This window comes from Rubritepida flocculans DSM 14296 (assembly GCF_000425365.1).
Classification (GTDB): domain Bacteria; phylum Pseudomonadota; class Alphaproteobacteria; order Acetobacterales; family Acetobacteraceae; genus Roseococcus; species Roseococcus flocculans.
In genome coordinates, this window is record NZ_AUDH01000026.1 from 1 (window position 1) to 41,152 (window position 41,152).

The 41,152-nt window shown below is 72.0% G+C and carries 40 protein-coding genes and 2 pseudogenes; 11 read left to right on the forward strand and 31 right to left on the reverse strand.

Features of this window, described 5'->3' with window-relative positions:
• The first annotated feature begins 637 nt into the window (after positions 1–637).
• A complete protein-coding gene (locus H596_RS0115470) occupies positions 638–1,966 on the forward strand; it encodes a sodium-dependent transporter (protein ID WP_027285650.1) in 1,329 nt (442 codons plus the stop codon).
• A gap of 10 nt (positions 1,967–1,976) precedes the next feature.
• Here H596_RS0115470 and H596_RS0115475 read toward each other — a convergent pair whose 3' ends face one another.
• The 3 genes from H596_RS0115475 to H596_RS0115485 all read right to left on the reverse strand — a co-directional run bounded on the left by H596_RS0115475 (position 1,977) and on the right by H596_RS0115485 (position 5,379).
• Positions 1,977–3,659, reverse strand: a complete 1,683-nt coding sequence (locus tag H596_RS0115475; protein WP_027285651.1) for a cation:proton antiporter — start codon at positions 3,657–3,659, stop codon at positions 1,977–1,979.
• Positions 3,652–4,587, reverse strand: coding sequence for a universal stress protein (locus H596_RS0115480; RefSeq protein ID WP_051213219.1), 936 nt, complete (start codon positions 4,585–4,587; stop codon positions 3,652–3,654). Before H596_RS0115480 ends, H596_RS0115475 begins: the two co-directional genes overlap by 8 nt.
• Positions 4,588–4,749: 162 nt before the next feature.
• Positions 4,750–5,379, reverse strand: a complete 630-nt coding sequence (locus tag H596_RS0115485) for an exopolysaccharide biosynthesis protein (protein WP_084602875.1) — start codon at positions 5,377–5,379, stop codon at positions 4,750–4,752.
• Positions 5,380–5,437: 58 nt separating this feature from the next.
• Between H596_RS0115485 and H596_RS0115490 the strand changes: the two genes are divergently transcribed.
• Positions 5,438–6,151, forward strand: a complete 714-nt coding sequence (locus H596_RS0115490; RefSeq protein ID WP_156910147.1) for a DUF2459 domain-containing protein — start codon at positions 5,438–5,440, stop codon at positions 6,149–6,151.
• Between the two features lie 27 nt (positions 6,152–6,178).
• Here H596_RS0115490 and H596_RS0115495 read toward each other — a convergent pair whose 3' ends face one another.
• The 4 genes from H596_RS0115495 to H596_RS0115510 form a co-directional block, all read right to left on the reverse strand.
• Complete coding sequence (locus H596_RS0115495) at positions 6,179–7,255, reverse strand: NAD(P)-dependent alcohol dehydrogenase (protein WP_027285655.1); 1,077 nt, start codon at positions 7,253–7,255, stop codon at positions 6,179–6,181.
• A 35-nt stretch (positions 7,256–7,290) separates the two neighbouring features.
• A complete protein-coding gene (locus H596_RS0115500; RefSeq protein ID WP_027285656.1) occupies positions 7,291–7,983 on the reverse strand; it encodes a CBS domain-containing protein in 693 nt (230 codons plus the stop codon).
• A gap of 46 nt (positions 7,984–8,029) precedes the next feature.
• Complete coding sequence (locus tag H596_RS23490; RefSeq protein ID WP_084602877.1) at positions 8,030–8,329, reverse strand: helix-turn-helix domain-containing protein; 300 nt, start codon at positions 8,327–8,329, stop codon at positions 8,030–8,032.
• Between the two features lie 150 nt (positions 8,330–8,479).
• Complete coding sequence (locus H596_RS0115510; protein WP_169579880.1) at positions 8,480–11,125, reverse strand: AMP-binding protein; 2,646 nt, start codon at positions 11,123–11,125, stop codon at positions 8,480–8,482.
• A gap of 432 nt (positions 11,126–11,557) precedes the next feature.
• Between H596_RS0115510 and H596_RS23055 the strand changes: the two genes are divergently transcribed.
• The 6 genes from H596_RS23055 (at position 11,558) to H596_RS24665 (ending at position 18,481) form a co-directional block, all read left to right on the forward strand.
• Positions 11,558–12,382, forward strand: coding sequence for a universal stress protein (locus tag H596_RS23055; RefSeq protein WP_027285658.1), 825 nt, complete (start codon positions 11,558–11,560; stop codon positions 12,380–12,382).
• A gap of 90 nt (positions 12,383–12,472) precedes the next feature.
• Entirely contained in the window at positions 12,473–15,220 is a 2,748-nt protein-coding gene (locus H596_RS21950; RefSeq protein ID WP_051213223.1) for an HAD-IC family P-type ATPase, read from the forward strand.
• A gap of 245 nt (positions 15,221–15,465) precedes the next feature.
• Positions 15,466–15,972 (forward strand): phosphate-starvation-inducible PsiE family protein, encoded by a 507-nt coding sequence (locus H596_RS21955; protein ID WP_051213225.1) that lies wholly within the window; start codon positions 15,466–15,468, stop codon positions 15,970–15,972.
• On the forward strand, positions 15,959–17,071 hold the full coding sequence (locus tag H596_RS0115530; RefSeq protein WP_037301754.1) for a patatin-like phospholipase family protein: 1,113 nt from the start codon (positions 15,959–15,961) through the stop codon (positions 17,069–17,071). The genes H596_RS21955 and H596_RS0115530 overlap by 14 nt, the downstream gene beginning before the upstream one ends.
• The gene (locus H596_RS24660; RefSeq protein WP_245584032.1) at positions 17,068–17,979 is read left to right on the forward strand and encodes a GntP family permease; all 912 of its coding nucleotides are present in this window, start codon (positions 17,068–17,070) and stop codon (positions 17,977–17,979) included. The genes H596_RS0115530 and H596_RS24660 overlap by 4 nt, the downstream gene beginning before the upstream one ends.
• Positions 17,966–18,481 carry a hypothetical protein gene (locus H596_RS24665; RefSeq protein WP_245584033.1) on the forward strand — a complete coding sequence of 172 codons (516 nt, stop codon included), beginning with the start codon at positions 17,966–17,968 and terminating at the stop codon, positions 18,479–18,481. Before H596_RS24660 ends, H596_RS24665 begins: the two co-directional genes overlap by 14 nt.
• 12 nt (positions 18,482–18,493) lie before the next feature.
• On the opposite strand, the gene H596_RS0115540 is transcribed toward H596_RS24665, so the two are convergent.
• The 8 genes from H596_RS0115540 to mbhE all read right to left on the reverse strand — a co-directional run bounded on the left by H596_RS0115540 (position 18,494) and on the right by mbhE (position 25,480).
• Positions 18,494–19,495 (reverse strand): calcium/sodium antiporter, encoded by a 1,002-nt coding sequence (locus tag H596_RS0115540; RefSeq protein ID WP_027285660.1) that lies wholly within the window; start codon positions 19,493–19,495, stop codon positions 18,494–18,496.
• 372 nt (positions 19,496–19,867) lie between these two features.
• Positions 19,868–20,233, reverse strand: coding sequence for a monovalent cation/H(+) antiporter subunit G (gene mnhG / locus H596_RS0115545; protein ID WP_027285661.1), 366 nt, complete (start codon positions 20,231–20,233; stop codon positions 19,868–19,870).
• Positions 20,226–20,516, reverse strand: coding sequence for a monovalent cation/H+ antiporter complex subunit F (locus H596_RS0115550; RefSeq protein WP_027285662.1), 291 nt, complete (start codon positions 20,514–20,516; stop codon positions 20,226–20,228). Before H596_RS0115550 ends, mnhG begins: the two co-directional genes overlap by 8 nt.
• Positions 20,513–20,854 carry a Na+/H+ antiporter subunit E gene (locus H596_RS0115555; protein ID WP_084602883.1) on the reverse strand — a complete coding sequence of 114 codons (342 nt, stop codon included), beginning with the start codon at positions 20,852–20,854 and terminating at the stop codon, positions 20,513–20,515. The genes H596_RS0115550 and H596_RS0115555 overlap by 4 nt, the downstream gene beginning before the upstream one ends.
• Positions 20,851–22,362 (reverse strand): proton-conducting transporter transmembrane domain-containing protein, encoded by a 1,512-nt coding sequence (locus H596_RS0115560; protein ID WP_027285664.1) that lies wholly within the window; start codon positions 22,360–22,362, stop codon positions 20,851–20,853. Before H596_RS0115560 ends, H596_RS0115555 begins: the two co-directional genes overlap by 4 nt.
• Positions 22,359–22,760, reverse strand: a complete 402-nt coding sequence (locus tag H596_RS21965) for an NADH-quinone oxidoreductase subunit K (protein WP_037301755.1) — start codon at positions 22,758–22,760, stop codon at positions 22,359–22,361. Before H596_RS21965 ends, H596_RS0115560 begins: the two co-directional genes overlap by 4 nt.
• 36 nt (positions 22,761–22,796) lie before the next feature.
• Positions 22,797–23,204 carry an MnhB domain-containing protein gene (locus H596_RS0115570; protein WP_037301756.1) on the reverse strand — a complete coding sequence of 136 codons (408 nt, stop codon included), beginning with the start codon at positions 23,202–23,204 and terminating at the stop codon, positions 22,797–22,799.
• Positions 23,204–25,480, reverse strand: a complete 2,277-nt coding sequence (gene mbhE, locus H596_RS21970; RefSeq protein WP_037301757.1) for a hydrogen gas-evolving membrane-bound hydrogenase subunit E — start codon at positions 25,478–25,480, stop codon at positions 23,204–23,206. Before mbhE ends, H596_RS0115570 begins: the two co-directional genes overlap by 1 nt.
• A 299-nt stretch (positions 25,481–25,779) precedes the next feature.
• Here mbhE and H596_RS24195 point away from each other — a divergent pair, with 299 nt between their 5' ends.
• Both H596_RS24195 and H596_RS24670 read left to right on the forward strand, forming a co-directional pair.
• Positions 25,780–25,998, forward strand: a complete 219-nt coding sequence (locus H596_RS24195) for a hypothetical protein (protein WP_169579881.1) — start codon at positions 25,780–25,782, stop codon at positions 25,996–25,998.
• Positions 25,998–26,324, forward strand: a pseudogene (locus tag H596_RS24670) (P-type conjugative transfer ATPase TrbB); the annotation flags it as partial. The gene H596_RS24195 and the pseudogene H596_RS24670, both read left to right, overlap by 1 nt.
• A gap of 54 nt (positions 26,325–26,378) precedes the next feature.
• Here H596_RS24670 and H596_RS24675 read toward each other — a convergent pair.
• The 7 genes and pseudogenes from H596_RS24675 to H596_RS0115615 form a co-directional block, all read right to left on the reverse strand.
• Positions 26,379–26,687, reverse strand: a pseudogene (locus H596_RS24675) (phage terminase large subunit family protein); the annotation flags it as partial.
• A gap of 525 nt (positions 26,688–27,212) precedes the next feature.
• Positions 27,213–27,734, reverse strand: coding sequence for a phage portal protein (locus H596_RS0115590; RefSeq protein ID WP_037301758.1), 522 nt, complete (start codon positions 27,732–27,734; stop codon positions 27,213–27,215).
• On the reverse strand, positions 27,731–27,967 hold the full coding sequence (locus H596_RS0115595; protein ID WP_027285668.1) for a phage head-tail joining protein: 237 nt from the start codon (positions 27,965–27,967) through the stop codon (positions 27,731–27,733). The genes H596_RS0115590 and H596_RS0115595 overlap by 4 nt, the downstream gene beginning before the upstream one ends.
• Entirely contained in the window at positions 27,967–28,575 is a 609-nt protein-coding gene (locus H596_RS23895) for a hypothetical protein (protein WP_027285669.1), read from the reverse strand. The genes H596_RS0115595 and H596_RS23895 overlap by 1 nt, the downstream gene beginning before the upstream one ends.
• Complete coding sequence (locus H596_RS23900; protein WP_027285670.1) at positions 28,572–28,925, reverse strand: hypothetical protein; 354 nt, start codon at positions 28,923–28,925, stop codon at positions 28,572–28,574. Before H596_RS23900 ends, H596_RS23895 begins: the two co-directional genes overlap by 4 nt.
• A gap of 14 nt (positions 28,926–28,939) precedes the next feature.
• A complete protein-coding gene (locus H596_RS0115610) occupies positions 28,940–30,838 on the reverse strand; it encodes a phage terminase large subunit family protein (RefSeq protein WP_027285671.1) in 1,899 nt (632 codons plus the stop codon).
• A 25-nt stretch (positions 30,839–30,863) separates the two neighbouring features.
• The gene (locus H596_RS0115615; protein WP_027285672.1) at positions 30,864–31,397 is read right to left on the reverse strand and encodes a hypothetical protein; all 534 of its coding nucleotides are present in this window, start codon (positions 31,395–31,397) and stop codon (positions 30,864–30,866) included.
• A gap of 167 nt (positions 31,398–31,564) precedes the next feature.
• On the opposite strand from H596_RS0115615, the gene H596_RS0115620 reads away from it, so the two are divergent.
• Positions 31,565–31,819 carry a hypothetical protein gene (locus H596_RS0115620; RefSeq protein ID WP_027285673.1) on the forward strand — a complete coding sequence of 85 codons (255 nt, stop codon included), beginning with the start codon at positions 31,565–31,567 and terminating at the stop codon, positions 31,817–31,819.
• 16 nt (positions 31,820–31,835) lie between these two features.
• Here H596_RS0115620 and H596_RS24425 read toward each other — a convergent pair whose 3' ends face one another.
• The 9 genes from H596_RS24425 to H596_RS0115665 all read right to left on the reverse strand — a co-directional run.
• Complete coding sequence (locus H596_RS24425) at positions 31,836–32,669, reverse strand: DUF3489 domain-containing protein (protein ID WP_051213227.1); 834 nt, start codon at positions 32,667–32,669, stop codon at positions 31,836–31,838.
• 96 nt (positions 32,670–32,765) lie between these two features.
• The gene (locus H596_RS0115630) at positions 32,766–33,002 is read right to left on the reverse strand and encodes a hypothetical protein (protein WP_027285674.1); all 237 of its coding nucleotides are present in this window, start codon (positions 33,000–33,002) and stop codon (positions 32,766–32,768) included.
• Between the two features lie 105 nt (positions 33,003–33,107).
• Positions 33,108–34,376: a site-specific DNA-methyltransferase gene (locus H596_RS0115635; protein WP_027285675.1), complete on the reverse strand. Its 1,269-nt coding sequence runs from the start codon at positions 34,374–34,376 to the stop codon at positions 33,108–33,110.
• Positions 34,366–35,835, reverse strand: a complete 1,470-nt coding sequence (locus H596_RS0115640) for a site-specific DNA-methyltransferase (protein ID WP_027285676.1) — start codon at positions 35,833–35,835, stop codon at positions 34,366–34,368. The genes H596_RS0115635 and H596_RS0115640 overlap by 11 nt, the downstream gene beginning before the upstream one ends.
• 359 nt (positions 35,836–36,194) lie before the next feature.
• On the reverse strand, positions 36,195–36,749 hold the full coding sequence (locus H596_RS0115645) for a DUF6456 domain-containing protein (protein ID WP_027285677.1): 555 nt from the start codon (positions 36,747–36,749) through the stop codon (positions 36,195–36,197).
• Positions 36,739–36,966 (reverse strand): hypothetical protein, encoded by a 228-nt coding sequence (locus H596_RS0115650; RefSeq protein ID WP_027285678.1) that lies wholly within the window; start codon positions 36,964–36,966, stop codon positions 36,739–36,741. The genes H596_RS0115645 and H596_RS0115650 overlap by 11 nt, the downstream gene beginning before the upstream one ends.
• Positions 36,963–37,490, reverse strand: coding sequence for a crossover junction endodeoxyribonuclease RuvC (locus tag H596_RS0115655; RefSeq protein WP_211225298.1), 528 nt, complete (start codon positions 37,488–37,490; stop codon positions 36,963–36,965). The genes H596_RS0115650 and H596_RS0115655 overlap by 4 nt, the downstream gene beginning before the upstream one ends.
• 146 nt (positions 37,491–37,636) lie before the next feature.
• On the reverse strand, positions 37,637–40,408 hold the full coding sequence (locus H596_RS21980) for a DUF7146 domain-containing protein (protein WP_245584034.1): 2,772 nt from the start codon (positions 40,406–40,408) through the stop codon (positions 37,637–37,639).
• 181 nt (positions 40,409–40,589) lie between these two features.
• Positions 40,590–41,152, reverse strand: a 563-nt coding sequence (locus H596_RS0115665; protein ID WP_027285680.1) for an ATP-binding domain-containing protein, incomplete at its 5' end; no start/stop codon positions are given.

A 41,152-nucleotide genomic window follows, 5' to 3' on the forward strand; every position in this document is an offset into this window, starting at 1 on the left:
TCCGCCCGGCGCGGCTATCCGCACCGCCGCCGTCACGCTGTCCTTGTGAACATCAAGCCCCGCACAGCGGGGATGCAGCACTTCCATCGCTCTCTCCTCCTCTGCCAAGACCGGTGGAGAAGGCCCAAGAAGGGAAGTCTAGACAGCGCGCTCCCAGGCGTCGCCGCCCTTGGCGCAAGCGAGGGTGCTCGGGGCCTTCCGGGTCCAACTGATACGCGGGCTCTGGCGCACCATGACCATGCCGACCTCGCCACCAGCCAAATCACAGTGCCACAGTTTCATCCACGGCGGGTCGGGATCGCCGGTGGGTAACTGATACCCTGGCTTGCTCCGAAGGGGCGCGTCGCTGCCGAGCGGGGGTGACCCGAGCGGACCGATCCGCAAGAGCTTCCCGCCACGAGTTGCCCGTTGCCGGCGCGACAAGCCTTCGCCATGGTATCCGCAGGCGGTAGCGCCGGTCGCGCAAGCGGCTTCGCCGCCGCAGCACTCCGGCCTGGCATCGGGACCCGCGGCCACCCAATCGCTGTCGCCGCGAAGGACGTCGTAATGTTCATCTCGGGCGCCGTCGGCCCGGCCCCGTGGCGCCGGACGAGCGAACTCGCGGGAGACCGGGGCATGCAGGCGCGGTGCGCGCCGCATGCGTGAGCAGTGGGGCAGCCAGGCTGGCTTCATCCTGGCCGCGGTCGGCTCGGCGGTCGGGCTCGGGAACATCTGGCGCTTCGCCTATGCGGCCGGCGAGAACGGTGGCGGTGCGTTCCTGTTGGTCTACCTCTTCGTCGTGCTGACGCTCGGCGTGCCGCTGGTCGTCGCGGAGATCGCCATCGGGAAACATGGCAGGGCGGACGGCGTCACTGCCTTCGAACGCCTTGCCCCCGACTCCGCCTGGCGCCGAGTCGGCTGGCTCGGCGTGGCGGGTTCGGCGCTGATCCTGGCTTATTACTCCGTCATTGCCGGCTGGGCGCTGCGCTACTTCTTCGCCGCCGCCCGTGGCACGCTGTGGGACCGTCCGCCAGGCGGCTTCGCCGAGGGCTTCAGCGCCTTCATCGCCCATCCGATCGAACCGCTCGGCTGGCATGCGGCAATGATGGCGCTCAGCATGGCCGTCGTCGTCGCAGGCGTCGCGCGCGGGATCGAGCGGGCGTGCCTGTGGCTGATGCCCATGTTGGCGCTCATTGTCGTGGCGCTGGCTGGCTTTGCCCTGACTTTGCCGGGCTCCTCCGGAGGCGTCGCGTTCCTCTTCGGCCCGACCTGGTCGGCGCTGCTTGACCCGCGCGTCATCCTCGCCGCCATGGGCCAGGCCTTCTTCTCGATCGGCCTCGGCATGGCGGTATACATCACATATGGCGGCTATCTGCGGCCAGAGCAGCGCATCCCCGGTCCGGCCGCGGCGATCGTCGCCTGCGACACCACCTTTGCCATCATCGCGGGGCTGGCGATTTTCCCAGCCGTCTTCGCCTTCGGCGGCAACCCGGCAGCTGGTGCGGAACTCGCTTTCATCACCCTGCCCGACATCTTCCTGGCCATGCCGGGCGGCAGGGCGGTGGCGATCGCCTTTTTCTTCCTGCTGAGCGCCGCAGCGCTCACCTCCATGATTTCGCTCATCGAGGTCCCCGTTGCCGCCCTGATGCAGCGTGCCGGACTGCGGCGCCGCGTGGCCGTACTCGCCGTCGGCGGCGCCGCGCTGCTGGGCGGCGTGCCGCCGGCGCTCGGTTACGGGCCGCTCGCGTGGCTGAACGTGACCGGCCGGCCGCTGCTGGAGGAGGTGGACCACGTTGTCTCCAACCTCATTCTGCCGCTGGCCGGATTTGGCCTCGCGCTATTCTTCGGCTGGGTGCTGCCCGCTGGCACGGCGCTGGAACTTGCGGGGATACGCGGCGTAGCCGGGGCGCTACTGCTATGTGCGATACGCTACCTCGCGCCGGCCTTCATCCTTGGATTGATGTTGTTCCGGCTGGCCTCAGGCTGATCCGGCCCAGTCACGTAGCCGGCCCGCATGTGATGCGCTCGGCGGCGCGCGCGGCAGCGTCATGGAAGGGCAACAGCACAAGATCGGCACCGCGCCGCAGCAGCTCCTGCGCCTCCACCTCCGACTGCGCCGTGACCGCGACACTCCCGCCGAAGCGCTCGCCGCGCAGCACAGTGATCAGGGTTAGGTTGTGGTCCTCATGGGTCAGCCCGCCGGCGCGGCTCGGTATGGCGGAGATCGCCCAGCGCGCATGCGCGAGCGGCAGCGCTGTCATGAGTTCCGGATCGGTCGCATCGCCATAGATCGCCTGATGGCCGGCGCGGCGCCACGCGCGCACCGCCTCGGGGTCGAAATCAACCCCCAGCACCGAATAGCCGCGCCGGCGCAGGTTCTCGGCGATCGCGCAGCCGAAGCGGCCGAGCCCGAACAGCACGACGTCGGGACGCACGACCTGCCCGTGCGGCGCATCTTCCGCTGTCGCAGCTTCGCGCCACGGATGCGCGCGCTCGAAGACCCGCAGCGGCCGGTCGAACCAGGCGGCGAGACGATGCGAATGCTGGATCATGTAGGTAGAGAGCGTGATGGTGGTGATTCCGACCAGGGTGACGAGACCGAGCGCAGGCTCCGCCACATGGCTGAGCGCCACGCCCATGGCCATCAGGATCAGCGAAAACTCACTGATCTGCGCGACCGTCAGCCCGGCGAGGAAGCCGGTGCGCCGCCGGTAGCCCATCGCCCCCATGATCGCGACGACGATCAGCGGGTTGCCGATCAGCACGAAGGCCGCGAGCAGCGCTGCGGCGCCGAGCTGCCCGCCCATCTCACCGAGGTCCAGCCGCGCACCGAGCGCGATGAAGAAGAACAGCAGCAGGAAGTCCCGCAGGCTCGACAACCGGGCGGCTATCGCCTCGCGGAAGCTGGTCGAGGCGAGCGAGACGCCGGCGAGCAGCCCGCCGAGTTCCTTGCCCAGGCCCACCATGTCGCCGATGGCGGCGAGCAGCGCCGCCCAGCCGATCGCGAAGCCCGCCAGAAGCTCGGGCGAGCCGGCCAGCCGCGCCGTCAGCGGTTCCGCGACGAAGCGGATGACCAGGCCCACGAAAACCAGCATCGCGGCCCCGCCCGCCGCCACCTGGACCAGCCCGCCGAGCGCCGCCGCCTGCCCCACCCCGACCGCCATGGCCGAGACCACCACCATGGCTAGCACCACCACAATGTCCTGAACGATCAGGAAGCCAAGCGCGATGCGGCCGTGCAGGCTGTCGATCTCTCGCTTGTCCGACAGCAGCTTGACGATGATGATCGTGCTGGAGAAGGTCAGCGCGACCGCGACGTAGAGACTGGTCACGGCATCGAGGCCGAGCAGCAGGCACAGACCGAAGCCGATCACCGCGGTGAACATCACCTGGCCGAGGCCTGTGGCGAGCGCCACGGCACCGAGGCTGCGCACGAGGCCGATATCGAGCTTGAGGCCGACCAGGAACAGCAGCACGGCGATGCCGAGTTCGCTCAACAGCTCGATATGGACATCGGAGCGCGCGATGTTCAGCACGCCCGGCCCCGCGAGGATGCCCGCGCCGATCAACCCGACGATCAGCGGCTGGTGGAGCAGCCGCGCGACAAGGCCGGCGCCCGCGCCGAGGGCCAGCAGAGCGGCGATCTCATAAAAGACCGAGGCCGCGATCAGCTCAGTCACGACTGGCTACCGGGGGGCGCCCGCGGGCGTACTCAGGCGCCTCGGGTGGGACGGCAAGGACGTCGCAGCGCGCCGCCGCAAGCACCTCGGCCGCCACGCTTCCGAGGACGGCGCGGCGCAGGAAACCCGCGCCGGCAGTGCCGATGACGACGAGGTCGGGGCGTGACTGCTCCGCGGCCTGCACGATGGCCGCCGCCGCCCGCCCGGCCACCACGCGCTGCTCTGGCCGATACGGCAGGCCGAGCGTGGCGACGCAGGCGGCCAGCGCGGCGGCGGCCTCGCGCGCAGCATCGGCTTCGTGCGCCGCCACGGCGGCCGGCGGCGCGTCGGCCAGTGCCAGCGCGCCAAGGCCGGGCGGCTCGAAGGCGTGCAGCAGCGTCAGTCGCGCGCGGTCGAGCAATCCCAGTCGTACCGCGACATGAAGTGCCCGCGTCGCATGCTCGGAAAGGTCGGTGGCGGCGAGCACTTGGCGGTATGGACCGGCCGGCGCCCGATTGACCATCAAGACCGGGCAGCGGCCGTGGCGCATGACCCGCTCGACCGTGGTGCCGACGAAGATGTCGCGCAGCGGTCGGCGCCGGTGCTCGCCGAGCACGATGAGTTCGGCCTTCCACGTCTCGGCAACGCGCAAGATCGCCTCGAAGGGGTCGCCTTCCTCGATCAGCGGGAGAATTGGAAGCGCCGAGGCCTGTCCGAGGGCGGCGACCTGCTCGTGAAGGATCGCCGATGCCTCGCGACGTTCGGCCTCGACGAGGCGACGCGGCTGGTCGTCGTCGACCGCGTGCAGCACGAGCAACTCCGCGCCCGTCTTGGCGGCGATGAGCGCGGCGCGGCGCAGCGCGCGGTCGGCGCGCGACGAGAGATCGGTGCCGGCGAGGATCCGCCGGGAAGCGCGCCCCTGGTCGATGTTGCCATCCAAATCCGGCATCTGCCTGTTCCTCCGATTGCTTCGACGCCATTTGCGAGGCGCCGATACGGCCGCCACGCGCTTGTGCTGCGCCCGCAAGGAGGCAGGGCAACGCGCTGCCCGCCCGCCGTCGCCGCTGGTGGGCGCAGCCCTGGCGCGAGGCCGCGCCAACAGCCGCATCCGTCACCACCAGCCGAGCGCCACGAGTGCGAGATGCAGCGCATAGACCGTCCCTGCACTGATGGCGAGGACCCATGCCAGCGCCAGCAGGCCAAGGCAGAGGGCGACGAGCACCGCCAGGCCGTCGCGCGCGAGCAGGCCGAGACCGAGCAGGATCAGCGCGATCCCGGGGGGCTGATTGCCGAACGGTACCGGGGGGATGAGGGCGAGCCCCAGCAGGCCGATGCTCGCCCCAATTAGCGGCCGGGCGGCCGCGCCGGTGAGCCAGCGCAGCCGCCCCGGCCGCAGCCACCGCTCGACTCGCTCCACCAGCGGCAGCGCGCGCCGGAACACGGCGGCGAGGGCGTTGTGGGGCAGGCCGATGCGCAGCAGCACCCCCGGCAGCCGGAGCCGCCTCGCGCCCAGGCCGAACTCCACGCCGATCAGTATCAGGAGCGTTCCCGCCACCGGGCCGGTAGGCAGGACGGGGATCGGCAGCAACGAGGGGAGCGCCAACAGCACCACCGCCAGCGGCACGCCTGCCGAGCCCAGCCCATCCAGCAGCATGCCGATGGTTGTCGCCTGTCCGGCCTCGGCCTGGGCCGCGACACGGCGCAGCGCCATTGATGCCGGGTGATAGGATGTCGCGGTCATCGCAGTGGCGCACGACGAGATGCGCCCGCTTCGCGCCGCACAGGCGCGTGGCTAGGACTTGGCCAACGCCGCGCGGCTGCCGATTTCAGGTGGCATGCTGCCACGACGCACCCTCCTCGCCTTGCTTCCCTCCGCCTGCGCCGCGACGCCCCGACAGCGCACGGGACCGCCGGCGGGGACGGGCAACTCCCTCGTTGTCATCGCCGAATCCTGGCATACTGAGATCTGCCTCCCGGCTCATGCGCTGGTCTCCACGCCGCTCGCGCCGCTGCGGGCCGGTGCCCCGGCGGCAGAGGCCTTCGGCTTCGGCTTCGGGCTCGAGAGCTGGATGCGGGCGGATCGGCCCGGCCTGAATGAGGCGCTTGAAGCGTTGGCCAGCGGCCCCGCGGTGGTCTCGATCCGCGCGCTCGATGGCTCGGTGCCGCCGGGGGCGGAGGAGATGGTTGCCCTCCGGGTCCCCGAAGCCGGCATCGCCGCCATCGCCGCCTTCATCGCCGGCCAAATCTCCGAACCTGTGCCGCCCTCCCTGCCGGCGGGCGCCGGGCTCAGGCTGGTGCCCTCCTCCATCGCCTACTCGCTGCACTTCACTTGCAACACATGGGTCATGCGCACCCTCGCCGAGGCCGGGCTGCCGGTCCCGGTCGCCGGGATCGTCCTGCGCCGCCAAGCCATGGCGGCGGTTCGGGCGGAGGCGGAGCGTCAGGCGCGCACGCCCCGGGATGCGGGAGGACGCGCCGCGGATCACGCCGTACGAGGCCAGCCGCGGCCATGACATGGCCTGATCGTCCCGGCACCGCGGTCACGGCACGATCGCAACTTTCATTACCCCATCCCGCTGGTGACTGAAGAGATCGTAGGCCTCAACGACCTGGTCCAGCTTGAAGCGATGCGTGACCAGCGGCTTGAGGTCGAGCCTCCCATTCGCGATGACCTCCATCAGCCGTCGCATGCGCTCTTTGCCGCCAGGGCAGAGCGTCGTGACGATGGTATGATCGCCGAGGCCGGCGGCGAAGGCGTCATACGGAATTGTCAGGTCGGTCGAATAGACGCCGAGCGAGGAGAGCGTGCCGCCCGGCCGCAGGACGCGCAGCGCACCCTCGAAGGTGGATTGAGCGCCGAGCGCCTCGATCGCCACGTCGACGCCGCGCCCATCCGTCAGGCGCATGATCTCCTGCACCGGATTGACCTTGGAGAAATCCACCAGGTGGTCGGCGCCGAGGCGGCGCGCGATGGCGAGCCGCTCGGGCACGCGGTCCACGGCGATGATGGTGGTCGCGCCCATCAGCTTCGCCCCGGCAGTCGCGCACAGGCCGATCGGTCCCTGGGCGAAGACCGCCACGGTGTCGCCGATCTGCACCTTGCCGCTCTCGGCGCCCGAGAAGCCGGTGGACATGATGTCGGGGCACATCAGCACCTGCTCGTCCGTTAGATTGTCCGGCACCGCGGCGAGGTTCGTCATGGCATCGGGCACCAGCACGTACTCGGCCTGGCATCCGTCGATCGTGTTGCCGAAGCGCCAGCCGCCCATCGGGCGCCACCCGTGCTTCGTGCCTGCGCCGTCCTGGCTGCACCGCCCGCAGAGGCACGCATTCGACCAGCCGGAAGGCGTGATGGCGCCCGCGATCACCCGCTGGCCTTCGCGGTAACCCTTCACGCCCGATCCAAGGCGCTCGATCACGCCGACCGGCTCATGGCCGATCGTGAGTCCCTCGGCAACCGGATACTCACCCTTCATGATGTGCACGTCGGTGCCACAGATCGTTGTCGTGGTGATGCGGAGCAGCGCGTCGAGCGGGCCGACCTCGGGGACGGTCTTCTCGCGCAACTCGATCTTCCCCGGTTCGACGAAGACGGCGGCCTTCATGGTCTTGGGCATCGGCATGCTCCCTCGAAGTGGACGTCTCGGCGCGCCTAGCGCGCTCCGAGCAGGAAGGGTGGCGGCGCGGAGAACTCGGTCTCCACGCGCTTAACGCCGGGCAGTCCCTCGGCAAGCACCCGAAGGGCGCGGCGGATGTCCTCGGAGCCGCAGAAGCCGTGCAGGCGCACGACACCGTCGGCGACGTCGAAGAACATGAGCTGTCTGTCGAACCAGGGCTGCGCGCGCAGGGCGGTGGACAGGGCGCGCCGGATCTCGGCATCCGATCTCGCGACGGCAGTTCCACCATCGCAGATGATGAGCGCGCGCAACAGGTCTGCGCGGGAGACAATCCCCACCAGGACGCCGTCACGCAGCACGGGCACGCGGCGCACGCCGCGCGTCTCCATGATGTGCGCGACCTGCTCCGCCGTCGCATCCTCGCCCACGCTTGCCACTTCCATGGTCATGGCATCCTTCACCGTGCGGCCGTGGATGCGGGCGAAGCGCGCGGCGTCCGTTTCCGGCGCGCGGAACAGGCTGGCGAACCAGCCCGCCTTTGGCGACGCCGAATCGGCGAGCCTTTTGATCAGGTCGCCCTCGGTGATGATCCCGACCAGCAGCCCGTCATCCCGCACCACCGGCGCGCCCGACACGCCGCGTTCGGCCATCGCGCGAGCCGCGGCTTCCAGGCCCATGTCCGGCAGGAAGGTCAGCAGGCCGGTCGACATCAGATCACGCGCGAGCATCTCGCTTCTCCTTTCCGTGGCCCGCGCCGTGACGGACCGCTTTCGATCAATGATTGCATCGGGAGCCTCGGGGCCGTAACCCGTCACAGGGCAGATCTGATGCTGTTTCGTCGCCCAGGGCTTCGACCTGGGTTGTTCCAGTGCCGACGGCGCCAAGGGTAATCGGCTCCCGGCAGGTCTCGTGAGCGGCGAGAAAAGCCTCGAGGTCGCGTGGAATCACGCGCCACTCGCGGCCGAGATCGATGGCGCGGAGCTCCCGGAGCCTGATCCAGTGACGGACGGTGGCCTCCGACACCTGAACCACGTCCGCGACTTCCTTCATGGTCAGGAACCGTCGCGTGAGCATCGTGCTCCTCCCGGTTGCACGCTCATCAGGGTTGCAAGATTGCCCGTGAGCAACACTGGCCCACATTGATGTGCATCAACGCCCTTTGGGCCGTATCGAGTGGGCTTGAGTGCCGCCCCGCCGTTGTCGCGCGGCAACGCGACCACCGGCTCACGCATCGGGTGCGCCGATCGCCGCGGCGATCCGCTTCCGCAGGGCGTCCGCGATCCGCCGGGCCTCGGTGTCGCCGGTCCCTTCCGCGGCCAGGTCGGCCGGCATGCACGGAGCGAGGAACTCCACCGAGAGGCGGCGGAACCGCGGCAGCCGGCGTGATCTCGGCCAAGCCTCGAAGGTCCCGCGCAGCACGACCGGGACGACCGGCACGTTCCGTGGCGCGAGCACGACGCCGATGCCGGGCCTGAACGGCTGCAATCGCCCGTCATGGGACCGGACCCCCTCGGGGAACCAAGTGAGCGCGTGGCCGCGCAGCAGCGCCGCACTGCCGAAGGCGAGGCTCGCCGCGGTGGCGCGCCCGGCATCGACGGGAAGGATGCCGGCCATTCGGGCGAAGGCGCGCCGCACGGGCGAGGTGACGATGAGCTCGCTCCAGCCGGCCCAGTACATCCGTTCGAGCCGCGCCGGGTCCAGCGCGGCGGCGATCGCGAAGGGATCGAGGTAACTCGCATGGTTCGGCGCGAGCACGAAGGGGCCGCCGGCGGGAAGCCGGTCGGCGCCGCGCACGGTCAGCCCGAACAGCCGGCGGAATACCACGCGGTTCACCGCCGCGAGCGCGCGCCCGACCATCAGCCGGGCGCCGCCGCGCGGGGCAAGCCAGCGCAGCTGGGCCTCGTCCAGCACGCGCTCGGGCTCGTCGAGCGGCACCCCGGGATCGGCCCCGGCATCGCCGCCCTCCGCGACCCGCACCAGCAGGTCGCGCACGGTGCGGATCTCGGCGATCGTCGCGTCGGACAGCGTGACGCCGGCCCGCTCAGAGACATCGAGGGAGAGGTCGAGCCAGCCGATCGAATCGATCCCGATGTCGAGCTGGAGGTCGCTGTCCGGTCCGATGCGGCGGTCGGCGAAGCGCTCGCCGAGCAGTCGGAAGGCCGCCATCGCCTGGTCGTTCTCGAGCAGCGCCCGGTCGTCGGCGGAGAGGCTGTCGATCGGCACGAGGCCGGGCGCGCGGCCGGGACCCTCGCGGCCCGCCTCCGCGGCGCGCGCATAGGCCTGCGCGATGAGGTGGCGGCGCGGCTTGCCCAGCCTCGTGCGCGGGATCGGCTCGGTGGTCAGGCGGTATTCGGCGAGCCGCTGGTAGGTCGGCAGGCCGCGCGAGACCTCGCGCACGGCCTCTCGGACCGCCGCTTCGCCCCCGTCCTCGGCCCGCGCGGCGCGCGCCGGCACGATCAGCCCGGCGAGGCGGCCCTCGTGCTGGAGCACCGCGATCTCCTCGATCGCCGGATGCGCCTGGTGGGCGTCCTCGATCTCCTCGGGCTGGAGGTTCTTGCCGCCCTCGGTGACGATCACCGTCGACAGCCGCCCGGTGAGCTGCAGCCAGCCCCCTTCGTCGAGCCGGCCGAGGTCGCCGGTGCGGAACCAGCCATCGGCGGTGAAGGCCTCTGCCGTCTTCTGCGGCAGCGCATGATAGCCGGCGAAGACGCCCGGGCCGCGCGCCAGAACCTCGCCCTCGGCGGTCCCGTCGGCCGCGCCCTCGATCCGCAATTCCGTCTCCGGGATCGCGCGGCCGACGGTCTCGAAGCGCATCGCGCCCGGCGGGTGGATGGTGAGCATGGGCGCGGTCTCGGTGAGCCCGTAGCCGCTCGCCACCTTCCAGCCAAGCGCCTCCATCGCCCAGGCGGTCTCGGGCCGCAGCGCGGCGCCGCCCGAGACGACGATGCGCAGCGTGGGTCCGAGCCGGCGGTGCAGCGGGGCGAAAAGCGTCGGCCCGATGCGCCAGCCGAGGCGCCGGCGCAGCAGGCGCGACAGCCCGAGCGCGGCACGGAACAGCGCCTGCGCGGCACCCCCGCCGCGCCGCATCCGCTCGGCCAGCGCGCCGACGAGGGCATCGAAGAGCCGAGGCACGCCGATCATGACCGTCGGCCTGCCGGATTGCAGCGCGGCGAGCACCTGCGCGCCGGTGAAGCCCGCCGGAAGCACGACGGCGAGGCCGGCGGAGAGCGGCGTGAGCACGCCGAGCACCAGCGGATAGACGTGGTGCAGCGGCAGCGGCAGCAGCACGCGGTCGTCGACGGTGACGACGCCCGTGCCGGCGAGCACGCGGAGCTGGTAGATGAGGCTTCCGTGCGTCAGCGGCACGCCCTTGGGCGGCCCCGTGGTGCCCGACGTGTAGAACAGGATGGCGCGATCCTCGAGCCCGACCGGAGCGAAGGCGGCCTCGCGGCCCTGCTCCGGCGTGTCGTCCTGGGCCAGCGGCAGCGCGCGCACGCCCTCCTGGCCGAGCGGCCTGCCCAGCCTTTGCGCCGTGGACGGCGCGACCAGCGCGACGCGCGCCCCGCTGTCGCGCAGCACATGGCGGAAGGTCTCGGCGCCGAGCGTGGCGTCCACCGGGACCACGCAGGCGCCGCAATGCAGGATGGCGAGGCAGGCCTGGATCCAGTCCGCGCCGCCCGGCCCGCAGAGGATGACGGGATCGCCCGGCCCGACGCCGGCATGCACGAGACGGCGCGCCCGGCGCTCCACCTCGGCGGCGAGGTCGCGGTAGCTGACCAGCCGCATCCGGCCCGGCTCGAAGGCGAGGATCGCATCGCGCGACCCGCCCCGCGCGAGGTCGTGCACCGCAGCCTGGAGCGTCGGGGGCAAGTCGCGCGATCTATCCATGGATGTCATGCCGTCCTGATACTCCTGATACTCCTTGCAGCGCGCCGTAATGCTCCTCGCGGCGCTGTCGGGTGCGAAAACGCACGCAGCGGCGACCGGGCCCTTCGCTCCGTCGAGCCCCGCCAATCAGTCACTCTCGCCCGGAACGGCCGCCGTTTCCAGGGAAGCGTCGGCAAATGCCGCTGGCCGGCATTGATGTGCATCAATGCTCGTCGGGAGCCGTTGGGTGCACCTGGGCGCCGTTGGCCACGAACGGCGGCGGGCTCGGACCGACGGCGTGACTATGCGCGGAAGGACAAGCGGGGGCGAACGGAGGGCGTTCCGCCCCCCGGTCGCGTGCCATGCACTTGAAAACCCGCCTCGTGCGTGCCTCATGCGGCGGGGTCTGAATTAAACGCAAAGGAGGCCGGGATCGTGGCCATTACGACAATCGCGCTGCATGTGGAGCCGGACACGCTCGGTGCTGTGGATGCGTCCATCGCACTGCCTCTGGCCCTGGCGGAGGCGCACTCCGCGCATGTTGCGGCGCTTGTGTTCGCAGCCAGCCTCTATCATGCCGAGCCGGCGGGAGGCGACGCCGGCATGCCGGAGGCCGAGCAGGCGGCGCGCGAAGACGGCGTGGTGCTGCACGTCCGGTCGGCACTCGAGGCGCGAGGCCTGCGCTTCGACGTCCGCGGCCGCAGCAGCTTCGCCTACGGTGTGGGAGAGGTCCTCGCGGACCAGATGCGGGTCAGCGACCTCGGTGTCATGTCCTTCGGGTCGGGCGCCGACATGGGCAAACGCTGGGTCGCCACTGGCGGCATTTTCTCCTCCGGGCGCCCGATGCTGCTCGTTCCGCCGAGCCAAACCGCCCCGTCCGTGCCCGCGCGTATCGTTGTGGCCTGGGATGCCTCGCCTGCCGCTGTGCGCGCGGTCCACGGCGCACTGCCGTTCATGAAGCGGGCGGAGACGGTGACGGTTGTGAGTGTCACCGACGATAAGGAGTTCCGCCCGGGGCAGTCAGCGGTCGAACTGACCCATCTGCTGGCGCGGCACGGCGCGAAGGCCGAGTTCCAGCCGGTGCAGCGCGGCAACGGCGGGGTGATGCCCGCAATCCTGGACGTTGCGCGGAACATCCAGGCGGACATGATGGTGATGGGGGCCGTCCGCCACGCGCCCCTGCACAATCTTCTGTTCGGCAGCGCGACGATGGACTTGCTCGACCGGGGGCCGGCGATGGCTACGTTGCTCGCGGCCTAGATCGGCGCACGACCCGAACCGCGGAGGCTTGGCGTCCGGTGCCGCGCCGCCGGACGCAGCTTGGTCTCTCGACTTCAGAGGAGATGCGACATGTCACTTCCGCCGGCCGCGGAACGGGGACGCGGACCGACCGCGGATGGCCCCACCTGGCACAGCCTCGAGACGGAGGAGGCGCTGGGCCGTCTTGGTACGGGGTCTGCGGGCCTCACACGCGGTGAGGCCGCCCGGCGCCTCGCCGAGCACGGCCCGAACACCCTTCCGGCGGCAGCCGCGCGCAGCGCCCTCCTTCGCTTCCTGTCGCATTTCAACAACCTGCTGATCCAGGTCCTGCTCTGCGCGGCGGCGATCACCGCCGCGCTCGGCTACTTCAAGGACGCCATCGTCATCCTTTGCGTCGTGCTGGTGAACGCGACCGTCGCCTTCATCCAGGAGGGCCGGGCGGAGCAGGCGCTCAACGCGATCCGTGATATGCTCAGTCCACACGCCTCGGTCCTGCGCGATGGCACGCGCGTGACGGTCAGCGCGGCTGAGCTTGTGCCGGGCGACGTAGTACTGCTCGAGCCGGGCGACCGCGTTCCCGCCGATCTGCGGTTGCTGCGCGCCCGCGGCCTGCGTGTCGAGGAAGCGGCTCTGACTGGCGAATCCGTACCCGTAGACAAGACGACCGATCCCGTGACCTCGGGCGCGCCGCTCGCCGACAGGACGTCTATGGCATTCTCAGGCACGCTGGTCGCCGCGGGGCAGGGAATGGGCATTGTCGTCGCCACGGGCGCCGCAACGGAGATCGGCCGCATCAGCGGCATGCTCGGCAGCGTTCAGACGCTGATGACGCCACTGCTCCGCCAGATGAATGCCTTCGCGAAGCGCCTGACCGTCGTTATCCTCGGGTTGGCAGTCCTGATCTTCGCCTTCGCGTGGCAGATGCGCGGTTTCGGCTTCGAGGAAGCCTTCATGGCCGTGGTCGGTATTGCGGTCGCCTCCATCCCCGAGGGGCTGCCGGCGGTGATGACCATCACGCTCGCGATCGGTGTGCGGCGCATGGCTGCGCGAAACGCCATTGTGCGGCAGTTGCCGGCGGTCGAGACGCTCGGTGCGGTCTCGGTCATCTGTTCCGACAAGACTGGCACGCTGACGCGCAACGAGATGGCGGTCGCGGTGGTTGACGCCGGGTTCGGGCGGTTCGAGGCCTCGGGTTCCGGCTACGCCCCGGAAGGCACGGTGACCCATGCGGGCGAGACCCCGGGGCCGGCCGCGAGAAGCCTGCTCCAGGAGCTCGCCCAGGCCGCCGCGCTGTGCAACGATGCCGCGTTGCGCGAGGGCCCGGATGCCGGCTGGATCGTCGCGGGGGACCCGATGGAGGGAGCCATGCTCGCCTTCGCCGCCCGCGCCGGATTGGCGCCGGAGGCGACGCGTCTGCGACATCCGCGCCGCGACGAAATCCCCTTCGACAGCCGCCATCGCTACATGGCGACGCTGCATGCCGGCCATGAAGCGGCCTTCGTCTGCGTCAAGGGCGCGCCGGAACGCGTGCTCGACATGTGCGCCGCCGTCCGGCGCGAGGACGGCGCCGCGCCGCTCGACGCGGCAGCTTGGCGCCTCCGGGCCGAGAACCTCGCGGCCGAGGGCATGCGCGTGATCGCCGTGGCGACGAGGACCGACCTGCCGCACGGTACCGACACGCTGTCGCCCGCCGACATCGAGGGAAAGCTGGTGCTTCTGGGCCTCCTCGGGCTGATCGACCCCCCGCGTGAGGAGGCGGTCGCGGCGGTGGCGGAGTGCCAGGCCGCCGGCATCCGGGTGAAGATGATCACCGGCGACCACGCCGCGACCGCAAGCGCGATCGCGCGCCAAGTCGGCCTGCTGGGGGCCGACAAGGTCGTCACCGGCGCGGAACTCGACACGATGGACGACGCGACATTGCGCACGCGCGCAAGAGAGAGCGACGTCTTCGCCCGCACCAGCCCCGAGCACAAGCTGCGCCTGGTCGAGGCGCTGCAGTCAACAGGTGCCGTCGTCGCCATGACCGGCGACGGCGTGAACGACGCTCCAGCGCTCAAGCGCGCCGATGTCGGGGTGGCGATGGGCCGCAAGGGCACGGAGGCCGCCAAGGAGGCGGCCGAGATGGTACTGGCCGACGACAATTTCGCGACCATCGCCGCGGCCGTGCGCGCCGGGCGCACTGTCTACGACAACCTGACCAAGACCGTCACCTTCCTGCTGCCGGTCAACGGTGGCGAGGCCATGAGCATCGTGTTGGCGATCCTGCTGGGCACGCAGCTGCCGATCACGCCGACGCAGATCCTGTGGGTGAACATGGTGAGTTCGGTCGCGCTGGCGCTCACGCTTGCTTTCGAGCCGACTGAGCCCGGCACGATGCGTCTGCCGCCGCGCCCGGCCGGCCAGCCGCTGCTGACGGGCTTCGTGGTCTGGCGCATCGTCTTCGTCTCGCTGCTGTTCTTCGGTTGTGTCTTCGGCATGTTCAAATACGCCACGGCGCAGGGCATGTCGGTCGAGGCGGCGCGGACCATGGCCGTGAACACGCTGATCGCGGCCGAGGTCGCCTACCTGTTCAGCGTGCGCTACCGGCACGGCGTATCGCTGACCTGGCGCGGCGCGCTCGGAACGCCTGCGGTGCTGATCGGCGTCGCTGCGGTGGTGGTGCTGCAACTGCTTTTCACCTACGCCGCGCCCATGCAGGCGCTGTTCGCATCACGGCCGCTCGACCCGCTGACGGAGGGGTTGCCGGTGCTTGCCGTCGCTGTTCTGGTCCTGCTTCTGCTCGAAGCCGAGAAGGCGCTGATGCGTCAATGGGGCCGCGCCAAGCGCGGGCGCGATTGAATCACGAATCGCGAAAGCTGTGATGCTTGCGCGCCTCCGAGGCGTTTTGACCGCTGCGCTTGGACCCCAGGACTCGCGCTCCGCGCAAGCTGCCTCGATCGCGTATCCCCGTGTCGGGATTTATCATTGCTGGTCGTCCGGATCGCACCAGCCGGACGCCACGGGTGCCGATGCACGCGCTGCCGATCGCTGGTAGTGTCGCGGTGGGCGCAGGGCGCCCATGGCCTGGCGCGGAAGGACACTTCGTGAACTCGGAGAATAAGCCCGTCGACGAGGCGCTCATCCGGCACCTTCAATTCGTCATTCGCAGTTGCGTGCGCGCACTGGCGATATTGATGGTATTTGTCATCGTGATGGGCGTTGTCGATGTCGGCTGGACGATCTGGCAAATGCTGATCTCGCCGCCGCGTTTCATCATGACCATCTCGGATATTCTGCTCACCTTCGGCGCCTTCATGGTCGTGCTCATCGCCATAGAGATCTTCGTCAACGTAAGGATCTATCTGCGCGATGACATCTTCCACGTGAAGATTGTCATCGACACCGCCCTGATGGCGGTGGCGCGAAAGGTCATCGTTCTTGACATGGAGAAGACGGAGCCGCTCGCTGTCCTGGCTCTTGGCGGTCTCGTCGTCGCATCCGGCGTCTGCTACTGGCTCGTCCATAGGACGGCGGGACGCAGCTTGCGTATCGGGCAGGACGACAGCAACGGCGATCCACCCGCCCGCCCTGGCGCCAATGCTGCCGGCTGACCGTCCGGACCGAGCGCCCGCGCTGGTCAGTCTTGAACTCGCTCTGCAGGGTGGCGGCGCGCATGGCGCCTTCACCTGGGGCGCGCTGGACCGACTGCTCGACGAGGACGGCATCGAGATCGTCGCGATCAGCGGCGCCAGCGCGGGCGCCGTCAACGCCGTTCTTCTGGCCCACGGGCTGATGCAGGGCGGTCGCGCGGCGGGTCAGCGCGCCCTGTGGCAGTTCTGGAAGAACGTCGGCCGCGCGGCGCATGCGGCGCGGCTCTCCGCCGGCCCTTTCGCCCCCTTGTTCGCGGCGTCCGGACCGGCGCAGACCGAATGGGCGCCCTTCGCGCTGTGGTCGGCGACCCAGGCCGCCTGGCGAGCCTTCGCCGAGACGGCGGTCGGCGGCTTCGGCGGCCCGGCCGCCCTGTCCAACGACCTCAATCCGCTGCGCCGCCTGCTGGCCGAGGCGGTGGATTTCGACCGGCTGCGCGCCGCCGACGCGCCGCGGCTGTTCCTCTCGGCGACCGATGTCGCGACCGGCGCGCTGCGCGTCTTCCGCAACGCCGACCTGACGCCCGAGGCAGTGCTGGCATCGGCCTGCCTGCCGCAGCTGTTCCGCGCCGTCGAGATCGAGGGCCGCGCCTACTGGGATGGCGGCTACCTCGCCAACCCGCCGCTGGCGCCGCTGATCGCGGAGGCGGACGCACACGACCTGCTGATCATCCAGCTCACCCCGCCCGAGCGTCGCGAGGCGCCGCGCGGCGCCGTGGATATCGCGGCGCGACTGAACGAGATCGTCTTCAACGCGAGCCTGGTCAACGAATTGCGCGCGATCGGCGCGCTCCAGCGTGCGCTGGCGGCCGGTGCTGGGGTGGGTGGTGGCACCGAGCCCCTGTTCACCCGCCTCGCCGGACTGCGCCTGCACCGGATCAGCGCCGACGAGACGGTCTTCGCGCTTGGAGACCGCGGGCAGCTCTATCCGGAATGGTCGTATCTGCAGCGGCTGCACCAGCAGGGCGCCGATGCCGCCGCAATCTGGCTCGGGCGCCACCGCGCCGATCTCGGCCGGCGCGCCACGCTGAAATTCCCACCCGATGCGGGGGCGCTGCCGTGAGCGGCGTCCTCGGCATCCTCGCCGCTCTGACGGTGCTGATCCTGCTCGCCTATCGCGGGGTCAGCGTGCTGATCGCCGCGCCCCTCGGCGCCGCGCTCGCGGTGCTGGCGGCGGGCGGGCCGCCGCTCGCCGCGCTGCTGCAGACCATGATGCCCGCCCTCGGCGGATTCCTCGCGCAATTCCTGGCGCTGTTCGTGCTGGGCGCGATCTTCGGCAAGCTGATGGAGGACACCGGCTCGGCGCGCGCGCTGGCGCAGGCGCTGGCGGACCGGCTTGGTCCGGCCAACGCGATCCCCGCGGTGGTTCTGGCCTGCGCCGCGCTGACCTATGGCGGCGTGTCGCTGTTCGTCGTCGCCTTCGCGGTCCAGCCGCTGGCCGCCGAACTGTTCGCCCGCGCCCGCCTGCCGCGCGCGCTGATCCCGGCGACCATCGCGCTCGGGGCCTTCACCTTCACCATGACGGCGCTGCCCGGCACGCCGGCGATCCAGAACGCGATCCCGATGCCCTTCTTCGGCACTACGGCCTTCGCGGCGCCGGGGCTCGGGCTGGTCGGCGGCGCGGTGATGCTGGGCTTCGGCCTGGCATGGCTGCTGTGGCGGGCGCGTCGTGGCCGGACCGCCCGATCCGGCCCGCCTGCGCGAGATGGCGCAGGGGGAAGGCTTCGACATCGCCGAGGCCCGGCGCGGCGACGACGCTGTCGCCCTGCCGCCGCCCCTGCTGCTCGCGGTCGCGCCGATCGTGCTGGTGGTTGCGCTGAACGGGCTCTTCGCGGGCCTTGTGCTGCCGGCGATCGACGGCGCAGGCCTGGCCGATTCCGGCCCTGCCGCCGCGGACCCCGCGAAGTCGAGGGGGCTCCGCGCGATCCTGCTCGCGCTCGCCGTCACCATCGTCCTGATGGTCCTCGCTAATCGGCGCCGGCTTCCCGGGCTGATCGCGACGCTCGGCGCCGGCGCCAATGCCGCCGCGATCCCGGCGCTCAACACGGCGGTGCTGGTGGGTTTCGGCGCGGTCGTCGCCTCGCTGCCAGCCTTCGGCGTGGTGCGCGACGCGGTGCTCGGCATCGCGCCGGGCAATCCGCTGATCTCGCTGTCGATCGCGGTGAATATCCTGGCCGGAATCACCGGCTCGGCCTCGGGCGGGATGAGCATCGCGCTCGCCACCATGGGGGACACGTATCTCGCCCGCGGGCTCGCCGCCGGCATCGCGCCGGAGGCCCTGCACCGTGTGACCGCCATCGCCACCGGCGGGCTGGATGCGCTGCCGCACAACGGCGCTGTCGTCACGCTGCTGGCGGTCTGCCGGCTGACCCACCGCGAGTCCTATGCCGACATCTTCGCTGTCGCCTGCGCCGGACCAATCCTCGCGCTGCTGGTCGTGCTCGTCCTCGCGGCTCGGTTCGGCGCCTTCTGACGCGCCTTCGCCTCACGCCGCCGGCCAGATGGACCAGACATAAGCGACATAGAGCGCCAGCAGCGCCGCGCCCTCGCGTCGGCCGATCCGCCAGCCGGTGCGCCCGAGCAGCAGGAGCAGCGCAGAGGCGCCGACCATCACCCAGACGTCGTAGGCGACGATCGCTTCGGGCACCGTCGTCGGCGCGAGCAGCGCGGTCGCGCCCCCGATGCCGAGGATGTTGTAGATGTTGGAGCCGAGAACGTTGCCCAGCGCCACGTCGGCGTGGCGGCGCATCGCGGCTATCACCGAGGTCACCAGTTCCGGCATCGAGGTGCCGACCGCGACGATGGTCAGCCCGATCACCGTCTCCGAGACGCCGAGCCCGCGCGCGAGCGCCACCGCGCCATCGACCAGCAGGCCGCCGCCGAGCACCACCAGCGCAAGCCCGCCGAAGGCGAAGCCAACGGAGAGGGCAACCCCCTTCCAGCCTGCCCCCGGCGCCGAGGCGTTGGTCGCGTGCAGGCCGCTCGGATGGACTTCCTCGAAGGCGAGCGCCTTCTCGAAGGCGGCGGTGTGGCCGAACTCGCCGCGGCTCTCCTCGCGCCAGGCGTAGGCGATGTAGGCGACCAGCCCGGCCAGGAACAGCGTGCCCACGGCGCGGTCGAGCATGCCGAAGATGCCGACGCCGGCGAAGGCCAGCGCGACCGCCGCGCCGATGGTGCCGTCCCGCCGCAGCGCGCCCCGCCCAACAGCGATCGGCGTGATCAGCGCGGCGAGCCCCAGGATCACCAGGATGTTGGCGATGTTGGAGCCGACGATGTTGCCCACCGCGATCCCCGGCGAGCCAGCCAGCGACGCCTTCACGCTGGTCACGAGCTCGGGCGTCGAGGTGCCGAAGCCCACCAGGGTGAGGCCGATCAGCAGCGGCGACACGCCCATCCGCTCGGCGATCTGCACCGCGCCGCGCACGAACAACTCGCCGCCCAATATCAGCAGGGCGAGCCCACCGATCAGCGGCAGGGCGGTTTCCATATACGATCTCCTCGGTCCTCGTGCAGGCGGTTGTATTCCGGCTCCCGTCGAATGCGCACAGCGCGGCGCCGATCGCCCTCGGAGTATGTGCAGCAATCGAAGTTGTGCCTGAATGCCCGTTGATACTGGTCACCTCTTTCGGCCTGTCGCCAGCCCGAGGGGCATTCATTCACCAACGCTCGGGCGAGCAGGACGCTCGCCGACCCCTCGCGCAGTTGCCTGCGCCGCGGCGCCGGCGCGCACTCCGGCCATGCGCTTCCCGGCTTGGTGTCCGGCATTATTGCGCCCCGCCGAACGGCCAGGGCCCGGTGCCGGTCAGACTCGGCGCGCAGAGCAGGCCAAGCAGCTCCACTTTGGCCGCGGGGTGACCGCTCACAGCGCGCCCGGGGGCCGCGGCGGACTGTCGATGGATTGGCGCGGCAGCACGCCGGCGAGCGCGTCCGTGCTCCCGGGCCACAGCGGCGCGCCGCCGATATAGGCGGCGCGGCCTAGCGCGTGGGAAGAGATCGGCACCGTGACGAGCAGGAACAGCACGATCAGGCCGACCCGCAGCCAAGCCTCGCCGCCGCCGAAGGCGAGCCCGGCCCCGACCAGCATCAGCCCGGCGCCGACCACGCCCGCCTTGGTGGCGGCGTGCATCCGCAGGAAGGCGTCGGGCAGCCGTGCCACGCCGATCGCCGCGATCAGCGCGATGGCGGCGCCAAGCACCAGAAACAGGGCGGCCAGGGCCTCAGTCATCGCGCGCCTCCGGCGAGCGCGAGGCGCGGGTGATGAAGGCGGCCACGCCGACGGCGCCGACGAAGCCCACCAGCCCGAGGCCGAGCGCGATGTCGAGCAGCGCGAGGTGCCCGCCGGCCACCGCCGCCAGCGTGGTGGCGCCGACCGCGAGCAGGCCGAGCAGGTCCATCGCCACCGCCCGGTCGGCGATGCCCGGGCCGCGCAGCATCCGCCAGGCGGTGAGCGCCACCGCGGCGGCGAGCAGCAGCGCCGAGAGCGCGAGGGCCGCGCCCATAAGGGTCATGGCAGCACGCGCATCGCTGGCGCCTCCAGCCGCTCGGCGATGGAAGCCCGCACCGCGTCGGGGTCGGCCGCGTCCATCGCGTGGACATACATCACCTTGCGGTCGCGCGAGACATGCAGCGCCGTGGTGCCGGGGGTGAGCGTCACCATGTGGGCGAGCAGCGTGACGCCGCCCGCCGAGCGCAGCCTGAGCGGCACCGCGACGATCCCGGGCCGCAGCTCGAGGCGGGGCGAGAGCGTGGCGCGCATCACCGCGGCGGCCGAGAGCAGCAGCTCGCGCAGGAACAGCGCCGCGAGCCACAGCCAGGCGATGAGATTCCAGGGGCGCGGCCGGCTCACGGGCGGGCTCCGAGCACGGCGGCGATATAGGCCTCGCGCCCCGCGAGCTGTTCGCCGGCGGCCAGCGCATAGGCGGCGAAGGGCTCGGCCCACAGCCCGATGCCGAGGGTGACCAGCGCCAGCGCGGCGACGGGGCCGAGCAGCAGCCAGCGCTCGCGCCCGGCCAGCGCGACCACCGCGGCGCCCTCCGGCGGCTCCTTCCAGAACGCCTCGATCCAGATCTTGAGCATCGAGTAGAGGGTGAGGATGCCGGTGCCGAGCGCCACCGCGGCGAGCGCGTACCAGCCCGCGTCGAAGCCCGACTTCACCACCATGAACTTGGCCCAGAAGCCCGACAGCGGCGGCAGCCCGGCGAGCGACAGGGCCGCGATCGCGAACAGGATGCCGAGCCAGGGGTCGCGCCGCCACAGCCCGCCGAGCGCGGCCAGCGAGAAGCTGCCGCCGGCGCGCCGGATCGCGCCCGCCACCAGGAACAGGTTCGCCTTCACCATGATGTGGTGGATGATGTAGAGCACCGCGCCGGCGATCGCGAAGGGTGTAGCCACCGCCAGGCCCACGATCATGTAGCCGATCTGGCTGATGATGTGGAAGGACAGGATGCGCCGGATGTCCCAGTGCGCCGCCGCGCCCAGCACGCCCACCACCATGGTGCCGGCAGCCACCGCCCACAGCAGCGGCGCCATCCAGTCCTGCCCGGCCGGGAAGACCAGCGTCACCAGCCGGATCATCGCATAAACGCCGACTTTGGTGAGCAGCCCGGCGAAGATGGCGGCGACCGGCGCGATCGCCGTGTGGTAGGAGGCCGGCAGCCAGAAGAACAGCGGGAACACCGCCGCCTTGGCGCCGAAGGCCGCCAGCAGCAGGAAGGCGACGGCGGCGGCGGCGCCCTGGTTGGGCACCTGGGGCATCCGCCGCGCCATGTCGGCGAGGTTGAGCGTGCCGGTCAGCCCATAGACGAGGCCGACGGCGATCAGGAAGACCGTCGTGGCCATCAGGTTCAGCACCGCGTATTTCACCGCCGCGTCAAGCTGCTCGCGCCCGCCGCCCAGCACCAGCAGGCCGAAGGAGGCGATCAGCATCACCTCGAACCAGACATAGAGGTTGAACAGATCGCCGGCCAGGAAGGCGCCCGCCACGCCGAGCACCAGGGCCGCCAGCAGCGGATGCCACAGCGCCTCCTGCGCGCGCATCCCCGCATCGGCCGGGGCATAGGCAGCGGTGGCGGCGTAGATCAGCGCGGTGATGGCGACCATGGCGGCGGCGAACAGGTCGGCCACCATGGTGATGCCGAAGGGCGCGGGCCAGTCGCCCATCTGCGAGGCGATGACGCCGCGCCCCAGCACCTCGGCCACCAGGGCCGCGCCGCTGACCAGCATGGCCGCCGCCGCGGTGGCGGTGACGGCGCGCTGGACGAGGGGCCGCCCGCGCAGCGCGGCCGAGAGCGCGCAGGCCAGCAGCGGGATCAGCACCGGCAGGGCCAGCAGCCAGTCGGCACGCGCGGCGATCATGGCCGCGCCTCGGCCTCGGCGGCCTCCTGCTTGTCGGTGCTGGGCAACGCCGCCGGCTCGGCGCGGCGCAGCGCCTCGGGGTCAAGCGTGGCCTCGCTCCGCCAGGTCGCCCAGGCCAGCACCATGACGAAGGCGGTGAGGGCGAAGGAGATCACGATGGCGGTCAGCACCAGCGCCTGCGGCAACGGGTTGGAGGCGCCGGCGGCCAGCGCCTGCGCGCCCCGCTCAACCAGCGGCGGCGCCGTGCCGGCCACGCGCCCGGCGGCGATGATGGCGAGGTTGGCGGCGTTGCCGAGCAGCAGCAGCCCGATGATCACCCGCGGCAGCGAGCGCGCCAGCAGCAGGTAGCAGGCCGCCGCCAGCAGCAGGCCGAACAGCAGCGCGAGCAGGGTCTCCATCTCAGCGCGGCCCTGGGCCGGGGGGCATGGCGGGGCTCAAGCCGACTCCTCGCCCAGGAAGGGCAGCACGAAGGCCAGCGCGAAGCCGAGCACGACGAGATAGACGCCGATGTCGAAGGGGATGGCGGTGCCGATCGGCAGGCCATCGATCCATTGGTGCGTCAGCAGCGGCTCGGCATGCAGCAGCAGCGCCGGCAGCCCCGAGGCGGTGGCCAGCAGCAGTCCGCTGCCGCCCCAGGCCAGCGGGTCGAGCCGCAGCACCCGGCGCGTCTCCGCCGGCCCGCGCGCCAGCGCGTGGAAGACGAAGCCGAGCGCGCCGATCAGACCGCCGATGAAGCCGCCGCCGGGTTCATTGTGGCCGCGCAGCAGCACGAAGACCGACAGGGCAAGGCCGGCCCAGAGCACGTAGCTCGCCGAGGCGCGCAGGATCAGGCTGTCGGGCATCAGGCCGGCTTCCCGGCGCGGCGCAGCAGCACGGCGGCCGACAGCGCCGCGATCAGCAGCACCGCGATCTCGCCCAGCGTGTCGAGGGCACGGAAATCGACGATGACGACATTGACCACGTTGCGCCCCTTCGCCTCCGGCACCGCGGCCTGGCCCATCCAGTCCTGGATGGCCGGCTCGAAGGGCACCGAGAGGACTGCGAGCAGGATGGCCGTGCCGACGGCGCCGACGCCCAACGCCAGCGCCGCATCGCGCCGGCGTTCGCCAGGGCGGCGCGCATCCAGCGCATGGAAGGGCAGCCGCGCCAGGACCGCGACCAGCAGCACGATGGCCAGGATCTCGACGGTGAACTGGGTGAAGGCGAGATCGGCGGCGCCCAGCGTCAGGAACAGGATGCCGACGCCAAAGCCGACCAGGCCGGCCGCCATCACCTGGCCGAACAGCGCGCGAATCCGGCAGGCGGCCAGCGCGCCGGCGGCGATGACGGCGGCAAGGGCCAGTTGCGCCGGCGTCGCCCACAGGCCGGGCGCAGGCAGCGCGAGCCCGCCGCGCGCCGCCAGCAGCAGCCCCGCGCCGCCGAACACCAGGACAAGGCTGGCCGCAAGGTAGCGGCGCAGGCTGCCGCCCTGCACCCGGCGAGTGAGCGCGACGGCGCCGGCCGCCAGGGCGCGCATCCCGCGGCCGTAGCCCGCGTCCGGGCCGTATGCGTCGAGCCAGCGTTGGCCGGCCAGGACCGGCTGAAGGCGCTGCCAGCCGAGAAACACCAGTGCGCCAAGCGCGAGCGCGCCAAGGGACATGGCCAGAACCAGCGCGCCGCCCTGCTTCTCGCCGAGCGAAATGCCGGTGGGTCGTCCGAGGATGGCCGCCGCCGCGGGCTCAATGATGGTGTGGTCGACAAGCTGCGGCGCCATGCCTAGCAGCAGCCCCAACGCTCCGAGGACGAGCGGAGCGGCAAGCATCGCCATGGAGGGATCCTGCACGGCCTTCTCGGTCTCCATCGGCGCGCCCAGAAACGGGCGCGTTGCCACCACGCCCGCCACCACCACCATCGCGGCGTTGACCACCAGCGCGACCGACGGAAGCAGGCCCGGCAGGCCGACATGCACGGTGAACAACAGATCCTTGGCCAAGGACCCGATGAAGCCCGGCGCGCCCGCCATTGACAATCCCGCGAGCAGCGCTGCGGCGGTGGTCAGCGGCATCAGGCGGCGCAGGCCGCGCAGCTGCATCGCGTCGCGCGTGCCGGCCTTCTTGTCGACGATGCCGGCAATCAGGAACAGGCTTGCCTTGTATAGCGCGTGCACCAGCAGGAAGACGACGGCGGCGGTAGCGGCGAGCGGGTCTTCGATGCCGATCAGCGTCACCAAGGTGCCCAGCGCGACCACCGTGGACCAGGCGAGCTTGCGCTTGAGGTCGCGCTCCCGTAGCGCCAGCACCGCGCCGGCCAGCATGGTGGCCGCGCCTGCGCCGACCAAGAGACCCTGCCACAGCGCCATGTCCTGGAATGGCGGGTTGAGTCGCGCCAGCAGATACACGCCCAGCTTCACCATAGTGGCCGAATGCAGGTAGGCCGAGACCGGTGTGGGCGCCGCCATGGCGTTGGGTAGCCAGAAGTGCAGCGGCCACTGCGCGCTCTTGGCGAAGCAGCCGGCGGCGATCAGCACGACGATCCACGGCGCCAGCGGATGGTCGGCGAGGCCGCCGCCCTGCGCGAGGATCTCGGAGATCGAGAAGCTGCCGGCGGCGCGCCCGAGCAGTAGCACGCCTGCGAGCATCGCCAGCCCGCCAGCGACCGTGACCATCAGCCCCTGCTGCGCGGCACTGCGCGCCTCCGAACGATGGGCGTCAAAGCCGATGAGCAGAAAGGAGGCGAGGCTGGTGAGCTCCCAGAACACGAACAGCAGCACCAGGTCGTCGGCGAGCACGGCGCCGAGCATGGCTGCCATGAACAGCGTCAGCGTCGCGAGGAAGCGGTGCAGCAGCGCGTGCCCCGAGAGATACGACGCCGCGTAGAGGAACACGCCGGCGCCGATGCCGGTGATGAGCAGCGCGAAGAGGCGCGACAGGCCATCAAGGCGGAAGGAGAGCTCGACGCCTAGCGAGGGGATCCAGGCCAGGCGGAAGGCGGCCCCGTCCGGGAGGGTCAGCACCAACAGGAACAACGCGGCCGGCAGCACGGCCAGCCATGGCGCCGTCCACGGCCTCCGGCGCACCGCCCAGGCGACAAGCGGGACGCAGGCCAGGGTGAGCAGGGGGATTGCGATCAGCGCGACCATGGGACCGTGATCGCAGGGTCCGCGCGCAGTCGCAAGCGGCGTCAATCCATACGGCCCTCGTTCACATGGCGACAGCGAGAATGCCTCTTCTGCTTGCGGCGAGATCGTCAACCTCGGCTGTGGCGGCGTTCGTGGCCGGCCAGCATGCCTCACACTCGACGCCAAGCCGCCAGACGCCGGTCATTGAGCGCTGTAGCTCTATGCCACCATCCTGGGTGTTGCATTCGCCCCAATCTGCCGCTCTCTACTCGGCCCCACCCGCGCCGGCTTTTCGGCCGCGGCCGCACCACGGGGACCGCATGTCGCTGCATCCGCTCGAGGCCGAGACAACTGCGCGGCCCGCGCGCATGCTGCGAACCGCGTTCGGCGTCCGCATTCGCACCCTCCGCGCCTCGTCCAGCGCGGAAGCCTGGATCACTCCAGCATCGTCCATCGACATCCCTCTTTCTCTTTCTCCAGAGGGGGGCGAATTCATGTCGCCAAGGGAAGGTCATTCCATGTCGCGCGACACGAGGTGATGCTGAACCCTGACGGGCGCCTGTGGATCGACCGTCTCGCGGAAGGCCTCGCCGATACGGGCCAGCGCCTCGACTTCGCCGATGGAAGCGCATCATCCGCCTCGTCGCGCATCATGTCGGCGCCGAGGTACACGCCGATCGCTCCTGCGTCTCGGCCGAGCTGCCCAAGACGGGTGAGCGCTTCGAGGGTCTGCTGCCGCCCGTTGCCGCCGCCCCAGCCTTCGCGATCCGCAAGCCCGCCGTCGCCGTCTTCACGCCGGAGTTACTATGTCGCCGCTGGCATCATGACGGCTGAGCAGGCCGCCTCGCGGCGCACCGCCGTCGCGCGCCCGCAAGGGCGCCACCCGCTCCCGCAGTGCCAGCGTCTCCTCCAGCAGCGGATCGATGCGCCGGCGCGAGAAGCGCTTTGCCAGCTCCACGGTCGGCTGCACCGCCAGCACCGGCGCCGGCACATGGTGCAGGATGTAGCCGAGCAAGTTGTTGCCCGCCTCCGTGCCGCCGGTCTGCGCCCCATTCATGAACACCACCCGCCGCGCCGGGTGCGGCGCGGAGAGCGCGTCCATGATGGCGCGCAGATAGGGGGCGCGCGCCGTGCGCCAGGCGCCCAGCTCGGAGCAGCCGCGGCTGCTCAGGTTCCGATGCTGCTCGGCCCAGGCGGGAACGCTGAGCTGCGGCGGCGACTGGAGCATCGCCCTGGCCCGGCGGTGCGCATGGTTACGGGTTCGCGCCGCGGCCTCCGCCGATGCCACCTGCGGGGTCGAAGCGATCGGCGGCCTCCGTCAGCAGATCGGTGACATGCTGCTGCAGGATGGTCTGCAGCAGATGCGGGTCGACGCCGAGTTCGGCGGCGATCAGCCCGGAGACGCGAGCAGGCCAGTTCAGCGGCGCGTCGCGCATGGTGCTGCCGATCTCGTCGAGCGCGGCATTGGCCTCGGTGACATCGACCAGGCGTCGCTTGGTCTCATCCAGCGAGAGGCGCTGCGCCTCCACCTTCAGGGCAAGCTGGGCGACCTTCAGCCGGGCGAACGGTGTGCCCTCAGCGCCGTTCGCCAGGGGCGAGCGGGCAGGGTCGGCGGTTTCGGTAAGGCGTCGGCGGGTCTTGTCGATGTCACACTGGCCGTCCGGCTTGCGGGCGATGCGGTTGGTCTGCTCCGCCTTGCGCAGCGCCGTCTCGGTGATGCCGATGCGGCGGGCGGCCTCGCGGGTCGAGGGGGTCAGCCAAACGCCAAGATGCCCTGGATGGTCGGCGTGCCGTCCACCATGCCGTTGCGCGCCGTGTCGAGGTGATCGCTCTCCAGCACCTGCAGGCGCAGGCCGATCGGATTGGCGGGCGACGGCGGCGCCAGCAGGAAGCGGACGAAGCACTCACCGCTCTCGACCACCGCCCGCATCACCAGCGCCTGCAGGCCGTAGAGGTCGAGCCGTCCCTCGGCATCGCACGCGGTGCCCTCCGCCCAGCGTTGCCAGGCGCGGCCATGCGCGTCGTCCGGCCAGCGCGTGGTGATCCCGGCGCCGACCGCGTTGCCGGTCCAGAGGTCGACGATGCGGCTGGCGTAGGGGTCGTTGCGCACGGCGTCGCGGGCACGGCGCGCCACCGTGGCGGCGGCCATGCCGACCTCGGCATTGGCGCTGCCGCCGGCGGGCGCCCAGGCGGAGGCGCGGTGGTCCTGCGCCGCGGCGTAGCCGCGCAGCGCCGCCCAGGCATCTCGAAGGCGGCGTGTCATCCGCTCGATCACGCGCCACCCCCGCGCGCGAAGCTGGCCAGCGTCACCGAGGGCCGCCGCGCGGCGCTGTTCTCGGCGCCATGCAGCGCGGCCAGCGCCCGGCCAAGCTCGTCGAGGCTGCGGTACTCGACCGTGCGGCCGTCGAAGGCCACGCGCGTGGTACCGCCGGTGTAGGCCGCGGCCAGCGCCGCCGCGCGGCTGCCCGGAGGCTGGGCCAGCGCCCAGGCCAGGACGGCCGGGTCCATCACGCCGCCCGGAGCGTCGGCAGCGGCGCCGCCGCGTTGACGAGGTAGGACAACCCGCTGGGCGGGTTCGGCATGATCGGCGCGCCGGCCTGGTGCGTCAGCGGCGCGAAGAAGCCGTTCTCGCTGCCCGTCGTGCCGCCACCGGCCCCGCCATCCGCCGCGGCGGAGCCGAGCAGCAGCGTGTTGCCGCCGCTGAAGGCCTGGGTGGAGGTGCCGCGCACCGAGGGCGCCCCCGAGAAGCACAGCAGCAGCCACCAGACGCCGGCCGAAATCCAGCGCGGCCGCGCGAAGGGGCAGAGCGCGTTCCCAGCGACGGAGGTGTCGGCGTCCGCCAGCGGCTCCTCGATCACCGCCCCCGGCCGGCCGGCGCCATTGTCGGCGGCGAGCGCCATACGCAGGAGGCCCGCGGCGCCGGTGGTCACGCCCACCGCCATGGCCGCGAACAGCCCCGGCCGCGCCAGCACGTAGGGCACGCAGTACAGCCGGTTCGCCGCCATCGCCACCGCGCCGCCGGCGGCGCGCGCGTGCTGCGAGGCGTAGAAGCGCCCCGAGGCATACGGCAGCATCGCCGGCGCGGGCGGCAGGTGGTGCTGGAACAGCGCGGTCATGCGAGGGGCCGGATCCCGAGGGTGAGGAGCCGCTCCGCGGCCTGGTTCACCGGCGCGGCGGCGAGGCCCGAGCGCAGCCGGAGCCAGCGCCAGCCGAGCAGCAGGGTGGGCGGCAGGGTGAGCGCGCGGCCGGCGGCGACCGTCAGCACCACCTCGTTGCCGAGATGGTCGTGGAGGTCGGCCCAGGCGGCGGGCTCGCCCTCGTCGAGCGAGCCCTGCAGGGTGAGCGGGGCGTCGGTCCAGGCGGCGGGCAGCAGCAGCAGGCAGACGCCGTAGCCGACGCTGGCGACCGGCGCGCTCAGCGCCTGGCCGGCGGCGATCGTGGTGCGCACCGGGACGATGGCGGTCATGACGGTCTCCAGGATCAGCGCAGCCAGCCGCCGCGCGAGGCGAGCCAGGCGCGAGGGCGAAGGGGTTCCGATCGCATGGGCAGGACCGGAGCCGGTGCCGGTGACCCAGCGACGGGCGCCTCAGCGAGCGTGACGGGCGCATTCGCGATGTCCTCGCGCAGCCTGGCCCAGAAGCGTTCACCGTAGCGGTCCGCGCCGAGCAGCCAGAGCGCGGCGCGAGCCAGCACCGCGCAGTCCAGCGCCTCGTTCCTCTCCCTGAGCTTGGCCCATTCCTGCCGCGCGAAGCCGCGGCGATCCTTCACCGTGCGAAGCTGCTCGGCGACGAGCTGCTTCACCCACTCGGCTTCAACGCCCTGCGGCAGGTGCACCCAGCCGGGCGGGAACTCCTCGGCATCGCCCCGGCCGAGCCAGAGCCGGCGATAAAGGTCAGCCTTCCAGGTGGAGACCGAGACGGTCCAGAGCTTCAGGCCGCGGCGGAGCTTGCGGCCATCGACCAGCGCGTCCACCGGCGTCGGGCCCTGCACCGGCTGCGCCCGGTTCCAGCCCTCTACACCCTTGGTTGGGGCGACCCGCGGATCCCGCAGTCGGCGGAGATGGCCGTAGACCGCCGCGGTGTCCCGCCCGCCGGTGTCGACGCAGGTTTTGGCGATGCGCATCGCGCCGCCGCCCTGGCGCGGCCAGTCGCGGGCCAGCAGCGTCGCCAGCGCGTCCCAGGGCTCCCGCTCGCGCGGGCTGCCGGGGATGACCAGGTGGTCCACCAGCCAGGAGGAGAACCCCTCCGCCCAGCCCCAGACGTCGCATTCGAGGCGGTCGTCCTGCACGTCCACGCCCGCGGTCAGCACCAGCGCGCCGGCAGGCACCATGCCCATGCGGAAGTCCTCCCGCCGCTCGACCAGCCGCTCCCAGTCCGGCGCCTCGCCCTGCTCCTGCCAGGTCTCGCCGAGCACCGTGTTCTTGAAGGTCTTCAGGTCCTCGGGCTTCCCCTGCGCCGCCTCCCAGTCGCGGGCGATCTGCTCCCAGGACAGCCAGCCGACCGGCGAGTAGAGCGCCGAGATGTGGAAGCCGACCGTGTGCGGGTTCTCGGCGGTGGCGGTCGGGCGCCACTGGCCGCCGGCCAGCATGGCCGTCTTGTGGTGCTCCTCGATCCCCTCGTCGCAGGCCTCGCAGTGGTAGCGGACCGAGCGCGGGTCGCCCTTCTCCCAGCGGAGCCGCTCGAACTTCAGCCACTGTGTCTCCTGGCAGTGGGGACAGGGCACGAAGTAGCGCCGCTGGTCGGAGGCCTGGTACTCCCGCTCGATCCGGCTGCGGCCGGCGATGGTCGGGGTCGAGACCAGGAAAGCCTTGCGCCGCCAGCCGAAGGTCCGGGCCCGGGCCTCGGCGAGCGCGATCGGGTCGCCCTCGCCCTCCACGTCGCCGGGATAGGCGTCGATCTCGTCTAGGAACAGGAACCGCGCCGTCATCGAGCGCAGCCCGACCGCGCTGTTCGCCCCGGTCAGCACCAGGATGCCGCCGGGGAATTCCTTCGACAGCAGGGTATTGCCGCTGTCCCGCGCCCGGGCCGGGGCGACGCGCTCCTTGAGGGCCGGGGTCTCCTCCAGCAGCGGGTCGATGCGCTGGCGCGAGAACCGCTTGGCCAGCTCGACGGTGGGCTGCACCGCCAGCACCGGCGCCGGCACGTGGTGCAGGATGTAGCCGAGCCAGCAGTTGCCGCTCTCGGTGGCGCCGACCTGGGCACCCTTCATGAACACGACCCGCCGCGCCGGGTGCACCGCCGAGAGCGCGTCCATCACTTCGCGCAGATACGGGGTCCGGCTGGTCCGCCAGGGCCCCGGCTCCGAGGAGGCGCGGCTGCCCAGGATCCGGTGCCGCTCGGCCCACTGCGAGACGGTGAGCTGCGGCGGCGGGCGGAGCATGCTGCCCGCGCGCCGGCGCACATGGTCACGCGTGCGGGTTCGGATCTCCGCTGGCGCCGCCGAGGCCTGGAGGGTCGAAGCGATCGGCGGCCTCCGAGAGCAGGTCGGTGACGTGCTGCTGCAGGATGGTCTGCAGCAGGTGCGGGTCGACGCCGAGCTCGGCGGCGATCAGCCCGGAGACGCGGGCGGGCCAGTTCAGCAGCGCATCCCGCATCGCGCCGGCGATCTCGTCGATCGTGGCATTCGCCTCGGCGACGTCGAGCAGGCGGCGCTTGTTCTCATCCAGCGCGAGGCGCTGCGCCTCGACCTTGAGGGCGAGTTGCGCGACCTTGAGCCGGGCGTACGGCGTGTCGCGGCCGGCCGCGCCCCCGCCGCCATTCGCGAGCGGCGAGCGGTGCGGGTCGGCGGTCTGGACCAGACGGCGGCGGGTCTTGTCGATGTCCCAGCGGCCGTCCGGCTCGCGGGCGATGCGGCCGCTGCCCTCGGCCTTGCGCAGCGCCGTCTCGCTGATGCCGATGCGCCTGGCCGCCTCGCGGTTCGATGGGGTCAGCTCGGGCATGGCGGCGCCCTCCCGCCGCGCGCGACGATGATGCGGGCCTCGTCAGGTTGGACAGACGGCGCGCCGGGAGGATCGCCGGCGCATGTGATCGCGCGGCACCGCGCATTCCGCGTGCGCCTCACGGGGCACGCGGTGCATCATCGCCGCGGCGTCAGCGGAGCAGCGGGATGTCGCCGAAGAATCCCGAGAAGATGGTGATGGCGACCGCGTATGCGATGGCCATGGCGGATGGCGGTGTCGGCACGCCGCGGGTGGTTCGGCTCTACGTGGACGACGCGCGAAAGGTGCTGATCGATGTGCTGAAGGCGGCGAAGCGCCAGAAATGGGAGCTGTCGGAGCTGCTCATGGCGCTCGACCCACCGAAGCCCAGGCCGCAGCCCTGGGAGAAGTATCAGGACCCGCCGCCGCGCCGCGGGCCCTGAGCCGTTCTGCGGGGCGTCATCCGGCGATGCGATACACGGTGTAGGAGCCGCGGGCCCCCTCCTTGTTGGGCCCGACCTGACGCACCCGCTCCAGCGCCTCGACCGCGATGCCCTGGCGCTTCTTCAGCCCGGCGAAGAACCCCCGCACCGTGTGCGGCGCCCAGCCGGTCGCCTCGGCGATCTGCGCCACCGTCGCCCCCTCGGGACGGCGGAGCATGGCGAGCACCTGCTCCTGCTTGGTGCCCTCGCGCGGCCTGCGCGGCGCGTCCGCATCACGCGGCATGCGGGCGGGCTTCCCAGCCAGGGCGGCGCGGAGGCGCGCCATCGGCCCGTCGAGGGCGCCGATCATGTCGGTGTCGCGGTTGGCCGCGGCGTCCCAGGCGGCGAGCACCGCGGTGGCGGCGTCGCGCAGGCTGGCCCGCCGCGCGGGGCGGGCCGCCGCGAGGACCTGGTCGAGCAGGGCGAGGTCCTCCGCGCGGGTGGCGTCGTCCGGCGCCCCGGGCGCGTCCTGGGCGGGTCCGGTTGCGCCGGCGGGGTTGTCCTGAGAGGGCGCCTCCAGCGCGCCCATCGGCGCAACGTCCGTGGCCGGTGCGGCGTCCTTCGGGTCGACGCCGATGGCGCGCAGCCCGGCGTCGGTGATCTTCAGGAGGACGCTGTCGCCCTCGACCGTCCAGAGCGCGTGCGCGTCGTAGGCGGGGCGGTGCACCGCGATCACCAGGTCGGCCTTGAGCAGCGCCTTCGCCACCGTCTGCCGCGCCGCGGCCGGCAGGCGCTCCGGCGGGTAGGCCAGGTGCTCGGGGTGCTGCGCAGCGGCGGAGAGGATCGCGCGCTGGGTGTCGGTGAGCTTCATCCTTGGGGTCCTCGGTCCGGCACCCGACCAGCCGGGTGCCACCACCCCGAGCCCCGCCGGCTCGCGCCGGTCGGGGCGGTGCGGGAGCCCGCCGCGTCAGCCGGCGTATTCGCCCCGGCGGAAGTGCTGGTCGGCGATCTCCTTGAGCTTCGCCGTGGCGTCAGCGAGCCAGGCCGTCTCGCCCCAGAGCACCGCCTCCGGGTCCGCCCCGAAGTGGTCCGCGCTGGCCTGCTGCAGTTCCGCGAGCAGGGCGTCGAACTCGGCCTTCTTCGCCAGGAAGGCCACCAGGCTGCGCTCCTGGTTGCGGGCGGCGCGGGCTTCGCGGTCGGTCATCGTCGGCTCCGTCTCCCGGTGCAGGGGGCGATCCCCTGCGCGTGACGGACCATTCGCGCTGTGCCGCGCCCGAGCCAAGCGAGATGCAGCGTCAGATGATTGCTCTTATTGGGCTTTCTCGATCATCCCAGCATCGCCGGCGCCGCGCGCCGCCGCGATGTCGCCGAAGGTGCGGTCCTCGCCCTCCAGCACCGCGGCCTCGCCGGTCGCCTCCTGCCAGCGTCGGACGATGACATCGGCATAGGCCGGGTCGAGCTCGAGCAGCGCCGCCCGCCGCCCGGTCCGCTCCGCCGCGATCATGGTCGTCCCGGAGCCGCCGAACGGGTCGAGCACGGTGTCGCGCTGCTTGCTGCTGTTGCGGATCGCCCGCTCGACCAGCGCGACGGGCTTCATCGTGGGATGCAGGTCGTTCCTGGCCGGCTTGTCGAAGTGCCAGACGTTGCCCTGGTCGCGGGCGCCGCACCAGTAGTGCTGCGCGCCGGCCTTCCAGCCGTAGAGCATCGCCTCGAACTGCTGGTGGTAGTCGGCGCGGCCGAGCGCGAAGGTGTTCTTCGCCCAGATGAGGGTGCTCGACCACTTGCCGCCGGCCTCCTGCCAGGCGCGGTGCAGCGTCGGCCACTCCGAGGAGGACATGCAGACGTAGCAGGCGCCCTTGGTGACCGAGAGCAGGTTGGCCAGCGCCGGGCGGAGGAAGTCGAGGAAGCCCTCGCCGAGCGCGTCGTTGGCGATGGTCATCCTGGCCGCGGTGCCGCCGCGGTAAGCGACGTTGTAGGGTGGGTCGGTGAAGGCCATGTCGGCGAGGCGATCGGCGCCGAGGGCGCGCTGCACATCGGCCAGCTTCGTGGCGTCGCCGCAGAGCAGGCGGTGCGCGCCGCAGCGCCAGAGGTCGCCTGGGCGGGCGACCGGCAGGGCGGGCGGTGGCGGGGCGTCGTCGGCGCCGTCCTCGTCGAGCCCGGCATCCGCCGCGGCCAGCAGACGGTCGAGCTCCATCCCTGTGAAGCCGAGCACGTCGAGGTCGACCGCCGCCTCGTCGCGGATGCGGGCGATCTCGGCGGCGAGCAGCGCCTCGTCCCACCCGGAGTTGAGCGCGATCTGGTTGTCGGCCAGGCGCAGGGCCCGGGCCTGCGCCTCGGTCAGGTGGGCAAGGCGGATCGCCGGCACCGCCACCATGCCGAGGCGCTTTGCGGCCATGACCCGGCCGTGGCCGGCCACCAGCACGCCGGCGGCGTCGACCAGCACCGGGTTGACGAAGCCGAACTCGGCGATCGAGGCGGCGATCTGCGCCACCTGCGCCTCGGAGTGGGTGCGGGCGTTCTCGGCGTAGGGGACCAGCGCCGCCACCGCCACGGTGGTGACCTGAAGCTCAGGCCGCATCGGCCAGCGCCTCCGCGCGCGCCGCCGCGACGGCGTCGTAGTCCCGGCCGTCCTCCGCCAGCGTCACGGGCAGATCAGGGTGCAGCATGCGCCAGCGGGCGATGGCCAGGTCGACATAGGCTGGGGCGAGCTCGACGGCCCGCACCCGCCGCCCGGTGCGCTGGCCGGCGAGGAGCGTGGTGCCGGAGCCGGCGAAGGGCTCGAACACCGCCTCGCCCTCGTCCGTGTAAGCGCGCACCAGGAACTCGGGCAGCGCCACCGGGAAGACCGCCGGGTGCTCGGTCTCGATGCCCCGGCCCTTGTGGCGGGTGATGCGGAGCACGCTATCCGGGATGCGGCTCTCCTGCACCGGCAGGCCGATATGGGTGTAGGCCTTCACCTCGCCGTCGGCGGCGCGCAGGCCGCTGCCCTTGTTCGGGGTGCCGGCCCACTTGCAGGGCACGATCTTGTTCGGCTGGCGCGCCTCGCGGTTGAGGTGGAACACCAGCTCGAAGGCCGGCGCGAGGCGGCCATTCCAATCCCCCGGCAGGCCCGGGCCCTGATCCCAGGCATAGAGGCCGAACCGCCGCCAGCCCTGGGCACGCATCCAGTCGAGCCAGCCGGACCAGTACGGCAGCCACTCCCCGTCGCGGTGGATCAGGCCGAGGTTCACCAGCGCCTGGCCGTCGTCCCGCAGGATCAGCGGCAGATGCTGGAACACGCCCCGCATCAGGGCATCCCAGTCGGAGACGCCACCGGTGGTGTAGTCGCGCTGGTTGCCGTAGGGCGGGCTGGTGAACAGCAGCGCCGCGCGGTCCTCGCCCATGACGCGGGCGACGGTGGCGGCGTCGGTGCTGTCGCCGCAGAGCAGGCGATGCTCGCCGAGCAGCCAGAGATCGCCGGGGCGGGTGACGGCCTGGCGCGGGGCGTCGGGTTCGGCGTCGGCGGGATCATCCGCCGGCGCCTCGTCCATCTCCGCCGCGCCGGGCGCGCCACCGCCGCCGGCCTCCGGCTGATCCGCCTCCTCGGGCGCTTCGCCATCAACGACGGCCGCATCCGCCGCCGCGAGGATTGCGGTCAGCTCGTCCGCCGAGAAGCCGAGCATGGCCACGTCGATCTCCGCGGCGGCCTGCACACCGGCCAGGGCCTCTCGCAGCAGCGCCTGGTCCCAGGTGGCGTTCTCCGCAATGCGGTTGTCTGCGAGCCGGAGCGCGTCCTTCTGCGCCGGCGAGAGGTGGCGCAGTACGATCACCGGCACCCGTTCGATGCCGAGCGCCATGGCCGCCTCGAGCCGGCCATGGCCGGCGATCAGCACGCCGGCCTCATCCACCAGCAGCGGGTTGGTGAAGCCGAAGGCCAGCATGCTGGCCTTGATCTGCTCGAGCTGCGCCGCACCATGCACCCGGGCATTGCCGCGGTGGGCGCGCAGATCCGCCACCGGGCGCAGCAGGATCTTCGCCGCCATCCAGGGGAGCGTCATCGGGCCATCCGGGATCAGGGTGGGTGCGAACCGTGCGCGCGGCCGGTGCGAGCCTCACGCCGCCACAGTTCGCAGCTAAACGATTGAGATCAGGGCCGTGTGGTGCGAACCGCGCACCATGTTTTCGGCCTGGCGCTAGCGAAGTCGCGCGCTTCCGCCCCCCGCATACGCCGGGCGCAGGAAGGACCCTGCGGCTCGCGAGCCACTGTCTCGATGCGGCGACGCTGCGGCTCAGGAGCCGCGGCGCTCACGCACCTTCTCTACGTGTCCTGAGTCTAGCCGCATTGATTTCGGCGCCGCCACGGGGTGAATTGTAACAGTGCGACCGGGGCGGTGCGGGCCACCCCGGCCGCGCCGCGTCACGCCGCCCGCTGCCGCGGCGTCAGCCCGAAGTGCTTCGCCAGCATGCCGAGGGCCGCGACGAGGATGCCCTGCGCCACGGGCCCATGCACCGTCCGTCCCGCCCAGCCCTGGCGCATCGCCCACTCGCGGACCGAGAACTCCAGCCCGATCACGAACCAGGCGCAGGAGCCGGCGGGGCTGTCGTGGCCGCCCAGCGCGTCCAGCGCCTCAGCCACGCGCCGTCGCGCGTCGAGCTGCCGGTTCGAGACGTCGCCGTTCGTCGCGCCCGCCAGTCGGATCAGCTGCGAGGTGGCGATGCCATCCAGCGCAGCGGCTCGGAACAGCGTCCGGAAGATGCAGCCTGCCTCGTGCATCTCCGGCGTGATCGTGCCGTTGGCCAGCATCAGGCCGAGGGTGTCGACAGCGCGGCGGTGCTGCACCGGCGTGCCGGTCTCGGGGTCCGCCTCGCGGACCGGCTCGGAGAAGCCGCCGTGCTGCAGCCGCCATGGCGAGGGCTTCGACAGGTCCTCGCGCGGCGGCGTGGTCCGCCTGGCCTTGCGCTTACCGGCCATGGGCATGCCTTCCCTCGCGCCGCCCCCAGCGCCGGTTGGCTTCGTTGGTGACGGCCTGGCGCAGCCAGGCGTCGGCGATGTCGTCCACCGACAGGGCGGCGACGCCGTGCCGGTGCCAGGCGGCGGCGCGCAGGGCGTCGATCTCCAGCGCGGAGGCCGGGCTGCGTGCCAGGTCCAGACACGACCGGGGCGGGCGCGGCGAACCGGCGAGCCTCATGCCCGGCCTCCCGAGGATTCGGTGGCCCAGAGCAGCAGGGCGATGGCATCGGCCTCGTTGTCGTCGGCCGGTGTGAAGCCGCGGGCGCACATGGCGGCGACCATCGCCGCCTTGTCGGCGTTGCCCCTGCCGGTGGCAAAGCGCCTGATCGTGCCGACCGGCACGCCCTCATAGGCGATGCCGCGCTCCTCGCACCAGGCGGCGAGGTGGGCGAGGAAGCCGCCGTAGAGATGCGCCGCGTCCGTGCCGGCGTGGGCCCGTACCTCCTCGAAGGCAATACGCGCCAAGCCGCCCGAGAGGTCGGAGACCTCAGCCAGCCAGCCGCGGAAGCGCAGGAAGCGCATGCCGCCGCCTTCGAACCGGCTCGGCCTGAAGGTCACGGTGCCGGAGGTGATGCCACCGTCGCGGCGGCGCAGCGCCCAGCCGGTGGTGGTGCCGAGGTCGAGGGCGAGGACGGCGTGGCGGTCGAGCGCGAGGGCCGGCGGCGTGGCAACGGTCGGGCCGCTTGCCGGCGTGGCGGGCATGGGGGAAGTCGCAGGAGCCATGGGATCTCCGAGAGGGGATCGTCGTGGTGAGGGCGGTGGCGCGGTCCTTGGCGGAACTCGCCGTCGCCGCCCGGCTGGGTGAGGCGCATCCGCTTCGGGCGGCCCGCGGCTGTTCGGACGGCGCATCACGGCACCCCGTCCAGCCAGGTGGGCTCCGTCACGGGCCTGGTGGATGTCCGTGGATGTGCGGCTTGACCCTCACCGGCACATTCACCGGCGGAAACCGGCGGATTGCCTGGGACCGGTGAATGTCGTGAATGTGGTGGATGTTGTTCCGTCTCTTCCCTCATGGGCGCGCGCGCGTGCGCGCACGCGTGGGCATGGGAAGAACATTCACGACATTCACGAGGCCCGAGGAAGCCTCGGTTTTCCGCTGAGTTTCGCCCGTGAATGTTGGCAGACGCACATTCACCGACATTCACGGCGGGCCAAACATTCACGGGGTCAGCACCTCGCGCTGAAAGTGGTGGATGTTCGTCCGTGCCTCCGTCCTGGGACGGCTTCAGCCGCCACCGCCCGGCGCCCTGGTAGGTGCCTGCGGCCTCGACATGGAGGCTGCGCTGGCCGATGCGGAAGACGCGGTCGCGCAGCTTGCTGAGGGCCTTGCCGAGCCGGATGCGCTGCGAGCGGTCGTTGCCGGGTCCGAGCGGCAGGGGTGGCTCGACCTGGATGGCGACGCCGTAGAGGTCTGTGATGCCGACCTCGGCACTGCCGAACCGATCCCACCAGGCGGAGACAAGGCTGCGCCAGGTCGCCCCCTCGCCATCGGACGCCGTCATCGTCTCGTCCAGGTTGCCGAGAAAGCCCTCGAGCCCGGCCACCTCCAGCACGCCGCCGATGGTCTGTGCCCAGGCTTCGTAGCTGCCAATGCTCCGGCGCCCGCGCGGACGGCCGGCGGCGACCCAGGCGCGGCAGAGGGTGAGGCAGGCGGAGACCAGCCTCGCACGGTTCGTGCGCACCCACCCCATCAGGTCGGGATGGCGGAAGCCGTCGCGCCGCCAGGGCTGGTCGGTTCGGGCGTCGAGGCGGATGCGGACGAGGCGGCGGGCGATCTCGTGCGAGACGGCCGGGTTGTTGCCGGTGGCGACCCAGGCGCAGCGCACCGGCAGGCGGACCATGTCCGAGGCGCCGAGCACGCGGTCCTCCCAGAGGGGGGCGGTCAGCGCCGCGGCGAGGGCGGAGCTGTCGAGCTCCTGGCGGAGGTTGTCGATCAGCAGCAGGGTCGGCAGCTGGCGCAGCTTGGCGGTGAGCCGCTTGCGCCACTCGTCCTCGTCGCGGCCCTCGGTCATGACGGCAGCGCCCGAGCCGGTGAGGATGGTGGCGATGGCGTCCACCATGAGGGTGGCGCCGGTGCCGGGCGTGGGCTTCTCGATCATGTGCAGCGGCGTCGGCCCGTCGATCATCGGCCGCACGAAGCCGAGCAGCAGCAGGGCGAGGGCGTGGGCACGCTCGGCCTCTCCGGTGAAGGGGAAGTCGCCGAGCAGCTCGCCGAGCAGGAGGCTGCGCGCGGCAGCGATCTCGGCCGCCGTCGGCCGGTCCGGCACCGGCGGCAGCACGAATCCCGGCGGCGGTCGGTAGAGCAGCCGCGCGTCGGGATGGTAGCCAGGCTCGGTCAGCAGCGTGCCGGCCCGGCCGAACACCGGCGCCGTGACGATCCCCGCCAGCACCGGCAGCGCCGGATCAGGGGTGGCGACGAGGGACTTCACCAGGCCGGTGGGCGGCGGTGCCGGGACCAGGTCGCCCTTGGCGTTGAGCCTTCGCCAGTCGGCGAGCTTCGCCAGCATGTGCCGCAGGCGCTCCTCGCGCACGGTGACCGCGACGGGGCGGCCGTCATCGTCGGGCACGACCCAGGACGGCTCGCCACCGAGCCGGAACAGCCAGGGCGAGCGGTTCGCCGACAGCACGAGACCCCAGGCACGGGCGGTGGCGCGGTCGAGATTGCCCTCGTCGGCGCGAACGGTCGGCAGCGGATGCGCTGGCTCCACGAAGCCGATGGGCAGGTGGCGGCCGGTTTCCGGCTCCTCGGGCGCAACGTCGGCGCTGCTGGGCTGCCGCATCGCCGCATCGACCAGCGCCGCGATCGGCCCCGGCCCCTCGCGCAACAGCATGTCGTTGAAGTCGTCGCCCAGGGTCGGAGGCAGCGCGATCGCGACCTGCCTGCCCTCGAGGCGGAGCTTGGCGGCGGCGGCTTCGGCGGCGCGGAGCCCGGCGCCGGAGGCGTCGTGGTCGGCGAGGATGACCACGCTCCGCGCCTCCGGCGGCAGGTGCGCCTGCTCGAGGCCGCTGGTGGAGAGCGCCGCCCAGACCGGCAGGCCGGGGCAGGCCAGCATGGCGGCGAGGCCGGTCTCGATGCCCTCGCAGAGCCCGAGCACGCCGGCCGGGCCGATCGGGGCGAGGCGCACCGTGCCGCCGCCGCTCCGGCCGAGCACCATGCGCGGCTTCGGGATATCGGCCTTGCGGACGGTCCCACCGTCCTCCCGGAGGTAGGTGCGATGCACCGCCACCACCTCGCCGGCGCGGTTGCGCACCAGCCCGACCATCGCCGGATAGCCGGCGCGGGTCTCGAAATGCGCGAGGTCGGGATGGAACAGCAGATCCGCGCCGTCCGGCACGGCGAGGCCGCGGCCCTGCAGGTAGCGCTCCGCCGCCGTGCCCTGGATCGGCTGCGCGTGCTCCAGGATGAAGGCGATGTCGCGGGCGGCGTCGCGCTCCGGCTTCGGTGCCGGCGGTGGTTCCAGGCGCGCCGGGCCTTCGCCCGTCCAGCCGGTCATCTCGGCCGCCCGCGCGAACAGCGCCCGGTCGGCGAGGCCGGTGCCGTGCGCGAGCGTGGACAGCGGCCCGCCGCCCTCATCACCATCGAAGTCGTGCCAGTCGCCGGCATGCTCGCCGCGCAGCATGATCACGCAGGAGCCGGAGCGGCGCGGCGGATCGCCCTGGATGTTGGCCAGCCGCCATTCGTCGCCCTGGCGCCGGCCGTTGGGGAAGAGCCCCGGCACCCAGGCATGGGCGGTGTCGCGCAGGCGCTGGACGATGGCCTCGAGGTCGTAGCGGGAAGGCGCGACCGTCGCGTCATTCAGGTCAATCAAGGATCACCAGCCCGCGCTCGGCGCGCGTGATCGCGGTGTAGAGCCAGCGGGCCCGGTCCTCGGGCGTGCGCGAGAGACGGTCGTCGTAGACGATCACGTTCTCCCACTGGCTGCCCTGCGCCTTGTGGCAGGTGATGGCGTAGCCCCAGGAGGTCTCGATCAGGCCGCGCAGCGCGCGCCAGTCGCGGCGCTCGCGCTCGGGATCGCGCCGCACATGGTCGTCATAGTGCCCCTTGTAGAAGCGATGCCGCCCGGCGATGGCGACGCCGTCCTCGGTGGTGACGCTGGCGCGGAAGCTGAGCTCGTCCTCGTCCTCGATCCCGGAGAGGCTGACGAACATGCCGTTCACCAGGCCGAGGTCGTGGCGGTTCCTGAGGCAGATGATCTTTTCCGACCGCCCCGCCGGATAGATGTCGGGAAAGCCCGCGGCCGCCTTCATGCTGGCGTTGAGCCAGAGCCGGGTGTCGTTCCGTCCGCAGATCACCTGCCCGCCGCGCAGCATCTGCGCGGGGCTGACCGCACTCCGCGGCAGCTTCCAGACGTGCTCGTCGTGCG

Excerpts from the sequence above, each read along its gene's own strand:
- H596_RS24665 (WP_245584033.1), top strand. The coding sequence starts at position 17,966 with ATGGTCCTCGCTAATCGGCGCCGGCTTCCCGGGCTGATCGCGACGCTC.
- H596_RS23900 (WP_027285670.1), bottom strand. The coding sequence starts at position 28,925 with ATGACCGCCATCGTCCCGGTGCGCACCACGATCGCCGCCGGCCAGGCG.
- H596_RS0115495 (WP_027285655.1), bottom strand. The coding sequence starts at position 7,255 with ATGCCCAAGACCATGAAGGCCGCCGTCTTCGTCGAACCGGGGAAGATC.
- mnhG (WP_027285661.1), bottom strand. The coding sequence starts at position 20,233 with ATGACTGAGGCCCTGGCCGCCCTGTTTCTGGTGCTTGGCGCCGCCATC.
- H596_RS0115620 (WP_027285673.1), top strand. The coding sequence starts at position 31,565 with ATGTCGCCGAAGAATCCCGAGAAGATGGTGATGGCGACCGCGTATGCG.
- H596_RS0115640 (WP_027285676.1), bottom strand. The coding sequence starts at position 35,835 with ATGACGCTCCCCTGGATGGCGGCGAAGATCCTGCTGCGCCCGGTGGCG.
- H596_RS0115480 (WP_051213219.1), bottom strand. The coding sequence starts at position 4,587 with ATGCCGGATTTGGATGGCAACATCGACCAGGGGCGCGCTTCCCGGCGG.
- H596_RS21965 (WP_037301755.1), bottom strand. The coding sequence starts at position 22,760 with ATGGAGACCCTGCTCGCGCTGCTGTTCGGCCTGCTGCTGGCGGCGGCC.
- H596_RS0115540 (WP_027285660.1), bottom strand. The coding sequence starts at position 19,495 with ATGGAAACCGCCCTGCCGCTGATCGGTGGGCTCGCCCTGCTGATATTG.
- H596_RS0115645 (WP_027285677.1), bottom strand. The coding sequence starts at position 36,749 with ATGGCCGGTAAGCGCAAGGCCAGGCGGACCACGCCGCCGCGCGAGGAC.
- mbhE (WP_037301757.1), bottom strand. The coding sequence starts at position 25,480 with ATGGTCGCGCTGATCGCAATCCCCCTGCTCACCCTGGCCTGCGTCCCG.
- H596_RS21950 (WP_051213223.1), top strand. The coding sequence starts at position 12,473 with ATGTCACTTCCGCCGGCCGCGGAACGGGGACGCGGACCGACCGCGGAT.
- H596_RS23895 (WP_027285669.1), bottom strand. The coding sequence starts at position 28,575 with ATGACCGCGCTGTTCCAGCACCACCTGCCGCCCGCGCCGGCGATGCTG.
- H596_RS0115610 (WP_027285671.1), bottom strand. The coding sequence starts at position 30,838 with ATGCTCCGCCCGCCGCCGCAGCTCACCGTCTCGCAGTGGGCCGAGCGG.
- H596_RS0115485 (WP_084602875.1), bottom strand. The coding sequence starts at position 5,379 with ATGACCGCGACATCCTATCACCCGGCATCAATGGCGCTGCGCCGTGTC.
- H596_RS0115650 (WP_027285678.1), bottom strand. The coding sequence starts at position 36,966 with ATGAGGCTCGCCGGTTCGCCGCGCCCGCCCCGGTCGTGTCTGGACCTG.
- H596_RS21980 (WP_245584034.1), bottom strand. The coding sequence starts at position 40,408 with ATGCTGCGCGGCGAGCATGCCGGCGACTGGCACGACTTCGATGGTGAT.
- H596_RS0115630 (WP_027285674.1), bottom strand. The coding sequence starts at position 33,002 with ATGACCGACCGCGAAGCCCGCGCCGCCCGCAACCAGGAGCGCAGCCTG.
- H596_RS0115635 (WP_027285675.1), bottom strand. The coding sequence starts at position 34,376 with ATGCGGCCTGAGCTTCAGGTCACCACCGTGGCGGTGGCGGCGCTGGTC.
- H596_RS0115470 (WP_027285650.1), top strand. The coding sequence starts at position 638 with ATGCGTGAGCAGTGGGGCAGCCAGGCTGGCTTCATCCTGGCCGCGGTC.
- H596_RS0115500 (WP_027285656.1), bottom strand. The coding sequence starts at position 7,983 with ATGCTCGCGCGTGATCTGATGTCGACCGGCCTGCTGACCTTCCTGCCG.
- H596_RS0115550 (WP_027285662.1), bottom strand. The coding sequence starts at position 20,516 with ATGACCCTTATGGGCGCGGCCCTCGCGCTCTCGGCGCTGCTGCTCGCC.
- H596_RS0115595 (WP_027285668.1), bottom strand. The coding sequence starts at position 27,967 with ATGGACCCGGCCGTCCTGGCCTGGGCGCTGGCCCAGCCTCCGGGCAGC.
- H596_RS0115615 (WP_027285672.1), bottom strand. The coding sequence starts at position 31,397 with ATGCCCGAGCTGACCCCATCGAACCGCGAGGCGGCCAGGCGCATCGGC.
- H596_RS0115655 (WP_211225298.1), bottom strand. The coding sequence starts at position 37,490 with ATGCCCGCCACGCCGGCAAGCGGCCCGACCGTTGCCACGCCGCCGGCC.
- H596_RS24195 (WP_169579881.1), top strand. The coding sequence starts at position 25,780 with ATGTCGCTGCATCCGCTCGAGGCCGAGACAACTGCGCGGCCCGCGCGC.
- H596_RS24425 (WP_051213227.1), bottom strand. The coding sequence starts at position 32,669 with ATGAAGCTCACCGACACCCAGCGCGCGATCCTCTCCGCCGCTGCGCAG.
- H596_RS0115570 (WP_037301756.1), bottom strand. The coding sequence starts at position 23,204 with ATGCCCGACAGCCTGATCCTGCGCGCCTCGGCGAGCTACGTGCTCTGG.
- H596_RS23490 (WP_084602877.1), bottom strand. The coding sequence starts at position 8,329 with ATGCTCACGCGACGGTTCCTGACCATGAAGGAAGTCGCGGACGTGGTT.
- H596_RS0115560 (WP_027285664.1), bottom strand. The coding sequence starts at position 22,362 with ATGATCGCCGCGCGTGCCGACTGGCTGCTGGCCCTGCCGGTGCTGATC.
- H596_RS0115530 (WP_037301754.1), top strand. The coding sequence starts at position 15,959 with ATGCTGCCGGCTGACCGTCCGGACCGAGCGCCCGCGCTGGTCAGTCTT.